The 55847-nt window shown below is 71.9% G+C and carries 53 protein-coding genes and 2 pseudogenes (2 of these 55 cut by a window edge); 24 read left to right on the forward strand and 31 right to left on the reverse strand.

What is annotated here, in order from left to right; translation table 11 throughout:
* The 3 genes in view from ACN28G_RS13870 to ACN28G_RS13880 are tightly spaced (each overlapping or abutting the next) and all read left to right on the forward strand, a layout consistent with a single transcriptional unit that may run on beyond the window.
* On the forward strand, nucleotides 1-570 hold the 3' portion of the coding sequence (locus tag ACN28G_RS13870) for a FecCD family ABC transporter permease (RefSeq protein ID WP_091439756.1). 480 nt of this gene lie to the left of the window's left edge; 570 of the gene's 1050 nt are visible here — the last part of the coding sequence; its start codon lies off the left edge, out of view; it ends in the stop codon at nucleotides 568-570.
* Complete coding sequence (locus ACN28G_RS13875; protein ID WP_421479300.1) at nucleotides 567-1715, forward strand: FecCD family ABC transporter permease; 1149 nt, start codon at nucleotides 567-569, stop codon at nucleotides 1713-1715. Before ACN28G_RS13870 ends, ACN28G_RS13875 begins: the two co-directional genes overlap by 4 nt.
* Complete coding sequence (locus ACN28G_RS13880; protein ID WP_421479301.1) at nucleotides 1712-2545, forward strand: ABC transporter ATP-binding protein; 834 nt, start codon at nucleotides 1712-1714, stop codon at nucleotides 2543-2545. The genes ACN28G_RS13875 and ACN28G_RS13880 overlap by 4 nt, the downstream gene beginning before the upstream one ends.
* A 33-nt stretch (nucleotides 2546-2578) precedes the next feature.
* Here the strand turns inward: ACN28G_RS13880 and ACN28G_RS13885 are convergent, their stop codons facing one another.
* Entirely contained in the window at nucleotides 2579-3532 is a 954-nt protein-coding gene (locus ACN28G_RS13885; protein WP_421479302.1) for a ketopantoate reductase family protein, read from the reverse strand.
* 78 nt (nucleotides 3533-3610) lie between these two features.
* Here ACN28G_RS13885 and ACN28G_RS13890 point away from each other — a divergent pair, with 78 nt between their 5' ends.
* A complete protein-coding gene (locus ACN28G_RS13890; RefSeq protein ID WP_421479303.1) occupies nucleotides 3611-4285 on the forward strand; it encodes a TetR/AcrR family transcriptional regulator in 675 nt (224 codons plus the stop codon).
* Entirely contained in the window at nucleotides 4282-5514 is a 1233-nt protein-coding gene (locus tag ACN28G_RS13895; protein WP_091446637.1) for a DUF2786 domain-containing protein, read from the forward strand. Before ACN28G_RS13890 ends, ACN28G_RS13895 begins: the two co-directional genes overlap by 4 nt.
* Before the next feature lie 26 nt (nucleotides 5515-5540).
* Here the strand turns inward: ACN28G_RS13895 and ACN28G_RS13900 are convergent, their stop codons facing one another.
* Entirely contained in the window at nucleotides 5541-6386 is an 846-nt protein-coding gene (locus ACN28G_RS13900; protein ID WP_421480905.1) for an SAM-dependent methyltransferase, read from the reverse strand.
* A 77-nt stretch (nucleotides 6387-6463) separates the two neighbouring features.
* On the reverse strand, nucleotides 6464-6826 hold the full coding sequence (locus ACN28G_RS13905; RefSeq protein ID WP_421479304.1) for a YunG family protein: 363 nt from the start codon (nucleotides 6824-6826) through the stop codon (nucleotides 6464-6466).
* 289 nt (nucleotides 6827-7115) lie between these two features.
* Between ACN28G_RS13905 and ACN28G_RS13910 the strand changes: the two genes are divergently transcribed.
* Together ACN28G_RS13910 and ACN28G_RS13915 are read left to right on the forward strand one after the other, a co-directional pair.
* Complete coding sequence (locus ACN28G_RS13910) at nucleotides 7116-8348, forward strand: RCC1 domain-containing protein (RefSeq protein ID WP_421479305.1); 1233 nt, start codon at nucleotides 7116-7118, stop codon at nucleotides 8346-8348.
* A gap of 165 nt (nucleotides 8349-8513) precedes the next feature.
* Nucleotides 8514-8777: pseudogene (locus ACN28G_RS13915) on the forward strand (formylglycine-generating enzyme family protein); the annotation flags it as partial.
* Here the strand turns inward: ACN28G_RS13915 and ACN28G_RS13920 are convergent.
* Together ACN28G_RS13920 and ACN28G_RS13925 are read right to left on the reverse strand one after the other, a co-directional pair.
* Nucleotides 8760-9086 (reverse strand): hypothetical protein, encoded by a 327-nt coding sequence (locus tag ACN28G_RS13920; RefSeq protein ID WP_421479306.1) that lies wholly within the window; start codon nucleotides 9084-9086, stop codon nucleotides 8760-8762. The pseudogene ACN28G_RS13915 and the gene ACN28G_RS13920 sit on opposite strands and share 18 nt — an antisense overlap.
* Complete coding sequence (locus ACN28G_RS13925) at nucleotides 9083-11278, reverse strand: EAL domain-containing protein (RefSeq protein ID WP_421479307.1); 2196 nt, start codon at nucleotides 11276-11278, stop codon at nucleotides 9083-9085. The genes ACN28G_RS13920 and ACN28G_RS13925 overlap by 4 nt, the downstream gene beginning before the upstream one ends.
* Before the next feature lie 333 nt (nucleotides 11279-11611).
* Between ACN28G_RS13925 and ACN28G_RS13930 the strand changes: the two genes are divergently transcribed.
* Complete coding sequence (locus tag ACN28G_RS13930; RefSeq protein ID WP_421479308.1) at nucleotides 11612-12265, forward strand: hypothetical protein; 654 nt, start codon at nucleotides 11612-11614, stop codon at nucleotides 12263-12265.
* A 28-nt stretch (nucleotides 12266-12293) separates the two neighbouring features.
* Entirely contained in the window at nucleotides 12294-13553 is a 1260-nt protein-coding gene (locus tag ACN28G_RS13935) for a DUF6357 family protein (RefSeq protein ID WP_421479309.1), read from the forward strand.
* A 63-nt stretch (nucleotides 13554-13616) separates the two neighbouring features.
* On the opposite strand, the gene ACN28G_RS13940 is transcribed toward ACN28G_RS13935, so the two are convergent.
* The 7 genes from ACN28G_RS13940 to ACN28G_RS13970 all read right to left on the reverse strand — a co-directional run bounded on the left by ACN28G_RS13940 (nucleotide 13617) and on the right by ACN28G_RS13970 (nucleotide 20754).
* On the reverse strand, nucleotides 13617-16370 hold the full coding sequence (locus ACN28G_RS13940) for an ATP-binding protein (protein WP_421479310.1): 2754 nt from the start codon (nucleotides 16368-16370) through the stop codon (nucleotides 13617-13619).
* A 223-nt stretch (nucleotides 16371-16593) separates the two neighbouring features.
* Nucleotides 16594-17436, reverse strand: coding sequence for an alpha/beta fold hydrolase (locus ACN28G_RS13945; RefSeq protein WP_421479311.1), 843 nt, complete (start codon nucleotides 17434-17436; stop codon nucleotides 16594-16596).
* 14 nt (nucleotides 17437-17450) lie between these two features.
* Complete coding sequence (locus tag ACN28G_RS13950; protein WP_217628841.1) at nucleotides 17451-17840, reverse strand: nuclear transport factor 2 family protein; 390 nt, start codon at nucleotides 17838-17840, stop codon at nucleotides 17451-17453.
* A 46-nt stretch (nucleotides 17841-17886) separates the two neighbouring features.
* The gene (locus ACN28G_RS13955; protein WP_091439797.1) at nucleotides 17887-18534 is read right to left on the reverse strand and encodes a hydrolase; all 648 of its coding nucleotides are present in this window, start codon (nucleotides 18532-18534) and stop codon (nucleotides 17887-17889) included.
* On the reverse strand, nucleotides 18531-19511 hold the full coding sequence (locus tag ACN28G_RS13960; protein ID WP_421479312.1) for a DUF5996 family protein: 981 nt from the start codon (nucleotides 19509-19511) through the stop codon (nucleotides 18531-18533). Before ACN28G_RS13960 ends, ACN28G_RS13955 begins: the two co-directional genes overlap by 4 nt.
* A gap of 58 nt (nucleotides 19512-19569) precedes the next feature.
* Entirely contained in the window at nucleotides 19570-19971 is a 402-nt protein-coding gene (locus ACN28G_RS13965) for a RidA family protein (RefSeq protein WP_091439805.1), read from the reverse strand.
* A gap of 57 nt (nucleotides 19972-20028) precedes the next feature.
* Nucleotides 20029-20754, reverse strand: a complete 726-nt coding sequence (locus ACN28G_RS13970) for a flavodoxin family protein (protein ID WP_091439811.1) — start codon at nucleotides 20752-20754, stop codon at nucleotides 20029-20031.
* A 201-nt stretch (nucleotides 20755-20955) separates the two neighbouring features.
* Here ACN28G_RS13970 and ACN28G_RS13975 point away from each other — a divergent pair, with 201 nt between their 5' ends.
* Entirely contained in the window at nucleotides 20956-21567 is a 612-nt protein-coding gene (locus ACN28G_RS13975) for a DinB family protein (protein WP_091439815.1), read from the forward strand.
* Here the strand turns inward: ACN28G_RS13975 and ACN28G_RS13980 are convergent.
* Entirely contained in the window at nucleotides 21547-21972 is a 426-nt protein-coding gene (locus tag ACN28G_RS13980; protein ID WP_421479313.1) for a class I SAM-dependent methyltransferase, read from the reverse strand. The genes ACN28G_RS13975 and ACN28G_RS13980 overlap by 21 nt on opposite strands.
* Between ACN28G_RS13980 and ACN28G_RS13985 the strand changes: the two are divergent.
* A pseudogene (locus ACN28G_RS13985) lies at nucleotides 21874-22116 on the forward strand (hypothetical protein); the annotation flags it as partial. The gene ACN28G_RS13980 and the pseudogene ACN28G_RS13985 sit on opposite strands and share 99 nt — an antisense overlap.
* A 52-nt stretch (nucleotides 22117-22168) precedes the next feature.
* Here ACN28G_RS13985 and ACN28G_RS13990 read toward each other — a convergent pair.
* The 10 genes from ACN28G_RS13990 to ACN28G_RS14035 all read right to left on the reverse strand — a co-directional run bounded on the left by ACN28G_RS13990 (nucleotide 22169) and on the right by ACN28G_RS14035 (nucleotide 34594).
* Nucleotides 22169-23599, reverse strand: a complete 1431-nt coding sequence (locus ACN28G_RS13990) for an NAD-dependent succinate-semialdehyde dehydrogenase (RefSeq protein ID WP_421480906.1) — start codon at nucleotides 23597-23599, stop codon at nucleotides 22169-22171.
* Nucleotides 23593-24606 carry a zinc-dependent alcohol dehydrogenase gene (locus ACN28G_RS13995; protein ID WP_091439822.1) on the reverse strand — a complete coding sequence of 338 codons (1014 nt, stop codon included), beginning with the start codon at nucleotides 24604-24606 and terminating at the stop codon, nucleotides 23593-23595. Before ACN28G_RS13995 ends, ACN28G_RS13990 begins: the two co-directional genes overlap by 7 nt.
* Entirely contained in the window at nucleotides 24603-26090 is a 1488-nt protein-coding gene (locus ACN28G_RS14000; protein ID WP_091439824.1) for an aldehyde dehydrogenase family protein, read from the reverse strand. The genes ACN28G_RS13995 and ACN28G_RS14000 overlap by 4 nt, the downstream gene beginning before the upstream one ends.
* A gap of 29 nt (nucleotides 26091-26119) precedes the next feature.
* Nucleotides 26120-26908: an IclR family transcriptional regulator gene (locus ACN28G_RS14005; protein WP_091439828.1), complete on the reverse strand. Its 789-nt coding sequence runs from the start codon at nucleotides 26906-26908 to the stop codon at nucleotides 26120-26122.
* 71 nt (nucleotides 26909-26979) lie between these two features.
* Nucleotides 26980-27723 (reverse strand): maleate cis-trans isomerase family protein, encoded by a 744-nt coding sequence (locus ACN28G_RS14010; protein ID WP_421479314.1) that lies wholly within the window; start codon nucleotides 27721-27723, stop codon nucleotides 26980-26982.
* Entirely contained in the window at nucleotides 27720-29408 is a 1689-nt protein-coding gene (locus ACN28G_RS14015) for an alpha/beta hydrolase (protein ID WP_091439836.1), read from the reverse strand. The genes ACN28G_RS14010 and ACN28G_RS14015 overlap by 4 nt, the downstream gene beginning before the upstream one ends.
* Nucleotides 29405-30886 carry an aldehyde dehydrogenase family protein gene (locus ACN28G_RS14020; protein WP_091439840.1) on the reverse strand — a complete coding sequence of 494 codons (1482 nt, stop codon included), beginning with the start codon at nucleotides 30884-30886 and terminating at the stop codon, nucleotides 29405-29407. The genes ACN28G_RS14015 and ACN28G_RS14020 overlap by 4 nt, the downstream gene beginning before the upstream one ends.
* 35 nt (nucleotides 30887-30921) lie before the next feature.
* A complete protein-coding gene (locus tag ACN28G_RS14025) occupies nucleotides 30922-32433 on the reverse strand; it encodes a sugar ABC transporter ATP-binding protein (protein WP_091439843.1) in 1512 nt (503 codons plus the stop codon).
* Nucleotides 32430-33473 (reverse strand): ABC transporter permease, encoded by a 1044-nt coding sequence (locus ACN28G_RS14030; protein WP_175440577.1) that lies wholly within the window; start codon nucleotides 33471-33473, stop codon nucleotides 32430-32432. The genes ACN28G_RS14025 and ACN28G_RS14030 overlap by 4 nt, the downstream gene beginning before the upstream one ends.
* A 59-nt stretch (nucleotides 33474-33532) precedes the next feature.
* The gene (locus ACN28G_RS14035) at nucleotides 33533-34594 is read right to left on the reverse strand and encodes a sugar ABC transporter substrate-binding protein (protein ID WP_421479315.1); all 1062 of its coding nucleotides are present in this window, start codon (nucleotides 34592-34594) and stop codon (nucleotides 33533-33535) included.
* 356 nt (nucleotides 34595-34950) lie between these two features.
* On the opposite strand from ACN28G_RS14035, the gene ACN28G_RS14040 reads away from it, so the two are divergent.
* Genes ACN28G_RS14040 through leuD form a run of 6 tightly spaced genes read left to right on the forward strand, consistent with a single transcriptional unit; the run spans nucleotide 34951 to nucleotide 40680 of the window.
* Nucleotides 34951-36207, forward strand: a complete 1257-nt coding sequence (locus tag ACN28G_RS14040; protein ID WP_091439852.1) for an FAD-dependent oxidoreductase — start codon at nucleotides 34951-34953, stop codon at nucleotides 36205-36207.
* The gene (locus tag ACN28G_RS14045) at nucleotides 36204-36848 is read left to right on the forward strand and encodes an isochorismatase family protein (RefSeq protein WP_421479316.1); all 645 of its coding nucleotides are present in this window, start codon (nucleotides 36204-36206) and stop codon (nucleotides 36846-36848) included. The genes ACN28G_RS14040 and ACN28G_RS14045 overlap by 4 nt, the downstream gene beginning before the upstream one ends.
* 16 nt (nucleotides 36849-36864) lie before the next feature.
* Complete coding sequence (locus tag ACN28G_RS14050; protein ID WP_091439858.1) at nucleotides 36865-38025, forward strand: zinc-binding dehydrogenase; 1161 nt, start codon at nucleotides 36865-36867, stop codon at nucleotides 38023-38025.
* Nucleotides 38022-38903, forward strand: a complete 882-nt coding sequence (locus ACN28G_RS14055) for an isocitrate lyase/PEP mutase family protein (protein WP_091439861.1) — start codon at nucleotides 38022-38024, stop codon at nucleotides 38901-38903. The genes ACN28G_RS14050 and ACN28G_RS14055 overlap by 4 nt, the downstream gene beginning before the upstream one ends.
* Nucleotides 38904-38908: 5 nt before the next feature.
* Nucleotides 38909-40189: a 3-isopropylmalate dehydratase large subunit gene (locus ACN28G_RS14060; RefSeq protein WP_421480907.1), complete on the forward strand. Its 1281-nt coding sequence runs from the start codon at nucleotides 38909-38911 to the stop codon at nucleotides 40187-40189.
* Nucleotides 40186-40680 (forward strand): 3-isopropylmalate dehydratase small subunit, encoded by a 495-nt coding sequence (gene leuD / locus ACN28G_RS14065; protein ID WP_091439868.1) that lies wholly within the window; start codon nucleotides 40186-40188, stop codon nucleotides 40678-40680. The genes ACN28G_RS14060 and leuD overlap by 4 nt, the downstream gene beginning before the upstream one ends.
* 57 nt (nucleotides 40681-40737) lie before the next feature.
* On the opposite strand, the gene ACN28G_RS14070 is transcribed toward leuD, so the two are convergent.
* Genes ACN28G_RS14070 through ACN28G_RS14085 form a run of 4 tightly spaced genes read right to left on the reverse strand, consistent with a single transcriptional unit; the run spans nucleotide 40738 to nucleotide 44655 of the window.
* Nucleotides 40738-41550, reverse strand: coding sequence for an ABC transporter ATP-binding protein (locus ACN28G_RS14070; RefSeq protein WP_091439873.1), 813 nt, complete (start codon nucleotides 41548-41550; stop codon nucleotides 40738-40740).
* Entirely contained in the window at nucleotides 41547-42581 is a 1035-nt protein-coding gene (locus ACN28G_RS14075) for a FecCD family ABC transporter permease (protein WP_091439877.1), read from the reverse strand. Before ACN28G_RS14075 ends, ACN28G_RS14070 begins: the two co-directional genes overlap by 4 nt.
* Complete coding sequence (locus ACN28G_RS14080; RefSeq protein ID WP_421479317.1) at nucleotides 42578-43618, reverse strand: FecCD family ABC transporter permease; 1041 nt, start codon at nucleotides 43616-43618, stop codon at nucleotides 42578-42580. Before ACN28G_RS14080 ends, ACN28G_RS14075 begins: the two co-directional genes overlap by 4 nt.
* Entirely contained in the window at nucleotides 43618-44655 is a 1038-nt protein-coding gene (locus tag ACN28G_RS14085; RefSeq protein WP_091439882.1) for an iron-siderophore ABC transporter substrate-binding protein, read from the reverse strand. The genes ACN28G_RS14080 and ACN28G_RS14085 overlap by 1 nt, the downstream gene beginning before the upstream one ends.
* Before the next feature lie 100 nt (nucleotides 44656-44755).
* Between ACN28G_RS14085 and ACN28G_RS14090 the strand changes: the two genes are divergently transcribed.
* Together ACN28G_RS14090 and ACN28G_RS14095 are read left to right on the forward strand one after the other, a co-directional pair.
* On the forward strand, nucleotides 44756-46450 hold the full coding sequence (locus ACN28G_RS14090) for an ABC transporter ATP-binding protein (RefSeq protein WP_229688600.1): 1695 nt from the start codon (nucleotides 44756-44758) through the stop codon (nucleotides 46448-46450).
* Nucleotides 46447-48306 (forward strand): ABC transporter ATP-binding protein, encoded by a 1860-nt coding sequence (locus ACN28G_RS14095; protein WP_091439886.1) that lies wholly within the window; start codon nucleotides 46447-46449, stop codon nucleotides 48304-48306. The genes ACN28G_RS14090 and ACN28G_RS14095 overlap by 4 nt, the downstream gene beginning before the upstream one ends.
* On the opposite strand, the gene rpsD is transcribed toward ACN28G_RS14095, so the two are convergent.
* A complete protein-coding gene (rpsD, locus tag ACN28G_RS14100) occupies nucleotides 48294-48902 on the reverse strand; it encodes a 30S ribosomal protein S4 (protein ID WP_091439890.1) in 609 nt (202 codons plus the stop codon). The two genes, ACN28G_RS14095 and rpsD, sit on opposite strands and share 13 nt — an antisense overlap.
* 72 nt (nucleotides 48903-48974) lie before the next feature.
* Between rpsD and ACN28G_RS14105 the strand changes: the two genes are divergently transcribed.
* Nucleotides 48975-49733: a DUF2470 domain-containing protein gene (locus ACN28G_RS14105; RefSeq protein WP_091439893.1), complete on the forward strand. Its 759-nt coding sequence runs from the start codon at nucleotides 48975-48977 to the stop codon at nucleotides 49731-49733.
* A gap of 52 nt (nucleotides 49734-49785) precedes the next feature.
* On the opposite strand, the gene ACN28G_RS14110 is transcribed toward ACN28G_RS14105, so the two are convergent.
* From ACN28G_RS14110 to ACN28G_RS14120, 3 genes are all read right to left on the reverse strand, one after another.
* Nucleotides 49786-50433: a response regulator transcription factor gene (locus ACN28G_RS14110; protein ID WP_091439896.1), complete on the reverse strand. Its 648-nt coding sequence runs from the start codon at nucleotides 50431-50433 to the stop codon at nucleotides 49786-49788.
* Nucleotides 50434-50607: 174 nt separating this feature from the next.
* Nucleotides 50608-51498 (reverse strand): class I SAM-dependent methyltransferase, encoded by an 891-nt coding sequence (locus ACN28G_RS14115; RefSeq protein ID WP_421479318.1) that lies wholly within the window; start codon nucleotides 51496-51498, stop codon nucleotides 50608-50610.
* Between the two features lie 30 nt (nucleotides 51499-51528).
* The gene (locus tag ACN28G_RS14120; protein WP_091446644.1) at nucleotides 51529-51867 is read right to left on the reverse strand and encodes an L-rhamnose mutarotase; all 339 of its coding nucleotides are present in this window, start codon (nucleotides 51865-51867) and stop codon (nucleotides 51529-51531) included.
* A gap of 471 nt (nucleotides 51868-52338) precedes the next feature.
* Here ACN28G_RS14120 and ACN28G_RS14125 point away from each other — a divergent pair, with 471 nt between their 5' ends.
* The 4 genes from ACN28G_RS14125 to ACN28G_RS14140 form a co-directional block, all read left to right on the forward strand.
* Nucleotides 52339-53562 (forward strand): PQQ-dependent sugar dehydrogenase, encoded by a 1224-nt coding sequence (locus ACN28G_RS14125; RefSeq protein WP_421479319.1) that lies wholly within the window; start codon nucleotides 52339-52341, stop codon nucleotides 53560-53562.
* 339 nt (nucleotides 53563-53901) lie between these two features.
* A complete protein-coding gene (locus ACN28G_RS14130; protein WP_421479320.1) occupies nucleotides 53902-55098 on the forward strand; it encodes a pectate lyase in 1197 nt (398 codons plus the stop codon).
* 54 nt (nucleotides 55099-55152) lie between these two features.
* Complete coding sequence (locus ACN28G_RS14135) at nucleotides 55153-55368, forward strand: hypothetical protein (RefSeq protein WP_217628842.1); 216 nt, start codon at nucleotides 55153-55155, stop codon at nucleotides 55366-55368.
* Between the two features lie 2 nt (nucleotides 55369-55370).
* Nucleotides 55371-55847 carry the 5' portion of a (Fe-S)-binding protein gene (locus tag ACN28G_RS14140; RefSeq protein ID WP_421479321.1) on the forward strand. It continues 279 nt past the right edge of the window, so the window shows 477 of its 756 coding nt (coding positions 1-477); the start codon lies at nucleotides 55371-55373; its stop codon lies off the right edge, out of view.

The raw sequence follows: 55847 nt of genomic DNA on the forward strand, positions 1-55847 counted from the left end.
GCACCGACCCGGCTGCTGGTGACCGGGGTGGCCACCGGTGCCGTGCTGGCCGGGCTGACCACCGGGATCACCCTCACCCACCCCGACACCTTCGACCGGATGCGCGGCTGGAACGCCGGCAGCCTGCTGGAACGTGACGCCAGCGTGCTGCTGCCGGTACTGCCGCTGGTCGGTGCCGGGCTGGTCGCGGCGTTGGTCGCGGCGCGCGGCCTGAACGCGCTCGCGCTCGGGCCGGACCTGGCCGCCGCGCAGGGCGTCAGTCTCGGGCGGACCCGGCTGCTCGTGCTGGGCGCGGTGACCCTGCTCGCGGGCGGGGCGAGCGCGGTGGCCGGTCCCATCTCGTTCGTCGGGCTCGTGGTGCCGCACCTGGTGCGCTGGGGGGTCGGCACCGACCAGCGCCGGATCCTGGCCGGATCCCTGCTGGCCGGCGGGACCCTGGTGCTGCTGGCCGACGTCCTCGGCCGGGTCGCCGTCCTGCCGAGCGAGATGCCGGTCGGCATCGTCACCGCCTTCGTGGGTGCACCGGTCCTGATCGCGTTGGCCCGCCGCCGACGGGCGACGGCACTGTGAGCGCCCGGACACCGGCGGACGCCACCCCGGCACCGGCGGACCAGTCGACCGCGAACGCCCCCGCGCCGACGGGCGGGGACGTGGTGGGCCTCGGCCGCCGGTCACCGCGCCGCGCCGGCCGCCGCCGGCTGGTGATCGGCACCGACCGGACGCACGTGGTCGTCGGCGTCCGTGAGGCCGCCGTCTGCGCCACCGCGCTGCTGGCCGTCGCGGCGCTGGCGGTGGTCGGACTCGGGGTGGGTGACTTCCCGCTGCGCGTCGACGAGGTCCTCGGCGTGCTCGGTGGCCGGATCGGTGGGCTGCCCCGCACCGTCGTGTGGGAGTGGCGGCTGCCCCGCATCGCCGCCGCGATCGGCTTCGGCGCGGCGCTCGGCGTCGCCGGTGCGGTCTTCCAGACCATCACCCGCAACCCGTTGGCCAGCCCGGACATCATCGGCCTGGCCAACGGCTCGTTCACCGGCATGCTGGTCGCCCTGCTGCTGCTGGGCGGCGGCTGGCCGTTGCTGATGGCCGGCTCGCTCACCGGTGGCCTGCTCGCCGCCCTGGCGATCTACCTGCTCGCCTACCGGGACGGGCTCTCCGGGTTCCGCTTCATCGTGGTGGGCATCGGGGTCTCCGCCATGCTCGCCGCCACCAACACCTGGCTGCTGCTGCGCGCCGAGTTGGAGACGGCACTCTTCGCCGCCGCCTGGGGCGCCGGCTCCCTCAACACCGCCACCGCCGAGGTGGTCTGGCCCGCCGTCGGGGTCGTCCTAGCGGTGCTGCTGATCACCCCGCTGTGGTCGGCGGCCCTGGCCCAGCTGGAACTCGGTGACGACGTCGCCGCCGCCAGCGGAGTCGCGGTCGAGCGGGACCGGGCGGTCCTGGTGCTCATCGCGGTGATCCTGGTCAGCGCGGTCACCACGGTGGCCGGGCCGATCTCGTTCGTGGCCCTGGCCGCCCCGCAGATCGCCCGCCGGCTGGTCCGGGCACCGGGCCTGCCGCTGGTCGCCACCGCCGTGGTGGGGGCGCTGCTGTTGCTCGGTGCCGACCTGGTCGCCCAGCACGTGATCCCGCTGACCCTGCCGGTGGGGGTCGTGACGGTGACCCTCGGCGGCGGGTACCTGCTCTGGCTGCTCGTCCACGAGGTCAGGAGGACCAGTTGACCACCCGGTTGCGCGCCGAAGGCGTCACCCTGCGCTACGACCAACGGATCGTCAGCGAGGGCCTGTCCGTCGCGGTGCCGGACGGCTCGTTCACCGTGCTGATCGGGCCGAACGCGTGCGGCAAGTCGACGCTGCTGCGGGCCCTGTCCGGGCTGCTGCGCCCCACCGTGGGACGGGTCCTGCTCGACGGGACGGACCTCGTGGCCCTGCCGGCGAGGGAACGCGCCCGGCGGCTCGCCCTGCTCCCACAGACCATGACCGCGCCCGAGGGGATCACCGTCCGGGAGCTGGTCGGCCGGGGTCGCTACGCCCACCAGCGGGTGCTGCGTCGGTTCTCCCGGGCCGACGAGGAGGCCGTCGAGGCGGCCCTGGCCGCGACCGGCACCACCGACCTGGCCGACCGGCGCACCGACGAACTCTCCGGTGGGCAACGGCAGCGGGCCTGGATCGCCATGGTGCTCGCCCAGGAGACCCCCCTCGTCCTGCTCGACGAACCCACCACCTACCTGGACGTGGCACACCAGATCGACGTGCTCAACGTGCTGCACCGGCTGGTCGTCCAGGGCCGCACCGTCGTGGCGGTGCTGCACGACCTCAACCACGCCGCCCGGTACGCCACCCACCTCGTGGCGATGCGCGACGGGCGGATCGTGGCCGAGGGCGATCCCCGCTCGACGGTGGACGCCGGTCTCGTCACCGAGGTCTTCGGGATGCCGAACCAGGTGGTGGCCGACCCGGTCACCGGTGCGCCACTGGTCGTGCCGGCCGACACCCGCCAGCCGGCCGCCGACCGGGCCGGCACCGGCGGCCCGGCGGCGGCCGGTGGGTAGAGGTAGAGCACCGTCGGCGGGCCGGAGCTCACCTCAGCGCGTCGTCTCGCCGACGAAGTAGGGCTCGGCTGCCTCCAGCCGGGGCACCGGTACGCCGAGCCGGCGGGCTTCGGCCAGGGTGTCGCGACAGACCGCGCGCAACTCCTCGGGGTTGGCGTGGGCCCGCAGCACCCGGCGCACTGGCGGGAAACGTCGCATCAGCAGGGCGAGCACCGGGGCCACCAGCCAGTGCGGTGCGGTGAGGGGCAGCAGCTCACCGCGGTGTCGCCGCAGGTCGACGCCGCGGGCCTCGGCCAGCGGTAGCAGTTCGCGGGTGGCCAGGATCGCCTCGCGTACCTCTGCGGTCCTCAGCCCGGACAACGAACTCTGTCTCAGGTTCTGGGTGTGCAGGCCCGCGTTCTGGATGAAGTGGATCGACAGCCAGCCACGGAAGTCGGAGCTCTCCCGGATCCTGAGCCCGGCCGCGCGGAAGACCTGGCGCACCACCCGCTCGCGTTCGGTCGGCGGCCGGTCGAACGTGCCGAAGAAGACCACCGGCAGCAGCGCCGCCCGCAGCACACCGTCGTCGCCGAAGCCGCCGCCGGCGCCGGGAAAGCCCCAGGCCACCTGCGCGGCGGGCAGTTGCTCCGTCGCGGTCGGCGGGTCGACCCACAGGTTGTTGAACACCAGCACCGTCGCCCCGCCCACGCGTGGGCCCAGGAACGCCACCGCCTCCGCGAAGGAGTAGTGCTGCACGCTCACCACGATCAGGTCGAAGTCGTGGTCCGGCTCCAGGGACTCCCGGTAACGCACCGGCCACGCCTCGGTGACGCGCTCACCCCAGGGCCGCCGCCGTGCGTCGAGCAGGTCGAGGTCGATCGTGTCTCCGTACTGCGCCGCCCGCCCCGGCCGGACGTAGAACTCGACGTGGTGCCCGGCCCGCTCCAGGGCCCACCCGTAGACCGCACCGATCACGCCCCGACCGAACATCAGGATCTTCACGCGCACCTCGTATCCTCTAACTGGAGAAAATCTCCGGTTCAGAAAATATGGAGACAGTCTCCACTTGTCAAACCGGGAGGTCACGTGACCGACGCCAAGCCGCTACGCGCCGACGCCCGTCGTAACCGCGACGCGCTGATCGCCAAGGCCCGCGAACTCTTCGCCGGGGGCTGCTTCAACCTGCGCTTCGACGACTTCGCCAAACTGGCCGGAGTCGGCACCGGCACGCTCTACCGCCACTTCCCCACCCGGGAGGCCCTGGCCGAGGCGGTCTACCGCGAAGAACTGGCCGCCCTCTGCGACCGCGCCCGGCACCTGCAGGCCACGCTTCCCGCCGCCGAGGCGCTGGCGGCGTTCCTGCACGGCTTCGTCGATCACCTGCACACCCACGAGGGCCTCGCCCGCACCCTCGCGAGCCTCATGGCCACCCGCCCGGACACCCAGGCCGAGGGCGCCCAGGCCCTGGGCCAGGCCATCGCCGACCTGCTGACCGCCGGAGTCCGGGCCGGAACCATCCGCGACGACGTGGGCGCCGGCACCGTCACGATGGCCCTGCACGGCATCTGCGCGGCCTACGACCAGCCCGCTCACCGCACCGACGCGCGCGGCGTGGTCACCCTCCTGCTCGCCGGCCTCCGCCTCCCGCCGGGCGGCGAGGACCGCCCGGCGGACCCGGCCGGCCGGACCAACAGATCCGACGCCGCCGACCAGGCACCGGCGGCAAGCGCCGGCCGGGACTGCGTAGCCTGGTGCGGGTGACATCGGTACGGGAACGGATCAGGGCGGTGCTCGCCGGGACGGTCGACTACGAAGCGGGGTTGGACGCGCTGACCGTCACGCCGTCGGTCGAGGTCGACCCGGAGCTGGTGGCCGCGAAGGACGAGGCGTGCGCGCGGCTGTGGCGCAGCGGGTGGCAGCCGGCCGAGCTGCACCGGGTGGTCGCCCGGCGGGGCCGGCCGCACCAGGCCGACCTGGTGACCGACGCGGTCGCCGGGTACCTGCGCCAGTTTCCCGGTGCCACGGTCGACCACCGGTGGCGGGCGCAGGCGGACACCCTCGGCGCGCGGGTCTGGTGGACCGGCGACGCGACGTACGTCGACGAACTCGCGGCCCGCTGGCGGCTCGACCGGGTGGTCGTACTCGATCTGATGTTGGGCCTGCTCGCCATCCTGGCCACGCTCCCCCCGATCGAGAAGCTCGTCCCCGCGCCCGGCTCCGCCACCGCGCCGGCTGACGCGTCGGGCACCGTCGGGTCGTCCCGGACCGACCCCCGGCTGCTGGACCGGGTACGCGCCCTGCTGGCCAAGGCGGAGTCCACGACCTTCCCGGCCGAGGCGGAGACCTACACCGCCAAGGCCCAGGAACTGGTCACCCGGCACAGCCTGGACGAGGCGCTGCTGGCCGCGCGCGGCGGTGACCCGGCGACACCGGTGGTGCCGTACGCGCGGCGGATCGGCGTGGACCACCCGCACGAGAAGGCGAAGGCCGCCCTGCTGGACGCCGTCGCCCGGGCCAACCACTGCCACACGGTCTCGTCACCGGAGCTGGCGTTCAGCACCGTCTTCGGCTTCGACACCGACATCGACGCGGTCGACCTGCTCTACACCTCCCTGCTGGTGCAGGCCCACCAGGCGATGGCCCGGGCCGAGCCGCCGGGCGGGAAGGCCGGCCGGAACCGCCTGAAGGCGTTCCGCCAGTCGTTCCTGGTGGCGTTCGCGGCCCGGATCGACGAACGACTGGCCGGCGCGGCACAGCTCGCGTTGGCGCAGGCCACCGGCCGGGGCGCCGGCGACGGGGGAACCGACCCGGCCGACCTGCTGCCGGTGCTCGCCCGCCGGGACGAACAGATCCGCGAGACCATGCGGCGGGTCTTTCCCCACACGGTCCGGGCCCGGGCCAGCCGGGTGGACAGCCACGAGGGCTGGGAGTCCGGCCGGCGGGCCGCCGACCACGCGGCCCTGCCGACCGGCACCGCACCAGGCCGGTAGTCCCGCTGCGGTGCCGGCGGGACCGCTCAGGACTTGCGCGCCACCCCACCGACGATGGTGTGGTAGGTGGCGGTCTGCGGGGAGATCTTCTCACTGTCCGGCCGCCACTCCGCCAACGGGACCAGCCCGGGCGGCAGCAGCTCCAGACCGCCGAAGAAGCCCATGATCTCCTCGCGGGTGCGCCACCGACCGGTGCCGAGGGTCTCGTTGAAGACCTTCTCCACCTCCCGGGCCCGCTGCGAGACCTCCGGTTGGGCGTCGCCCGGATCGTGGAAGTGCGAGATGGCAAGGTAGCTGCCGGCCGGCAGGGCGGCGACGAGCCGCCGGGCGACACCGGCGGGATCGTCGTCGTCGTGCAGGTGGTGCAGGATCGCCAGGAGCAGCAACCCGACCGGCCGGTCGAAGTCGATCAGATTCCGGTCGTGCAGCTGCGCCAGCAGTTCCTCCGGCTGCCGGGCGTCGGCCCCGACCACAGTGGTGGTCCGGGCGTCGGCGAGCAGGGCACGACCGTGCGTCAGCGCCATGGGATCGTTGTCCACGTAGACCACCCGGGCATCGGGGTCGACCTCGTGGGCGATCTCGTGCACGTTGCCCTGGGTGGGCAGACCGGAACCGAGGTCGAGGAACTGGCGGATGCCGGCCTCCGCGGCCAGGTACCGCACCGATCGGCGGAGGAAGGCCCGACAGGCCCGCCCCGCCTCGGGACCGTCCGGCGTGACCCGCAGCGCCATCTGGGCGGCTTGCCGGTCGACCTCGAAGTTGTCCTTGCCGCCCAGATAGTAGTCGTAGACCCGGGCGATGCTGGGTCGGGTGATGTCGACACCCGGGGGCGCCGCCTGCTCACTCGTCAACGTTTCCATCCCTCCGAACATGGCCACGCTGGTCACCGTACTATGTGCACGGTCCGCAGGGGGTGCCGCGTCGCGGGCGGAGGCTGCCTGACCAGACCCTAGGACCGCCGCTGGCCGGCATCGGTCCCGGTGCCCAGTTCGGTGAGCACCCGCTGCCTCAGGAGTTCGTACTGCCGCCGGCAGCGTCGCGGGGCACCCGGTGGCCGGTGTTGCACCCGACCGCCGACGATCACCTCCTCCGGCCGGAACTGCTCGGCGGTGAGGTCCACGTCCCGACCGTCGGGCAGCCGGTTCCAGTAGTGGTAACCGGTCCGGGCGCCCCCGACGAGGACCTCGCCGAGGATCAGGTCCCCGCCGAGCAGATCCTGGACGACGAGCGCGGTGACCCCGCACTGGCCCCGGGCGGGGTTGTCCGGCCGCCAGTTCGCACGTCGTGCGGGTCGCAGGTCTCCACCGTCCAACTGGCCCGCAGAATCGGCGACAGTACTTCCAGGTCGGGCATTCGCGGATCTCCTCGTTCGGCTAAGCCGGGTAGGACGCTTCCCCGAAGGGGTGCGCCCTCGACCGGATCGAGGGTCAAGCTCGCGGGCGTCCGTGCGGCCGGCCCACGAGACCCGAAAATTCCGGAACCACAAAATTCGACAGACGTCGATGTAGAGTCTGGTCGCGACCACGTGACGGGTCGCTGGCGATCCACCGGGGCAGCGCCGCCTCCACTCTGCAGAACCAACGACGTCTGGGGACGAGCACATGAACGAAGATCAGGAGGGTCGGCTGCGGACCCGATGGCGGCGGGCGGCCCGAACCGCCGCCGCGACGGCGGTCTCCCTCGGGGTGGCCATCCTCGCCATCGGCGTCACCGCCGGTGCGGCCGTGGCGGGTGGCAGCCCGGCCGAGCGGAGCACCTCGAACATCTCGCTCGCCGCCGCACCGGTGTCCCGGGTCGCCGCCGGTGACCTGCACACCTGTGTGATCCGCACCGACGGGACGCTCTGGTGCTGGGGCAACAACTTCAACGGTCAGCTCGGCGACGGCACCACCACGAACCGGACCGGCCCCGTCCGGGTCGGCACCGCCACCACCTGGGCGCGCATCGACGCCGGCAAGACCAACACCTGCGCGGTACGTACCGACGGCACGCTGTGGTGCTGGGGTGGCAACAGCAACGGACAGCTCGGCGACGGCACCACCACACCCCGGACCAGCCCGGTGCAGATCGGCACCGCCACCACCTGGGCCAGCGTCAGCACCAGCAGCAACCACACCTGCGCGGTCCGGACCACCGGCACCCTGTGGTGCTGGGGCCTGAACAGTCACACGCAGCTCGGCACCGGCACCACTCCCCTGCTGACAACCACCCCGCTGCAGGTCGGCACGGCGACCACCTGGGCCAGCGTCACGACCGGGTACGCGCACAGCTGCGCCCTGCGCACCGACGGCACCCTGTGGTGCTGGGGCAGCAGCTCCGACGGACAGCTCGGCCTCGGCATCTTCAGCTTCCGGTCGACCCCGACGCAGGTGGGCACCGCGACCACCTGGACCGGCGTGACCGCCGGATACGTACACACCTGCGCGGTCCAGGCCAACGGGACCCTGTGGTGCTGGGGCGAGAACGGGTACGGCCAGGTGGGCGCGGGCAGCGGACCCCAGACCACACCCCTGCAGATCGGCACCGCCACCACCTGGGCACAGGTCGCCACCAGCGTCGACACGTCGTGCGCGACGCGTACCGACGGCAGCCTGTGGTGCTGGGGCAGGAACACCGACGGGCAGGTAGGCGACGGGACCACCACCCACCGGCCGGCACCGACCCGGGTAGGCACCGCCACGGCCTGGACGGGCGGGCTGGCCGTGTCCCACCACGCCTGTGCCACGCGCACCGACGGCAACCTGTGGTGCTGGGGCGACAACTTCCTCGGGCAGCTCGGTGACGGCACCACCACCGCCCGGTCGACCCCGGCGCTGGTGGTCCTGCCGGACTGACCCGCACCGTCGGCCGGGGTCGCCGCCAGCACGGCGACGACCCCGGCCACCGGCGACGGTGCCACCGCATCGGCCGTCATGTTCGCGGCACCTGTCCCACGTTCCCGGCCGACGACGGGGCCTCGGGTAGGGTCGCCTCCCGTGGATGCGGCCCCGGAGAGTCTGATGATCGCTGTCGCAACGGGGCAGGTGACGCTGTCGGACCGCCGGACGCAGCGCCGGTGGTCGGTCGCACTCGAACCGTACGAGATCGGCGCCTACCCGGTAACCCAGGCCCGGTACGCCCTGGTCACCGGCGAACGGCCGAGCACGGTCCACGGTGCGCGGCTGCCGGTGGAGGGCGTGTCGTGGTGGGAGGCGGTCCGGTTCTGCAACGCCCTGTCGCAACGCGAGGGCTGGAAGGTGGTGGGTCTACCGGCGTTCTTCATCGAGCAGTGGTTCGAGTTGTCGAAGCAGGGTCGCTCGGTTGACGTTGGGCGGTAGCTCGATTCGCAGGCTGATGCCTGCTCCCTCGACCGTCAGCACGGCCGGCTTCTGGTGGTTGCGCAGGCGCCAGTTGCGAATGGATGCCACCAATGCCTCTGCCTGTGGCTGCAGCGTGGCGAGGGTGGCGAGGTTCGCCAGCACGGCTACGCCCTGGATGGCCACGGTGACGGCACCGCCGTCGCGGACGCCTTCATAGGGGAGGTCAAGCTCCTCGATCACATCCGGCGGAAGCAGCAGTTTGACGCTTGTCATTGTTCCCCTCTCACGAGCGATGCGATCCGCTCTTGGGCTGATGGCTCCAGTTCACGCAGCGTGGTCGAGGCGACCGATCCGCTGAAGTAGCCCTGCACGTGGTGGATGCCCAACCGGAAGATCTCATGCAGGCTGACTGGTGCGTCATCGTCGAAACCCTCGACGATGACCGTTCGCGGCTGCCCGGTGTGTCCCTGGTCGGTGGCGTAGCGAGCGATGCCTGCGACCAAGGCGAGTTCCTCCAGCGCCATGGGGTGGTGCAGGATCGCCCGGTCGACCTTGATCTGGGTGAGCGGTAGTTCGGCCATCCGTGCCAGCGAGGCGTAGCCGACACCGAAGTCGTCGACCGCGAAGCTGATCCGCAGCTCTCTGGCGAGGGTGGTGAGCCGATTGTGGAAGTAAACCAGGGGTTCCTGTGGCCATCGCTCACCAGGATCCGGGGTGATCGGGTCCTGCTCCGAGATCTCCAGGGTCAGTGTACGCGGATGCAGTCCTGTTTCCGCGAGCGCCTTGTTCACCTGGCCGAGGTAGGCGTCGCTGAGCAGTGAACGGACGGCGACGTTGACCGACAGCGGCTTGGTCCCCTGCCAACCGGAGGTTGCGTCGGCTTCGGCGTAGGAGTGGAGGGCCTTGGCCACCAGGATCGCGTCGCGTTCGACGACGAACCGGTCGCCCCAGTCGTGAGCCATCCGGAGGGCGGACCAGGGAGCACGCAGCTCACTGTCGTTGCGGCGAGCCAGCGCTTCGAAGTTGTGGACGCTGACACCGGCCGGACGCTTGTCCAGCTCGACCACCGGCTGAAACACCATGATCATCGAACCGATCAACTGCTGGTAGAGGCTGAAGGCGTCTTCGTACAGCTTGAGCGGCAGTCGGCCGAACGAGGTGCGCAAGGCCGTCAGGACGGCCATCTCCGACTGTATGGGATCTGCCGCCGGGTCGGACTCCCAGACCGCTCGAAGCATGACGGCCAGGGGCTCCCCCATGTCGAGCTGGGTAAGTGCCGGGTCGACCACCGTGAGAGCGAGGGTGCGGCCGCCTTCGAACGAGACGGGCACGCAGAGCATGCGGCGGTTGATCCCGTGGGACACCACGTATCCCGGGGTCGCCCTCGGATGCTTCGCGGCGTCGACGGCGGCGAGTTCCAGCATGGGCGACAGGGCGTCCTTGTCGAACCGTGCCGTCCAGTTCACCGGACGGAAGCTGCTGCCGGCAAACTCCACGACCGCAGCCGACTCCGCGTCGAGCGCGTGGCGGATGAGTTCGACGCGCCCGTCGTGTTCACCCTGCTGAGGGTGACGGGCCGACCGCGAGTCCGTGCGGAACATGCGGTCCATCAGCTGCCGAATCGAGCTCGTCTGGTCTTCGAGGGGATTGAGGCAGGGTCGGGTGGTACCGGGATTCGCCGGGCTGCTGAGTGCTTGGCGCTCGTGCCGGGACATGGGCCGTTGGGCAAACACAGTGGTGGCCCCGTAGACGTGCGCCGTGTGCACCGGAGGCGGGTCCATACCCTGCTCGGCGACGAACGTCGCCATCTGCGCGAATGACACCCGTCCGGCGTCGTCTCCCGCCCCGCCCCGCAGGGCTCGCAGCACATGGTGCGTCAGCGTCCCGTGTCCATGTTCGGCGCTCTCCCGAGTCACGGATTCACTGGGGCAGGCCAGCAGCGCGTTGTGCCGGGGCCGGTCCACCGTCTCCGCGTACGACTGAAGAACTTTGGTGTTGCGTCGGTCCGCATCGGCGTAGACACCCGCGTGACAGCAGTCGAGCACCAGGAAGGAGGCGCCAGCGAAAGCATCGAAGATGTCCCGTTTGAGGAAAGACATCCGTAGCCCGTTGTCGGGCTCACGGGCGAGCACCTCCGGCTCGAGGTCTGCCGTTACCAGGTAGGCATCGGGCAGGTCACTCCATTGCGGGACCAGCGTGTGGCCGGCGAAGTAGACGAACAAGACATCCGACGGCGCAGCCTGCAAAGCCAGCTCACGGAGGAAGACCTTAATCTGACGCCAGGTGGCGTCGGGACCGACGAACATCGTGACATCGCCATCGTCGAAGGTGCCGATGTCCTGATCCAACAAGACATCCTTGACGGCGAGGGCATCGCTTTCGGCATAGCGGAGCGGAGGCAGTTGAACGTCACGGCCACACTGGTTGACCCCGATCAGGACGGCCCAACGTCTACTCGGCGCCATCAACCCCCCAAGGAGATCCGCTGCGATTACCGAAAGAGTTCAACCCAATGCCGCGAGTGACACTATCAATATCTACTCACCCGCACCTGCCTGAGCAAGCAGTCAGATTTCCGTCACGACACCGTCGCGCGGGACCACCCACGACAACCTCCACCGGCTGACGCCGCCGCACCATGTTGGACACCTGGATCGCGTGGTAGTCGTCGGTGATCCGCCGGACCGGCAGGCTGTCGGGGCGGCGGACGTGCGCGCAGAGCACGCCCCTGGCCAGGGGCGATGGCAGCGTTGATCCACTACACTGGCGGAGCTGTGACCCGCGACCGAAGGACGTACATGGCCCGCCCCTACGATCCCGGACCGAAGCAGTTCGTCTTCGCTGTCGGTGACGGCAACGATAAACACGTCTCGGTGGGCGACCCCCAGGAGGCCTACACGGCGTTCTCGGCGTTCTTCCAGGGTCGGGAGGCTGACACCTACCGCATCGAAGATGAAGCGGCGAGGCAGAGTCTGGTGCTCATGCCCGGTCTGGGGGTGATCTCCCGGATCAGGGAGGCGGATCGACCTCGGTCGGAACACCTCCGGATCGACCGGGTCAACCGTTGCCTTACGGGCGCGATGCTGTTCTTCGAGAACGGGTACGCCGGCCTCGACTACTTCGGCCAGTGGTTCTCCGACCTCGCCGACCTCGACGCGGCACCGGAGGCCCGCGGTGCCGCCCGCGCCGCCACGTTCACGACAGAGGCAGCGGCGATCGTCGAGGTCGCCCGGATCTGGGCGGCTTCGGGCTTCGTCGACCCCAGCGACCGGTACTTCGTCTTCTTCGGCTCGCGCAACGTCGACGAGGACCGAGCCGAACGAGCCGAGCTGCTCCAGTTGATCGAGTTCCTCGGTCTCGAACGGGTCGACGCCCCGGCCGAGGCCGCCGGGGGCGAGGTCTGGGTACGCACCGACCCACGTCTCGACACCGAATTCGCCCGGTGGTCGTGAACAGCCGACGCGGGGGAAGGCCTGAGCGGTGAGAGACATCGTTTTCACGCGGAGCGGCTGGCTGCCGAGCGCGATCCGCGAGGACGGCGAGCTGAAGCTGATGCTCGCCGCCGGGGCCGACGCCAACCACGATCCCCGCACGTTCACGTTCCCGATCTCCGAAGCGCATCTCGCGGTGATCCGGGAGGACCTGGGTCGGCACCTGCTGCTGTGGAGTGCGGTCCTGCCGCTCTGTGACGCCGCCGGCACCCGGGGTCGACTCGACGAGGACGCTGCCGTCGCGCTCCTGGACCCGATTCTGCTCTCCTCGCCCGGGGACGTCGACGCGTTCTTCCGGCGCGTCCGGTGGGACAGGAGCCGGTTGGTCGCCCATGGTGCCGACATCGGTCTGCTTGAGCGCGGTCAGCTCTGCGCGGCGATGCGCGCGGCGACGGAGGGTGCGGACGACAAGCGTGCGCAGCAGTATCACGCGGATCGCCGGCGCGCCGAGCGCGGAGTGGTCCTCGGGCCACTCGACACCGGGATCCTGAGGTACACGGGCCAGTATCTGCACGGCGCGACGATTCCCAGGCGGCTGCCCGATGCCGTCGACCCGGCGCTGCTGCCCCAGGTCATGCAGGTGATCGACACCGCGGAGCGGGCGTGCGTCGGGATGCGGATCGGCCTCGATCCGCGGCGGGGAAACCGGGCCACGGACCGGCACGACTGGGATCGGATGGCGACCACGGTCGACGCGGCCCTGCGCCGGGCGTACCCCGAACTCGTCGAGGACGCGGTGCGGACGGTGAGTTTCCTGATGTGCTCGGAGGCTGCGGACCGCGCCAGGAGCACCCCGGTGGAGGACGACGACGAGGTTGCCGACGGCCACGGCGACCTCGGTGAGGGTGCGAGAAAGACCGTCCTGTCGTTCACCGATGACCAGGGCACCGAGAAGAAGTGGTTCCGGGACGGCCCGCGCACCGCCTCCGCCGAGTTCTGGGAGTTCGTCGCCGAACGCTCCACCGGCGACAACGAGGTGTTCACCATCGAGGACGAGGAGCGGGGCGAGGGGATCCAGCTGCACTTCTACGCGGACTCCGTCGCCCGGATCACGACGGTGCGACCCGGCGATGCCGGGTCGGACCCGCAGTACCGGGTCGAGTACTGCCTGGTCGACGGGCTCGGCGGGTACCGGAAGCTGGTGAGCGCCTTCGTCCGTGGCGGCTGCGCCGCACTCGACCAGTTCGGTCCCTGGATGTCGGAGGTCGCCGAGTTCGAGCGTGCGCGTCGTCGGCGCGTCGTCCGGTAGTCCCCAGCGGGAACCCACCCCCGCGCCGGTGGCGGCAGCGGCTCCGGGTCGGGGCGGGGGTCGTCAGGTCGAGTCGAGTCGCAGGTCCCCGTCGACGTCGATCCTGGCCAGCTCGGCACGGTTGGTGATGCCCAGTTTGAGGTAGACGTTGGTCAGGTGGTGGCCGACCGTGCGGGGGCTGATCAACAGCTGGGCCGCGATCTCCCGGTTGGTCAGCCGGTCCGCGGCCAACCGGGCGACCCGTAGCTCCTGCGCGGTCAGTCCGGCCGCGGTCGACGGACCGGTGTCGTGGGGAGCGGACCGCCGGTCGGTCAGGGCCTGTTCACGCAGGGCCCGCGCCCGCAGTGGCTCGGCGCCCAGCCGGTTGAAGGTATCGGCTGCCGCAGCGAGCTGCGACCGGGCGTCGGCCCGGCGGCGGGCCCGCCGCAGCCACTCCCCGTACAGCAGTCGGGTCCGGGCGTACTCGAACGGATGCGCCCCCGCCCCCGTGACGGCCAGGGCGGCTCGGAACGACTCCTCGGCCGCCGGTCCGCGCTCAACGATGGCCCGGAGACGGTGGCCCGCCGTACGGGCCCAGGTCGCGCCGGTACGTCGTGCCCACTCCTCCACCATGGCGACCTGGGCCTCGACGACGTCGCCGCTGCCGACCTGCGCCGCCGCCTCGACGGTGTCCACGGCGGCGAGCAGCGCGAACGTGCGGTGCGCGGCCTCGTGGCCGGGCTCGGCGAGACACCGCAGATCGCTCAGCGCCTCCTGCGGGCGGCCGTCGAACAACGCCGCCCGCCCGCGCAGCCAGTACGCCGAGGCGGTGAACGCCCGCACCCCACGCGGCACCGAGACCTGAAGTACCCGGCCGGTGTGCTCGTCGACGCCGCGGTACTCGCCGCGGGCGGCAGCCAACATGCCGAGGGCGCTGCGGCTCTGCACGGCGAGGTGTTCCGCCCCGACCTCCTCGGCCAGCCGCAGGCCCTCGGCCGCCCCGAGCGCGGCAGCGTCCCACCTCCCCGCAGCGGTGTCGAGAACGGAGATCTGCGCCAGCACCAGCGCCAGCGCGGTGAGCTCGTGTCGACGCCGCAGCTGCGCCGCCTGCAGGCTCAACACGTCGATCAGTCCACCGTCGACGCCCCAGACCTGAACCAACGGCACGGGCGGGAGCAACTCCCAGGCGGCCGTACCGAGCCGACCGACCGTGTCGCTGGTCAGGTCCGCGCTGGTCGGGGTGACGTCACCGGTTTCGTCGTAGCAGGACCACCAGTTCCGCAGCACGGGCATCAGCCCCGACACGGCGGAGTCATCGTCGGTGTCCACGGCCCGTACCCGCCGCAGTGCCTCCCGCTGGAGGTCGGACCGGCCGGCCGACCACGCGGCGCGGACCGCGACCGTGCCCAACTCCACCGCGCGGCGGGTCCGGGGCACCACAGCCATGTCGCACAGCAGGTAGCGGTGGGCACGCTCGGGCATGCCGTGGGTGAACTCGAGGATCCCGCGCAGCCCGCCGCTCAGCCGAACGACGGGAAGCACCCCGCCCAGCCGCTCCGCGTCCTGGAGCAGCTGCCGCGCCGCCCCGGCGTGGCCGGCGTCCCACGCGGCGCGGGCGGCGGCGGCCAGGCGGCGCGCGGCGTCCGCCGGCTCCGGCGACAGCTCCGCGGCTCGACACAGTGTCCGGGCCGCAATCGGGGCCGCGCTGCGGCGCAGGCACTGCTCGGCGGCGTGCTCCAACAGGGTGGCGACGTGCTCGTCCGGTCCGTCGGCGGCGGCCGCCAGGTGCCAGGCCCGTTCCGTGGTGGCGTCGGGCGGCAGGGCCGCGGCCAGCGCCCGGTGCGCGGCCTGCCGCTCCGGCAGGGGGGCACCGTCGTAGATGGCCGCCGGGACCAGCGGGTGCCGGAAATCCAGGCGGGCTCCCGAGGCGTGCAGCAGACCGGAGCGCAGGGCCTCGTCCCAGCTGGACGTGTCGACGCCCCAGCCGGCACCGGCGCGGTGCACCACGTGCCGGTCGCCCCGGCCCTCGGCGGCGGCCAACAGCAGTAACGCGCGGGTCGACGGTTTCAGACCCTCGGCCCGTACGTAGAACGCCCGTCGCAGCCGTGGCCCGACCGGCGCCGGTGCCCCGGGCGGGGGGTGCGGGGCCTCGCCGCCGGTTTCGCGGTCGAGGGTGGGTAGCTCGTAGAGTGCCAGCGGGTTGCCTCCGGCCGCCCGCACCGTGCGATCGACACGCCCCGGGTCGGCCTCGGGCAGGACGGCGGCCACCAGCCGGCGTGCGTCGTCGTCGGCCAGGCCGCCGACCTCCAGCGCCGGCACACTCTCCCACGGCCCCGAGGCGGGATCCTCATGCCCGGTCAGCAGCACCGCGACCGGCTCCGTCGCCACCCGCCGGGCCACGAACACCAGACACTGTACGGTCGCCTCGTCGATCCACTGGGCGTCGTCCACCACGACGAGCACCGGTCGTTCCCGGGCCAGACCGGAGACCAACGACAGTACGGCCGCGCCGATGAGGAAGCGGTTGGCCGGGTCCCGGCTCATTCCCAACGCGCCTCGTAACGCCGCGGCCTGCGGGGCGGCGAGGGTCTCCAGCCGATCCAACACCGGCCACAGCAGCTCGTGCAGCGCCGCGAACGCGAGCCCCGTCTCCATCCGGGTGCCCCGACACCGCAGCACCGTCGCATCGGACGCCGCCTCGACGGCGTGCTCGAGCAGGGCGGTCTTGCCGATACCCGGCTCACCCCAGAGCATGAGCCCGGCCCCCGCCCCGTCCGCCGCCCGGTTCAGAAGTCGGTCCAGCGCCGCGATCTCGGCGTGCCGCCCGAACAGTTCCATGCCTCATTCCGAAGTGTCGCGTCCGGCCGCGGACGTACGGCCGTCGCCCAGGCTATCCCGCGGTCTGCCGTTCGGCGGATGCCCGATCGACCGGTCGATCCGCTGACGGTGGCGCGGCCCGACGCTCGATGCGGTGAGGGAGAAACCCGTGAGCAGCGACATCACCTCGTCGGCACCGGTCGGCGGGGGCAGCCAGCGCTGGCTGCCCCCGCCGACCGGTGCACTACTTGGACAGGAAACCCTTCAGCGCGGCGTTGACCTCGTCGGCGTGGGTCCACAGCAGGCCGTGGGGCGCGCCGTCGATCTCGACGTAGTCGGCCTCGGGGAACGCCTTGTGGAACCGGCGGCCGGTGGCGTCGATCGGGAGGATGTTGTCCTTCGTGCCGTGCAGGATGAGGGTCGGCTTGCCGGCGGCGCGGACCGCCTCGACGTCACCACGGAAGTCCTCGATCCACGCGGGGACCACCGCGTACGCGGCCACCGGGGCGCTGCCGATCGCGACGTTCCAACTGCCGGTGACCGCCTCCTGGCTGATGCGGGTGCCGAGGTTCTCGTCCAGGTTGTAGAAGTCCTGGTAGAACTGCGTGAACCACGCGTACCTGTCGCCCTTCGCCGCAGCCGCGATCCCGTCGAAGACCTCCTGCGGTACGCCCTCGGGATTGTCGTCGCGCCGTACGAGGAATGGTTCGAGCGACGCGAGGAAAGCGAGCTTCGCGACCCGCTCGTGCCCGTGGCGGGCCACGTAGCGGGCAAGCTCCCCGGTGCCCATGGAGAAGCCCACGAGCACGACATCGCGCAGGTCGAGCGTCTCCAGCACGGCGTTCAGATCCGCGGCGAACGTGTCGTAGTCGTAACCGGCGTGGACCTTCGACGACTGGCCGAAGCCTCGGCGGTCGTACGTGATCACGCGGTAGCCCTGGTCCAGCAGCTCGCGCGTCTGCTTCTCCCAGCTGTGCCCGTCGAGCGGATAACCGTGGATCAGCACGACCGGCTGGCCGGCGCCCTGGTCCTCGTAGTACAGCTCGATCGGGCTGCTGTTCTCGTGTCCGACGGTGAGGTAGCCCATTGTCCTGTTCCCTTTCAGACCATCGGGTTGCCGTCGACGGTCGCCTCGGGTGCGGTGAGGTCCTGGATGACGTCCCAGTGCTCGACGATGCGGTCGTTGTGGAGCCGGAAGATGTCGACGATGACGACCGGGTTCGGCGCCCAGCCGTGCACGATGCTGTGGGTGAATACTAGGTCACCCTGTGCCGCGATCCGCTGCGGCTCCCAGGAGAAGCCCTCCAACCCGGGCACCGCCGCGCGGAGTGTGTCCAGGCCGCTTGCCAACTGCGGACTGTGCTGCACGTAGGGCTCCGCCCAGTACCGGTCGAGCGCGGTGAGGTCCTTCTCGGCGAAGAGCTCCCGCATGGCGGTCAGGACGATGTCGGTGTTGCGTTGCGCCCGGTCCGTCGCCGTACTCTCGGTCATGCTCATGCCTCCTCGATGAAGCCGACAAAGTTGCGCAAAGCGCCGCCTAGACCTGGGCGGTGGCGAGGAGCTGCATCTCCCAGGCGAAGGCCACACCGCTGGCGCCGCCGTGCTGTGCCTGGACCTCGGCGACTCCCGGCACGGTCTGCTCACGGGCCCAGTCGCGCTGCCACTCCCCCAGCACGGCCATCCAGGTGATCGGAACGACGCCCGCCTGCACCAGGCGCCGCACCGCCATGTCGTGGGCCTCCTTGGAGACACCACCCGAGGCATCGGTGACCGCGAAGACCTCGAAGCCCTCACCCGCCGCCTGCAGAGCCGGCATCGCCACACAGATCTCCGTCCAGAGACCAGCGATGATCAGCTTCTTGCGTCCGGTCGCCTTGACGGCAGCCACGACGCGTGCGTCCTGCCACGTGTTGATGAAGGTGCGGTTGATCGGCTTCTGCTCCGGGAACACGTCCCGCACACCCTGCACCAGAAGGCCGCCGCGTTCCTCCAGCACGGTGGTCAGAATGGTCGGGACCTTGAAGACCTTGGCAGCCTTGGCGAGGCCGACGACGTTGTTCAGGACCATCGTCGGCTCGTGGCTGTTCAGGTTGGCGAACTGGAACGGCTGATGGTCGATCAGCACGAGGACACTCTCCTCGGGCGTCAACAGCGCGTCGAGACCGACCTTGCTTCCCGTACTCATGGACGTCCCTTCTGGATCTTGACGTTGGCGGACCTGACTGGCGCCGGGGTTCGGTGCCACCGCAACGGGTCGTCCTCCAGGGCCGGGCGGTCCCAGCCCCCCAGGTCCGCGGCGGCTTCGTAGGTGGTGCGGAGGAACTCGGCGACCGCGCGGTCGGGGTCCGGTGCGGCGCGTACGGCCTCGTAGGGCAGCAGGAACTGCTGGAACTGGGTGCTGAAGTACGCGCCGTCGGGACCGACCTGTTGCTCGGCGAAACCGTCGGGTGCCGGGTAGGCGTAGGAGTAGAAGGCGCCCTCCTCGCCGCCACCGGGCCAGAAGCCGCAGCTGGACAGCTCCCGGGAGTAACCCTCGACCATCACCCAGTCCCCGCAGTTGGGCACTCCGCCGGGGTGCGGCGGGGCCGACCGGCCGGAGAAGCGGGTGCAGGCGAGGTCCATCCCGCCCCAGAAGAAGTGCACCGGGCTGACCTTGCCCACGAAGTGTGACCGGAACTCGCCGATCACCCGGTTCGCCTGCAGCAGCTGTCGCCAGAACAGGGTGGTCGCCGCCGGGTCGTAGGAGGCGTGGTCATGGTCCTCGGCGAACGGGACCGCCGGGTCGACCTCGTTGGGCCGCGGCCGGATCGGTGCCTCGATCCCGAGATCGTCGAGCATGGTCAGGACTCGCGTGTAGAACTCGGCTACCGACATCGGTCGCAGCGGGAGACTCCGCGCGCCGCCGTCGCTGGTGCGGACGTCGAGCCGGTGGCCGAGGAAGTCGAACTCGATCTCGAAGGCCCCCGTGCGGTACGGGATGGTCGACGTCGTCAGTCCGCGCGGACTGACGTACAGGGTCACCTGCCACCAGTGGTTGAGTAGCGGGGCGTGGGCCATGCGGATCTTGCCCACGACCTGGGTCCACATGTGCAGGGTGTCGCGGGTGGGCGTCCAGTCCGAGACCCGCAGGCTCGGCCAGCTCGTCGTTGCCGGGTTGGTCATCGCTGTTCACATCCTTGGCGCTGGCACGAAAGGTGCCGGTCGTCGTGGTCGGGTCCGGCTAGCGCGGCAGGTCGAGCAGCACGACCGCGCCGATCTCGACGACCTGGCCGGGAAGCGCCAGTTCCACGGCACCGAAGGTCGTGCTCGTCGGCCGGTGGTCGCCGAAGTAGGCGCTGTGCGCGGCAGCGGCCGGGCCGAAGTTCTCCCGCAGGTTGGTCAGGATCACGGTGGTCTCGATGATCTGACGGCGAGTCGCGCCGAAGTGCGCCAGCACGCGGTCGAGGTGGGCGAACGTCACCTCGCACTGCCTGTGGATGTCGTTCTCACCCACGATGCCCTGGTCGTCGTGGGAGAGCTGGCCGGAGACGTAGACCGTGTCGCCGACCCGGATCGCCTGGCTGTAGCCGTAGGCGGCCTCCCACCCGACGCCGTGGTTGAAGGTGTCACTGATCCTGGCCATCGTCGTTCCTCCTGCTGGTCGCGGCGTGTGACGCAAGCCGGGTGGCCGGCCGTCGGGTCAGCGGTACTCGGGATTGGCGGCGTCCGGATGAACGCCCGCGTCCCACGCGGTGCGTTGATTGCCGTAGGCCGGGAACCCGCCGGCACGACGGATCATCGACGCGAGGTGGAGCAGGTTGTAGGTCATGAACGCGGTGTTGCGGTTGGTGAAGTCGTTGTCCGGGCCGCCGGAGCCGTCGTCGAGGTAGGAGGGGCCGGGGCCGATCTCACCGAGCCAGCCCGCGTCGGCCTGGGGCGGGACGGTGAAGCCGATGTGCTGCAGGCTGTAGAGGATGCTCATCGCGCAGTGTTTGAGGCCGTCCTCGTTGCCGGTGAGCAGGCAGCCACCGACCTTGCCGTAGTAGGCGTACTGGCCGTGCGCGTTGAGCACACCGGAGTAGCCGTAGAGCCGTTCGATCAGCCGGCGGGTGACCGAACTGTTGTCACCGAGCCAGATCGGTCCGCCGATGACCAGGATGTCGGCCGCCAGCACCCGGGTGAGCAGCGCGGGCCATTCGTCGGTGTCCGCCCCGTACTCGGTCATGTCCGGTCGGACCCCGGTGGCGATGTCGTGGTCGACCGCGCGGATCTGGTCCACGCTGACCCCACTCGCCTCCATGATCGCCACACTGCGATCGATCACGCCCTGGGTGTGACTACGGCCGGGTGAACGGTTCAGGGTGCAGTTGATGTACATCGCGCGCAGCCCGGTGAAGTCGGGCCGGTCGGTCACCGCCGCGGTCATGGGGGTCCTTCCCTGGAAATCGGTCGTGCTGTCGGCCCGCCGGTCGCGTCCGGTGGTCCCACGTGACGAGTGTGGGAGGTCGCGGCCGGCACCGAATCGGTAGGTCAATCGGTCGGTCGGCCGCGGCGGTGCGGGATGCCGCCCCGGTCACTCGGGGGACGACACCCCACGACAACCCCGGGGTACGGAAGACTGGCGGGCATGGGTGACCCGGACGATCTGAAGACGGAACTGCACCAGTCCCTGCGGACGATTCGTGAGAACCTGATCTGGAAGCTCGACGGGGTGAGCGAACGCGCTGCCCGGCTGCCCCGCACCGCCACCGGAAACAACCTGCTGGGAATCGTGAAACACTGCCTGAACGTCGAGGCTTCCTACTTCGGGCCGACCTTCGGACGCGACTTCCCCACCCCTGACGAACTGGTCGCCCTGCAGGCCTTCGACGAGGATCCGCAGGCCGACTGGTACGCCCGCCACGACGAGACCAGGGACGGGCTGATCGACCTGTACCGGCGGGTCGGAGTGTTCGCGGACCAGACGATCGACCAACTGCCCCTGGACGCGCCGGGACGGGTGTCGTGGTGGCCGCCGGGCAGCCAGACCGTGACGCTCCGGAAGATCATCCTGCACGTGACGTGGGACCTCACCCGGCACGCCGGTCACGCCGACATCCTGCGCGAACAACACGACGCGACGATCGGCCTGGGACGGACCGACTCCAACATCCCCGACGACTACGACTGGCAGGCGTACGTCACCAAGCTGACGGCACTGGCCGACCAGGTCGGAGACTCACCGGCCGGCCGTGGGTGAGTCACCTTCCTTTGTGGCGGCAATGGCCGCGTACGCGCGGTCGGGGCGCTCCGGAGACTGCTGCCGGGAGCGCTCACGTTCGGTGAACCCGGCTCTGGTCAGGCGGGCGGAAAATTCGTCCACGGGCCAGCGGTATGCCGTACAGACCTTGTGGTCAAAGGCAGCCACCTCGTCGTCGCTGTCGAAGAAACCGATCACCAGCCTCCCGGATGGCACGAGCAGTCGGCGAAACTCGGCAAGTACCCCGTCCAGCTCCGGTGGCGGTAGGTGGATGGTCGAAAACCACGAGAGGATGCCCGCCACCGAATGGTCGGGCAGGCCCAGGTCGGTCATCGACCCGAGCCGGAACCGCGGGTGCGCCGCTGGGTGGACGCGGGCCGACTGCCTGCCAGCCGGGACGAGCATGGCCACCGGGCGATCGACGGCGTCGAGCTGGCCGGATTCGTCCGCGCGCAGGGGGGCCAACCGGACGGCCGGTCGGAGGAGTCCTCGGCGCGCAACCGGCTGCGAGGGATCGTCACCGCGGTCGCCAAGGACAAGGTGATGGCCCCGCCGGCTTCCAGGCACCCTGACCGGCTGGCCTCGACCGGGCGTGGCACGTTCAGTGGGCGGCCCAGTAGGTCCGGACGTTGACGAACTCGCGCAGGCCGACGGCGGCCAACTCCCGGCCGTACCCGCTGCGTCTGGTGCCACCGAACGGCAGCCGCGGGTCCGAGACCACCATCGCGTTGACGAACGCCGCCCCGGTGGTGACCCGCCGGGCCAGCGCCGCGCCCCGCTTCCGGTCCCCGGTCCAGACGCTGAGCCCCAGACCGTACGGCGAGGCGTTGGCCAGTCGTACCGCGTGCTCCTCGTCGGCGGCGACGGTGAGCGTGGCGACCGGGCCGAAGGTCTCCTCGTCGAACGCGGCCACCCCCGGACCGGCGTCGGCGAGCACGGTGGGCCGGTAGAAGAACCCGGCCCCGGGCAGCGGGCCGCCGCCGGTCAGTACCCGGGCCCCGGCCGCCACCGACTCGGCGACCTGCCGGTCCAGCCCGTCGCGCAGGTCGGCGCGGGCCATCGGGCCGACGTCGGTACGCGAGTCGGTCGGATCACCCACGACCAGCGCACGGACGCCGGCGACGAACGCGGCGGTGAACCGGTCGGCGACCGGCTCCTCGACGACGAAACGCTTCGCGCAGACGCAGCTCTGGCCGGCGTTGAGGAACCGGGCCCGCACGGCGGTGGCCGCGGCGGCCTCCACGTCGGCGTCGGCGAGCACCACGAAGGCGTCGGAGCCGCCCAGTTCCAGTACCGACTTCTTGACCGCCCGCCCGGCGGCGGCGGCCACCGCCGCGCCCGCGCCGGTGCTGCCGGTCAGGGTCACCGCGGCGATCCGGTCGTCGGCGATCAACCGGGCGGTCACCTCGGGCACCCGGGGCTCGGCGAGCAGCACGGTGGTCAGGACACCCTCGGGTAGTCCGGCGGCCCGGAACAGGCGTTCGATCTCCAGCGCGCAGCCGGTCACGTTCGGCGAGTGCTTGAGGAAGACCCCGTTGCCGGCGACGACGGAGGGCACCGCGAACCGCATCACCTGCCAGAACGGGAAGTTCCACGGCATCACCGCGAGCACCAGCCCCATCGGCTCGTACGCCACCCAGGCGTCCGCCTCCGGCACGTCGACCGGTTCGTCGCCGAGCATCCCGGCCGCCCGCTCGGCGTAGAAGTCGCAGGTCGCGGCCGACTTCTCCAGTTCGGCACGGGCCTCGGCGAGGGGTTTGCCCATCTCCTCCGTGATCAGCCGGGCAAGCCGGTCCCGGTCGGCCCGCAGCCGGCCGGCGACCGTGTGCAGCACCGCCACCCGCCTCTCCAACGGGGTCCTCCCCCACGCCCGGGTGGCCACGTGAGCGCGGGCCAGCAGGTGCTCCACCCGGTCGTCGTCGTGGGTGTCGTAGCGGGCCAGGGGTGCCCCGGTGGCCGGGTTGACGGTGGTGATGGGCATGCGGGTCCTCTCGTACCAGTGGGTCTGGTGGCGTCGCCGGCCGGTCAGCAGGTGAGCAGGGCCCGGGTCACGGCGGCGCCCGGGGTGCCGGCCAGCCGCATCGCCTCGTCGACATGTGCCAGGTCGAAACGGTGCGACACCACGGCCGCCGGCCGTACCCGGCCGGTGCGGACCAGTTCGACCGCCTCCGGGTAGGTGCCCACCCCACCCCGGGAGCCGAGCACGGTCAGTTCCCGGCCGAGGATGTCGGCGGTGGCGAAGTCGGCAGGCGCCCGGCCGACCACGACGAGGTACGAGCCGGGGGTGGCCAGCCGGGCGGCCAGCGCGACGCCGCCGCCGCTGGCGGAGGTCTCCACCACCAGCAGCGGACCGTCGTCGGGGTCGGCCGGCGGCACGTCCGCGCTGTCGCGCACGTCGAGGCCGAGTCGCTCGCCGACGCTCCGCCGGTGTGCCTGCGGTTCGTGCACGACGGTGCGCCATCCGTGGGCGATCAGGGTCTGCGCCAGGACGAGGCCCAGCGGTCCGCCGCCGACCACCCGGGCCCGCGCCGGGATCGGGGCGAGACCGCCGACGCGGCGCAGCGCGTGCAGGGCGACCGCGATCGGCTCCAGCACGGTGGCGTCGGTGTCGGAGACCTCGTCGGGCAGCGGCACCAGGTTGCCCGCCGGCAGGCAGAGGTACTCGGCCATGGTGCCGTCGCAGGTCATGCCGAGGTAGCCGCCCCGCCGGCAGAGCTGCGGCCGGTCGTGGCGGCAGTAGACGCAGGATCCGCACCACAGGGTGGGGTCGAGGGTCACCCGGTGTCCCACCGGGGCCGGGCTGTCGGTGTCCGGGCCGACGGCGGCCACCACCCCCACCGCGTCGTGGCCCAACGTCACCGGCAGGGTGTCCGGCCTGCCGTGGTACGCGTGCAGGTCGGTGCCGCACACCCCGCACGCGGTGAGCCGGACCAGTGCCTGCCCCGGCCCCGGCTCGGGTACCGGCAGCTCGACCAGTTCCACCCGGGCGGTGTCGACGAGCCGGACGACCCGGCCGCCGACGGTGGTCGACGGGCTCATCCCCGTGCCGCCGGCACCGGGTACGCGTTGCCCAGCGCCCGGTTGTCGCGGATGGCCGCCGGGTGGTTGATGGAGTGGGTCTGCAGGTACTCGGCGACCCCGGCGACGCCGAACTCGCGTCCGTGGCCGCTGCTGCGGCGGCCGCCGAACGAGGCGCGCAGCGAGGTGCCGGCCCGGTTGTGGCAGTTGATGAAGGTGAATCCGGCGTCCAGCCGGCGGGCGACGGCGACCGCGCGGTCGGTGTCGGCCGACCACACCGAGGAGGCCAGCGCCTGCTCGACGCCGTTGGCGCGGGCCACCGCCTCGTCGACGCTGTCGTAGGTGAGCAGGGGCACCGTCGGGCCGAACTGTTCGTCGACGACGAGCGGGTGGGCGTCGGGCAGGTCGAGCACCAGCGTCGGGCGTACCCAGTAGCCGTCCTCGCTGCTCGGCGCGTACCGGCCGACGTCCAGGACGGTGCCGCCGGCCGCGCGGGCCGAGTCGACCAGGGCCGTCAGCCGGTGCTGGTGCTCGCGGGAGACGACCGGTCCCATCGTCGAGGTGGCATCGAGCGGGTCGCCCACCCGTAGCACCCGTTCGGCCGCCTCCCGGTACGCCTCGACGAACTCGTCGCGGCGGGCGGCGGGCACCAGCAGCCGCTTGATGGCCATGCAGACCTGGCCGCTGGTGAGGAAGGTGCCGAAGACCGCGCGCTGCATGGTGGGCAGGTCGAACGGGGCGTCGGGTAGGAAGATCGCGGCGTCGTTGCCGCCCAGTTCCATCACGGTCGGGCGGACGTGGTGCGCGGCGCTGGCGGCGATGTGCCGGGCGGTGGCCAGCCCGCCGGTGAAGCTGACCTTGGCGACGCGGGGGTCGGCGACCAGGGCCTGCCCGACGTCGGCGCCGCCGTTGACCACGTTGAGCACCCCGTCGGGCAGCCGCCGGGCCACCTCGGTGAGGAAGTCGGTGACCGCCAGCGGGGCCAGCGGTGACGGCTTGACGACCATGGTGTTGCCGGTCATCAGGCCGGGCACCACCTTCAGCGCGGCGAGGATGACCGGCGCGTTCCACGGGGTGATGGCGGCGATCACCCCGTACGGGTCGGTGGTGGTGACCAGGGTGCCCTCGTCGTCGTGCAGGACGGTGTCCGCGCCGAGGCGCTCGGCGACCGGTCCGTCGTAGCGGGCCAGGGCGTGGGCGAAGTCGAGTTCGCCCCGTACGTCGGCGATGACCTTGCCGAGTTCCCGGCTGAGCAGCGGACCCCGGACGTCGTTGGCGGCGGAGGTCTCGACGATGGCCGAGGTGACCCTGGCCACCCGTTCGGCCACCGGGACCGCCGCCCAGGGCGCGAAGGCGGCCGCGGCGGCGGCGACGGCGGTGCCGGTCAGCGCGGGGTCGGCGACGCGCACCGCGCCGACCCGCTCGTCGGGGCGGGCCGGGTTCTCCCGGGCGATCTCACCGACGCCCGGGTGCGGGGCACCGTCGATCCACAGTGCGGTGTTCATGGGTGTGTCTCCGGCTTCTGGTCGGCGGGTCAACGGGCCGACCGGCCCGACAGGTCGTCGTTGATCTCGGTGGCGACGCGGCGGACCGCGCCGATGATGTCCTGCCGCCGGGTGTCGTAGAGCCGGTACAACGGCCCGGCGACGGCGAGTGCGGCGACCACGTCGCCGCCGTCGCGGATCGCCGCCGCGCAGCCCCAGATGCCCTCCTCCACCTGGCCGAAGCTCTCGGTCCAGTCGCCGGCGGCGATGCTGCCCAGCTCGTCCTCGGTGGGCAGGTCGGTCTCCCCGGTGGTCTTCGCGATGGTGCGGTAGTAGGACTGCCGCTGGGCCGGCGGCATCGCCGCCAGCAGCAGTCGGGCCGCCGCGCCCTGGTGCAGCGACATCAGCGCGCCGCGCTCGAAGCGCAGCCGGACCGCCTGCGGGGATTCGCCGATGTCCACGGCGACCACCGAGTTGCCGATCCGCTTGACCACCAGCGCGGTCTCGCCGGTCTCGCGGGCCAGCTGGTCGAGGTAGGGGCGGGCGATGACGGCCAGTCCCCCGGCCGCCGCGCGGGCCGCCCGGGCCAGCCCGGTGACCCGCATGGAAACCTGGTAGCGGCCCCGGTCGGCCTCCTCCAGCAGGCCGTACTCCCGCAGCAGACCGACGTACCGGTAGACGGTGCTGGTCGGGGCGCCGAGGTAGGCGGCGAGGTCGTTCACCGACTGGGTGTGGTTCTCCTCGGTGAACGACAGCAGCAGGGTGAGCATCTTGCGGGAGCTCTCGTTGCCGGAGCCGTTCCGGGTGTCGGCGGGGCGTGGGTCGTCCGTGGTCCGCATCGCGTCATCCTCTCCCCTGTGGGCTGACCGGCGCGCCGCCGGTACGCCCGGCCGGTCGGCCGCCGGGGCGTTCACAGCTGCTCCAGCAGCCGGCCGAAGCCGGTGATCCGGTCGGTGAAGCCGGCCTGGCGCAACGCGTACCAGAAGGTGGCCGCGTTGATCGCCAGCACCGGCTTGCCGAGCCGGGTCTCCAGGTCGGCGGCGACGGCCACGGCGGGCAGGTTCGTGCCCGCCTGCACCAGCGCGTCGACGCGCGGACCGTCCACGGCGAGGAAGGCGCGTTCGACCTCGGCCAGCGGTACCTCGGCAATCGACGTCGCGGTCGGACACTTCAGGCCGAGCACCTGGTCGACCTCGAAGCCGAGGCCCTCGAAGAACTCGCGGACCTGTACGTCGCCGACCGGCTGGTACGGGGTGATCACCCCGATCCGGCGTACCCCGAGGGCGGTCAGCGCGGCGGCGCAGGCGGCCGCGCCGGTGGCCGGGGTGAGGCCGCAGCGCTCCCGAACCCAGGCGGTGAACTTCCCGCTGCCCTCGACGCCGCCCCAGAACGTCTCGGCCGACATCCCCATGATCATTCCGTCGGGTTTCGCCGTCATCACCCGGTCGATCGCCGCGCCGAGTTCGGTGCGCAGCTCCGCCAGGAACTCCTCGAACCGGTCGTCGCCGGCGAGGCTCTCGTTGCGCATGTGGATGCGTCCGGTGTGCACCGAGATGCCGGGCGGACGCATCAGGTTGTACTCGTCCTCCACCACGGTGTTGGTGGAGGGCACGATCACGCCGAAGACGGCGCGTCGGGCCAGGCTGGTGGTCACGGAAGGCTCCCGAGGGTCGGCTCCCCGGCGCCGGGGCCGGGGAGGAGGGTGGCGGGCGGGCGGACCGCCCGCGCGGGGTCGTCGACCCGGTCCAGGAACCGGGTCACCGCGTCGGCGGTGGTCGCGGCGGCGGTGGGGTCGGCGTGGCCGGCGCCGTCGGCGACCGTGGCGTGCGGCAACAGCGCGCGGACCCGGGCCAGGTCGTGGCTGAGCGGGTCACCGGGGGTACGCAGCAGCAGGGTGGGCGTCACCGGGCCGGGAGGTTCGGCTTCCACGGCGTGCCGCAGCACCGCCCGGTACAGGTGCCGGTAGCTGGCCGCGCCGCGCAGCAGGTCGACCGTCCAGGCCCACTGCCGGTGCGGGTCGGCCGGGCGCGGGACGTGGGCCGCGGCGGTGCGCGCGTACCAGGGCGACCACAGGGTACGGTCCTCGGCCATCGCCCAGGCCCGCAGCAGGTGGTGGCCGTCGACGTCCGGTTCCAGGGTCGGCAGGTACCGGTCGAGGTCGAGATGGGCGAAGTCGGCGCCCAGGGGCAGCCCGTCGAGGACCAGACCCCGGACTCGCCGCGGATGCCGGCGTTGCCAGAGCAGGGCCAGCAGCGCACCGGAGTGGCAGCCGAAGACGTCCACCTCGTCGAGGCCTAGCCCGGCCACCAGTGCGTCGAGCCGCGTCAGGTACTCCGGCAGGGTCGGCGCCGCCGCGCGGGCGTCCGGCAGGGTCGGCGATGCCGCCGGCCGGGGGTCGGCGCAGGTCAGCGGCGCGGAGCGGCCGTGTCCCGGGTAGTCCACGCCGAACGCGGGCCGGTGGCGGCCGAACGCCTCGACGAGGTGCGCCACCGAGGTGCTGGAACCGGGGGCCGGGGGCAGCACCACGACCGGCCGACCGGGCCGGTCCCCGCCGGCGGCCCGGATGTGCAGGGGCGCGTCCAGGACGGTGCGGTAGGCCACCGGACCGAGGGTGTCGGCCAGTGCCGTGGCCCCCGCCCGCCGGTGCCGCCCCGGTACCCGGTGGGCGGTCAGGGCGGCCCGGATGGCCTGCGCCGACCAGCTGGGCAGCGGCAGCCCCGCGGCGCGGTCGAGGTCCTCGGCGGCCACCCGGGCCGGTCCGGTCGTCGCCGGCTGGCCGAGCACGTCCACGACGGCCTCGTGCAGGTCGGCGGCGTCGGGTAGGTCGCCGCCGCTGGTCGGCCAGCCGCCGGTGACCGCGGCGCGGCGGATCCGCCACCAGGTGTCGAGCAGGGGTCCGACGCCGTGCGGTGCCGGGTCCGGCAGCCGGGCCGGCCGGCCGGCCGTGGCAGCCAGCAGCACCAACGACGCCGGGCGGCGCAGCCGGGCCGCCACGTGCGCGCCGTAGCCGACCCCGGCCACCGGGGCGGCATCCAGGTCGAGGGCCTGCCGGACGGCGTCCACCGCGTCGGCTGCCTGACCGACCGGGTCGTGGTCGTCGACGGTGCCGGTGCTGCCGCCGTGGCCGGGCAGGTCGATAGTGACCACCCGGTACGCCCCGGCGAGCGCCACGGCCAGTGGGGCGAGCGCCGCGCCGGAGCCGGGTGTGTCGTGCAGCAGCACCAGCGGTGTGGCGTCGACCGGCCCGTAGTCGCGCACGTGCACCGCACCGGTGCCGACCGTCAGGTAGCCGGGCTGGCCGGCGTGGACGGTCGGCACCGGATGCGGTCGGTGGTTCACCCCTGTGCCTCGCGGACCCGGATGCCGGCCTCGAGGCCACCGGTGTCGTCGCCGGCCAGCTGCACCGACTTGATCTCCAGGTACGACTCGAAGCCGTAGATGCCCAGTTCGCGGCCGAACCCGGACTGCTTGTACCCGCCGAAGGGCGAGACCAGGTTGGTCTTGGCGCCGTTGACGTCGATGCGTCCGGTGCGCAGCTGCCGCACGTACGGCATGGCGGCCTGCTCGTCGCCGGCCCAGACCGCGCCGTGCAGGCCGAAGATCGAGTCGTTGGCGATCGCCACGCCCTCCTGCGGGTCGCGGTAGCCGATGATCGACATGACCGGACCGAAGACCTCCTCCTGGGCGATCCGGTCACCGGGGCGTACGTCCGCGAAGACGGTGGGTCGGACGAACCAGCCCCGGTCGATGCCGTCGGGGCGGCCCGGTCCACCGGCGACCAGGGTGGCGTCGGAGGCCATCGCCTCGCCGATGTACTCCTGTACGCGGTCGAAGCAGGCCTTGTTCTGCTGCGGGCCGAGGTCGGTCTCCGACGAGGTGGGGTCGCCGCTGCGGTACAGCGCCGCCTGGCTGGCCGCGATCTCGGCGGCCTCGGCCATCCGCTCCTGCGGCACCAACATCCGGCTCCATGCCAGACACGCCTGGCCGGAGTTGAAGAACGCCTGGTCGATGGTGGTGCGTACGGCCTTGTCGAAGTCGGCGTCGGGCAGGACGAGGCTGGCGCTCTTGCCGCCGAGTTCGAGGTGCATCCGCTTGACCGTGGTGCTGGCGGCGGCGAAGACCTGCCGACCGGCCCGGGTGGAGCCGGTCATCGAGACCATGTTCACCAGCGGGTGGCGGGAGATGGCCTCGCCGACGACGGGGCCGGTGCCGCAGACGATGTTGAACACCCCGTCGGGCAGGCCGGCCTCCTGGAAGATCTCGGCGAGCAGGTACGCGGTCAGCGGGGTGTACTCGCTGGGCTTGAGCACCACCGTGCAGCCGGCCGCCAGGGCCGGTGCGAGCTTGGCCATCACCAGCTGGATCGGGAAGTTCCACGGGCTAATCGCGCCGACCACGCCGACGGGTTCCTTGAGCACCAGCGAGTTGGCGATGGTCTCGCTCCACGCGAAGTCGCGCAGGATGTCCACGTGCGAGCGGAGCACGTTGAGGGGGAAGCCGACCTGGGCGCTGAGCGAGATCTTCGCCGGGGCGCCCACCTCGGCGGTGATCACCTCGGCCAGTTCCTTGCCCTGCCGCTGCATCCCCTCGGCAGCCCGGGCCAGGATCTCGGCGCGCTGCTGCGGGCTGGTCGTGGACCAGTCGGCGAACGCACCGACCGCGACGGCCACCGCTCGGTCGACGTCGGCGGCGGTGCCGGCGGGCACCTGGCCGAGCAGCTGCTCGGTGCTGGGGTTGATCAGGTCGATGGTCTCACCCCCGGACGGGGTGTACGGCTTGCCGTCGATCCAGTGGTAGCGGCGGGAGTGATTGGTCATGGTCGCCCTCCTGGGCATACGGCGGGTTCAGATGGTCAACGGGCGGATACGGGGGTGGAGACCATGGCGGTGAGGACCGCCTGCTCGGTAAGGCCGGCACCGGGCAGGTCGGCCACCAGGGCACCCCGGTCGAGCACGAGCACCCGGTCGCTGAGTTCGACGAGTTCGGGTACGTCGGTGGTGACGACGACGACGCCCAGGCCGGTGGCGGCGAGTTCCCGGACCCGCTGGTGGATCTCGGCGCGGGCCCGCACGTCCACGCCGGCGGTGGGGTCGTGCAGCAGCAACACCGTGCAGTCGCGGGCCATCCAGCGGGCGAAGACCGCCTTCTGCTGGTTGCCGCCGGACAGCGAGGAGATCGTCTGCCCCGGTGCCGCGGTCAGCCGCACCGCGTCCATCAGTCGACGCACGACGGTGGTCTCCCGTCCACCGGTGGGGACCCCCCACCTGCTGAACGACCGCAGGTTGCTGATGCTGACGTTGGTACGGATGTCGTGGTTCGGCAGCACCGCCAGGGTGCGGTTGCCCGGCACGTACGCGACGCCGGCCCGCACCGCCCGGACCCGGTCGCCGGAGGGCAGCGCGCCGCCGGCGACCCGTACCGTGCCGCCGGCGCGGACGGTGATGCCGGCGACCATGCTCATCAGCTCGTCGGCGCCGGAGCCGGAGAGACCGGCGACGCCGACGATCTCCCCCGGCCCGACGGCGAGGCTGACGCCCTGCAACGGCCCGCCCCGCAAGTCGTCGACGCGCAGGACGGGTTCCGCGGTGGCGGCCGCGCGGGCGGCCCGGGCGGTGGGTGGCACCGGGTGGGACAGTTCGTCGACCGGGCTGACCAGGGCGACCAGGGCCGCCCGGCGGATCTGGTCGCGGGGCAGGTCGGCCACCACCCGGGCGTCGCGCACACCGGTGACCGTGTCGGCGATCTGTTCGATGTCGTCGAAGCGGTGCGAGACGTAGAGGAACGACACCCCGGTGGCGGCGATGGACCGTACCGCGGTCAGGATCGCACCCGCCTCGTGTGGTGCCAGTGCGGCGGTCGGCTCGTCGAGGATGACCAGCCGGGCGTCGCGGGCCAGCGCCCGGGCGACCATGACCAGCCGGCGGTCGACCGGGCTGAGGCTGGTCACCGCGGCGTCGGGGTCGAGGTGCGCGCCGAGCCGCCGCAGCGCGGTCTCGGCCAGTTGCCGGGACCGCCGGGCGCTGACGAAGCCCAGGCGGCGAGGTTCGTTGCCGAGCACGACGTTGTCCGCGACGCTGAGGTTGGGCCCCAGCCGCATCTCCTGCGGCACCAGGGAGATACCGGCGGCGATGGCGTCGCCGGGACGGCGGAAGGTCACCGGCGTCCCGTCGATCCGGATCTCGCCGTGTTCGGGGGTGAGGTTGCCGGCGAGGATCTGCATCAGGGTGGACTTGCCCGCGCCGTTGGGGCCCACCACGCCCCGGATCTCGCCGGGGCGCAGGGTCAGGTCGGCGCCGCTGATGGCGACGGTGGGGCCGAACTGCTTGTGCAGACCGACCGCCGAAAGCCACGGCTGGCCGGTCATCGGGCGACCTGCCGGCGGGTCAGCAGGAACACGGCGGTGAGCAGGACGAGGCCCTGCAGCAGCTGGCTGAGCCAGCTCGGGTAGTTCAGCATGGTCACCCCGGTGGTGACGCAGGCCAGGAAGATCGCGCCGAGCAGTGCCCCGCCGACGTTGAACCGCCAGCCGCGGCCGAGGGAGAGGCTGAGGAACGCGGCCGCGTAAGCCGACAGCAGCAGGGCCGCGCCGGGGTCGGGGTAGTACTGCCCGGCCTGGGAGGTGAGCAGCACCCCGGCGATGCCGGCGCAGGTCCCGCTGAGGGCGAACCCGATCAGCCGGGCCCGACGGACGTCGACCCCGGCGATCCGGGCGGCGTCGGGGTTGTCGCCGATCGCGGTGGCCTGCCGGCCGAAGACCGAGTGCCGCAGCACCGTCCCGAGCACCAGCAGGACCAGGCCGATCGCGATGAGGTTGACCGGCACCCCGAGGAAACGCAGCAGGGTGAGTTCGAGGTAGCTGTCGGGGATGCCCTCGAAGACCGTCTGGTAGGCGATGGCCTGCATGACGCCCTGGATGATCGATCCGGTGGCCAGGGTGCCGATGAACGAGGGCACCCGCAGGTAGCCGACGAGGAAGCCGTTGGCCGCGCCGAGCACGAGACCCAGCAGGATCGCCTGCAGCACCGCCCACCAGACGGTGGCCTGCCAGAGCACCATGGACTGGACCGCGAGCGCCCCGCTGGCCCCGGCGATGGAGGCGAACGACAGGTCGAACTCCCGCATCGCCAGGACCACGCAGAGTCCACCGAGGACGATCAGCAGTGGAGCGCTCTGTTGCACAAGTGACCTGGCGTTGGTGACGGTGAGGAAGGCGTCCGGTCGGGCGATCGAGAAGAACCCGACGGTCAGGACGAACACACCCGGCAGGATCCACCGTTCCAGGGACTGCCCCGACCATCGTGACGCACCCGGCGCGGCGGCACCGCGCGGCGGGGCGGCGTCGGCGGGCCCGGTTGCCGTACTGGCCCCGCCCTTCCCGTCACGCGTCTCGCTGTCCACTGCCATCGCTGTCTCTCCTCGTACCCGGTGGGTCGTCGATTGGTCCGTGCCGTGGGTCATGACGGTCAGTCGGCGGTGCCGTACTCGCTGGCCCACCGGTCGGTGAACTCCTTGGTCACGTCGGCCAGCGGGTAGACCGCCGAACCTTTGGCCGGCGCGTTGTCAGCGTCGACGATCTTGTATTCCAGGGCGTCCTCGGCCGGGATGTCGGTCGGGATCGGGGTGTCGTTGGTCCAGAGGGCCAGCAGGGCGTCGATGGCGAGGAAGCCCGCCTTGATCGTGCCGTCGCTGGTGGCCACGATCGCCTGGCCGGAGCGGACCGCCTCCAGGGCGGAGCTGATCGCGCCGAAGCTGTAGACGGGCACCTTGCGGTCGGTCTGCTTGAGGGCGGGCACGATGGCCTGCGGGCCGATGTCCAGCGCGGCGTAGAAGGCGCCGAGGTCCGGGTTGGCGTTGAGGAAGCTCAGCGCCGCCTTGGTCTGACCGTTGAAGACGTCGGCGACCGGGGCGTTCGCCGTCTGCAGGACGTTGAAGCCGTGCTGTGACTTCTGCTGGTCCAGGGTGGCCAGGACCTGGTCGATGCCGTAGTAGCCCTGGACGGCGATCGGGGCGATCTTGGCTCCCTGGTCGAGGTCCTGGCCCATCCGCTCGATCAGGAGCTTGGCCTCCTCGGCCTGGTCCGGGGCGTACTCGGCGGTGATGTTGGGGTTGGGGGTGCCCTGGTAGCCGACGCTGATCACCGGGATGCCGGCGGCCTTGGCCTGGGCGAGCTGGCCGGAGATCAGGCCGCTGGCGACGAAGACGGTCAGGATGGCGTCGACCTTCTGCGAGATCAGCGACTGCATGGTGCTCTGCATCGCCTGCTGGTCGCCGTTGGAGTCGGTGACGATCACCTTCCAGCCGAGGGCCTCCGCACCGGCCTTGATGCCGGAGAGCGTCTCCACCTGGCCCTCGCCGTCACCCTGTGACTGCCAGACGCCGAGGGTCTTCTCCGGTGCCTTGATCTTGGTGGTCACCAGCGGTTCTTCCGCGCTGGCGGTGGAGGTGTCCTCCGCGGTGCAGGCGGCCAGTCCGAGGGACATGACCAGCGCTGCGGCGACGACGCGCAGTGTTCGCGTGCGGCTCATGGTGTCTCCGAGAGTGAGGCGGGATCCAGCGGTGGGGGGACCGGCGGGAGCCGGGAGTCAGAAGCTGGGCGGAGCCTGTGGAGGACCGCCCCGAAGGGCTGCTCTCAATATGCGAGGACTTGGTTTCGCTATACGAGAAGTAGACGTGGCAGGACCATACGTCTGGCCCGTGAGCAGGGTCAAGAGCCTGGGGTTTCTCGTTCATCGCCAGCGAGTAACAACTGTGTATCGCCATGATCGAGTAAGTTCTCCCAGCTCAAGCCGCATCTCGTCCCGTTGACTACTGGGAGGACACCGCCTTATCCTTTCTCGCATATTCGTACTCAATTTCTCATCTCACGAGAATTTGGTGAGGCATGACCTCCGCAACCGATCACCCCTCCGTTCTCCAGCGCCCGCTCTCCCCCGACACCGTGGTGGTGCTCGGGTTGGGGCCCGTCGGGTCGGTCGCCGCGCTGGCGCTCGCCCAACGCGGCATCCCGGTCCTCGCCCTGGAGGCCGCGCACGAGCAGTACGCCGACCCGCTGGAGTCGCGCGCCTCGACGTTCCACCCACCGACCCTGGAGATGCTCGACGAGCTGGGGGTCACCGAGGAACTCCTCGACACCGGCCTGCGGGCCCCGCGCTACCAGTACCGTGACCGGCGGGCCGGCGTGGTCGCCGACTTCGACCTCGCGGTGCTGGCCGAGGAGACCCGCTACCCGTTCCGGCTGCAGAGCGAGCAGAGCAACCTGGTCCGGATCATCCGCGAGCGGTTGCTCCAGATCCCGCACGTGCAGGTGGTGGTGGGCGCCGACGTCGTCGGGGTACGACCACTGCCCGACGGGATCGGACTGAGTGTGCGCACCGGCGAGGACGTCCACCTCGTCGACGCCCCCTGGGTGCTGGCCGCCGACGGGGCCAACAGCGTCGCCCGCCGTGACCTGGACATCGGCTTCGACGGCACCACCTACGAGGAGCGCTTCCTGGTCGCCTCGACCACCACCGAACTGGCCGACCTGCTGCCGGACCTGGCCTACGTCAACTACGTCTCCGATCCGCAGGAGTGGCTGGTCCTGCTGCGCACCCCCCGGCACTGGCGGGTGCTCTTCCCCATCCCCGACGGCACCGACCTGGACCAGGCCCGCGACCCCGCCGACGTGGCCCGCCGGCTCCAGGACGTCGCCGCCCACCCACCCGGCTATGACGTCACCCACACCACGCTCTACAACGTGCACCAGCGGGTCGCCGCGACCTTCCGGGCCGGGCACCTGCTGCTGGCCGGCGACGCCGCGCACATCAACAACCCGCTCGGCGGCATGGGCATGAACAGCGGCATCCACGACGCGATCGCCGCGGTCCGGGCCCTGCACGACACCATCGGCGGTGCCGCCGACAGCCTCGACGAGTACGCCACCACCCGCCGGCACGTGGCGATGACGTACATCCAGCAGGCCACCCACCGCAACTGGCAGCTCATGCAGGAACGCGACCCGGCGGTCCGGCAACAGCACCACGACAAGCTGCGGCGCACCGCCGCCGACCCGGTCGCCGCCCGCGAGTACCTGCGCGACGCCGCCATGCTCACCTCGTTCCGGGCCACCCTGCCGACCGGCTCCCCGGGACCCCGATGAGCACCCCGCAGACCGCCGAGGAGGCGTACCGGCGCGGCGCGTTCGGCGGCGCACAGCGCACCGGCCGCCGGCCGTGCCTGGTCGTCGTCGACCTCAACCTGGGCTTCACCGACCCCGCCTCGCCGCTGTCCTGCGCCACCGACCCGGCGGTCGAGGCGGTCCGCGACCTGCTGACCGCCGCCCGCTCCGCCGGCAACCCGGTGGTCTACACCAGCATCGAGTACGACGACGCGGCGGAACGCACCGCCCACGCCTTCGTCGCCAAGTCACCGAACCTGCTGCTGCTGCGCCCCGGCTCCCGGTGGACCCGGATCGACCCCCGGATCGCGCCGCGGCCCGGTGAACCCGTGCTGACCAAGCTGTTCGCCTCGGCGTTCTTCGGCACCCACCTGAACGCGCTGCTCACCGCCGAGCGCTGCGACAGCGTGGTCGTCGTCGGCGCGTCCACCTCCGGCTGCGTCCGGGCCACCGCCGTGGACGCCCTCCAACACGGCTACAGCGTCGTGGTTCCCCGCGACGGTGTCGCCGACCGGGCCACCGACGCCCACCAGGGGTCCCTGCGGGACCTGCAGGCCAAGTACGCCGACGTGGTGGACCTGCCGACCGCCCTGGCCCTGCTCGGCCGACCCCCCACCACCTGAGGCAGAGGAGACCCGGATGGTGCACGCCGCCGTACTGCACGACAGCGGGCGTACCCCGCCGTACGCCACCAGTCGACCGCTGGTGCTGGAGGACCTGACGCTGGCCCCACCCGGGCGGGGTGAGGTGCTGCTCGACCTCGCCTACGCCGGGCTCTGCCACTCCGACCTGTCCGTGGTCGACGGGGCCCGTCCCCGCCCGGTACCGATGGTGCTGGGCCACGAGGCCTCCGGTGTGGTCGCCGAGGTCGGGCCGGGCGTCACCGACCTCGCCTGCGGCGACCACGTGGTCTGCACGTTCGTACCCGCCTGCGGGGCCTGCCCGCCCTGCGTCGACGGCCGCCCCGCGCTGTGCCGGCCCGGCGCGGCGGCCAACACCGCCGGCACCCTGCTGCGCGGCGGCCGGCCGTTCCGCCGCGCCGACGGTCAGCCGCTGCACCAGCACCTGGGGATCTCCGGCTTCGCCCGGCAGACCGTGGTCTCCCGCGAGTCCCTGGTCCGCGTCGACGCCGACCTGCCGCTGGACGTCGCGGTGCTGTTCGGCTGCGGCGTGCTCACCGGCGCGGGCGCGGTGCAGAACGCCGCCCGGGTCCGCGCGGGCACCTCGGTGGCCGTCTTCGGACTGGGCGGGGTGGGCCTGAGCGCGTTACTCGCCGCCCTCGCCGCCGGCGCCTACCCGGTGATCGCGGTGGACGTGCTGCCGGAGAAGCTGGCCCTGGCCGCCGCGCTCGGCGCGCACCACACCGTGCGGGCCGGCACGGACGACACCCGGGCCCAGATCCGCGAGTTGACCGGCGGTGGCGCCGAGACGGTGGTGGAGAGCGTCGGCAACGAGCGGGTCCTCGCCGAGGCGTACGCGGTGACCGCCCGGGGCGGCACCACCGTCACCGTCGGGCTGCCCCATCCGCAGCGGGACCTGAGCATCCCCGCGGTCTCGCTGGTCGCCGAGGAACGCACGCTGCGCGGCTCCTACCTCGGCTCGGCGGTCCCCGCCCGCGACATCCCCCGGCTGATCCGGATGTACCGGGCCGGGCTGCTGCCGGTGGACCGGCTCGTCTCCCGCCACTACCCGCTCGACGAGGTAAACGAGGCGCTCGACGCGCTGCGCGCGGGTGAGGTCGCCCGTGCCCTGCTGGACCTGCGTACCACACCGCACACACCCGACCCGGAGGACCGATGAGCACCGCCCCGACCGCCCGTGACCTGCTGAGCCGCCCCCGCATCGACGTCGTCGCCGGGGCCGGCAGCCCACTGGAGGCACGGCTGGTCGAGGCCGCCGGCTTCGAGGCCGTCTACGTCAGCGGGTACGCCATGGCCGCCGCCATGCACGGCCGTCCCGACATCGGCATCCTGGACGCCGCCGAGAACGTGGCCGGAGTCCTCGCCATCCGCGCGGTCACCGACCTGCCGCTGCTTGTCGACGCCGACACCGGCTACGGCGACGTGGTCAACGTCCGGGACACCGTGCGCCGGCTGGAGCAGGCCGGCGCGAACGCCATCCAGTTGGAGGACCAGGTCTGGCCCAAGCGCTGCGGACACATGGCCGGCAAGCGGGTGGTCGACGTCGAGGAGATGCTGCGCAAGATCGACGCGGCGGTCAACGGTCGCCGCGACCCGGCCACCGCCATCGTCGCCCGCACCGACTCCCGCGCCCCGCTCGGTCTGGCCGAGGCACTGCGCCGGGTGGAACGCTTCCGCGCGGCCGGCGCCGACGCCGTCTTCGTCGACGCGCCCCAGAGCGCCGACGAGCTGCGTGCGGTCGGCGCGCTGGCCGGGGGCGGGCCCCTGGTGGTGAACATGTCCGAGACGGGACTGACTCCGATGCTGCCGGCCGCCGAGCTGGAGGCGATGGGGTTCAGCGTCGCCATCTACCCCACCGCCGCGCTGCGGGTCGGCGCGTACGCCACCCTGGAGCTGCTGCGTGGGCTGCGCCGCACCGGCGACACCCGGTCCGGCGCACCGGCGATGATGTCGCTGGACCAGCTCAACGAGCTGGTCGGGCTCGGCGAGCTGACCGCCTTCGAGGACACCGTCGCGGCCCGGACGGCCACCCGGTGAGCGGGATGACCCTCACCGCCAAGGTGCTGCGCGCCCACGGCGTCACCGACACGGTGCCCGGCGGCTACGGGCTGCTCGACGTCGACCTGCTGATGCTCAACGACGTCTCCGGTGCGGTGGCGCTGCGGGAGTTCGCCCGGATGGGCGCCGCCCGGGTGTTCGACCCGACCCGGGTGGCCTGCGTCGCCGACCACTTCTGGCCGGCCAAGGACATCCGCAGCGCCCACCAGGTACGACTGCTGCGGGAGTTTGCCGACGCGCAGGGCATCACCGACTACTGGGAGACCGGCGCCACCGCCGAGGCCGGCATCGAGCACGCGCTCCTGGCCGAACAGGGCCGGATCCGCCCCGGCCAGGTGGTGGTGGGCGGCGACTCGCACACCTGCACCGCCGGGGCACTCGGCGCGTTCGGCACCGGGGTCGGCTCGACCGACGTGGCCGCGGTGCTCGCCCTGGGCCAACTCTGGATCCGGGTGCCCGAGGTGCACCGGGTCACCTTCACCGGCCGACCCGCCCCCCACGTCACCGGCAAGGACCTGGCGCTGGCGTTGCTGCGCCAGGCCGGGGTCAGCGGCGCCACCTACGCCGCCGTCGAGTACGCCGGGCAGGCGCTGGCGCGGACCACCGTCGACGACCGGATGGCACTGTGCAACATGGCGGTCGAGGCCGGTGCGAAGACCGGCATCGTCCCGCCCGACGAGGTCACCCTGGACTGGCTGGAACCCCGGCTCGGGTACCGCCCCGAGGCGTTGACCCCCGACCCGGACGCACGCTACGACCGGGAGGTCACCATCGACGTGTCCGGCATGCCGCCGCTGGTCGCCGCACCGTGGAGCCCCGGCAACGTACGCCCGGTCGACGAGTTCGGCACCGGCATCCGGGTGCACCAGGTGTACGTCGGCAACTGCGCCAACGGCACCATCAGTGACCTGCGGGCGGTGGCCGAGATGATGCGCGGCCGGAAGGTCGCCAGGGGCACCCGTCTGGTGGTGGTGCCGGCCACCCAGCGCACCTACCGGCAGGCGCTCGCCGAGGGGCTGGTGGCGTCCCTCGTCGAGGCCGGCGCGATGATCTCCCCGCCGACCTGCGGGGCATGCTTCGGCGGCCACACCGGCATCCTCGACGACGGGGAGGTCGCGGTGGCCACCACCAACCGCAACTTCGTCGGCCGGATGGGCCACCCCGGTTCCCGGGTGTACCTGGCCAACGCCTGGGTGGCCGGGGCGAGCGCGGTCACCGGCGAGCTGACCGACCCGGCCGTGCTGCTGGCGGAGCGGGCCCGATGAGCACGCTACGCGGGCCGGTGGTCCGCATCGGCGACGACATCGACACCGACATGATGGTGCCCGGGGCGTACCTCAACGTCACCGACCCGGTCGAGCTGGCACCACACCTGCTCGAAGCGTACGACCCGGCGGTCACCGCCCGGATCGTGCCGGGCTGTGTGCTGGTCGCGGGCCGCAACCTCGGGATGGGTTCGTCGCGCGAGCACGCGCAGCTCGCCCTGCGCGGACGGGGGGTGCAGGCGGTGGTGGCGGAGAGCTTCGCCCGGATCTTCTTCCGCAACTGCGTCAACCTCGGCCTGCCGGTGGTGGAGCACCGGGAGGCCGCCCGGGCGCTGCGCGACGGTGGCGAGGTCACGGTGGATCTGGCCGCCGGGCTGATCAGCGCGGACGGGCAGCGGTGGCAGATCCCGCCCACCCCGCCGTTCGTGGCCGATCTGGTGGCGGCCGGTGGCCTGGTGCCCTGGGTACGCAGGCGGCTCGGCGCGAGCTGAACCCGCAGGTGCCCGGCCGTGGTCAGGCCGCGCAGGGGCAGCTCCCACCTGGTGGGGCTATACCCGGGCGGCCGAGACGTGGTGTCGGCCGATCGGCAACATCAGCGGCCGACCGGAGACCGGATCGGCGATGACCCGGCTGTCCAGGCCGAAGACGGCCCGTACACAGTCCTCGGTCAGCACCTCGGTCGGCGGCCCGGCGGCGTGCAGTCCACCGTCGGCCAGCGCGATGAGGTGGCCCGCGTAGCGGGCCGCCAGGTTCAGGTCGTGCAGCACCATCACGATCGTGGTGCCGCGGGTGGCGTTCAGGTCGGTGAGCAGGTCCAGCACCTCGACCTGGTGGCTGACGTCGAGGAAGGTGGTCGGCTCGTCGAGCAGCAGCAGCTCGGTCTGCTGGGCCAGCGCCATCGCGATCCACACCCGTTGACGCTGCCCACCGGAGAGTTCGTCGACCGACCGGTCGGCCAGGTCGGCGGTCTGGGTGGCGTCGAGGGCGGCGGCCACCGCACGGTCGTCGTCCCTGCTCCATCGCGACAGCAGGCGCTGGTGCGGGTGGCGACCCCGGCCGACCAGGTCGGCCACGGTGATGCCCTCCGGCGCGATCGGCGACTGGGGCAGCAGGCCGAGGGTGCGGGCCAGTTCCTTGGCCGGCATCCGGTGCACCTGCCGGCCGTCCAGCATGACGTGACCGGTTCGCGGGGCGAGCAGCCGCGACATCGACCGCAGCAACGTCGACTTCCCGCAGGCGTTGGCGCCGACGATCGCGGTGATCCGGCCGGGCGGGACGAGCAGGTCGAGCGATTCGATGACGACGCGGTCGCCGTAGCCGACGGTCAGTTTCTCGGTCGTCAGTGCGTGGTCGGTGGTCACAACGAGCCTCCGGCGCGGTTCGAGCGGACGAGCAGGTAGATGAGGTACGGGGCACCGAGGACCCCGGTGATCACACCCACTGGGAAGCGGATGTCGAAGGCGAACTGGCCGAGGAAGTCGGCGACCAGCACCAGCAGTGCGCCGACCAGGGCGGACGGCACCAGCGGTGAGCCGCCGGCCCCCACCAGCCGGGCGGCGATCGGTCCGGACAGGAAGGCCACGAACGCGATCGGCCCGGTGGCCGAGGTGGCGAACGCGATGAGGCCGACGGCCGCGACGATCGAGATCAGCCGGGTACGCTCCAGCCGGGTGCCGAGCGCCGCGGCGGTGTCGTCGCCGAGCTGCAGCATGGTCAGGCTGCGGGCCTGGGTCAGCAGCAGCGGGCCGAACACGGCCAGGGCGGCCAGCACCGGAACGGCCTCGTCCCAGGTGGAGCCGTTGAGGCTGCCGTTGAGCCAGCGGGTCGCCGCCTGCAGGTCCCACTGGCCGGCCTGGTTGAGGACGTACGAGGTGGCGCTGTTGAGCATGGCGGCGATGCCGATGCCGATCAGCACGAGCCGGGTGCCGGCCACCCCGTCCTTGAACGACAGCAGGTAGATGAGGACGGCGACGCCGAGCGCGGCGACGATGGCGAAGACCGAGACGCCCGTCTCGCCGAGGCCGAGCACGATGATGCCGAAGGCCGCGGCGGCGCTGGCCGCCGAGCTGATGCCGATGATGTCGGGGCTGGCGAGCGGGTTGCGCAGCATGGTCTGGAAGGTGACACCGCCCATGCCGAAGCAGAGCCCGGCCGCCAGGGCCAGGACGGTCCGGGGAAGCCGGAGTTCACCCACCGTGAACGAGGCGCCGGGGACGGTGTCGCCGAGGACGACCCGCAGCACGTCGCCGGGTGGGTAGACGGTCTGCCCGACCATCAGCGAGACGACGACCATGGCGGCCACCGCCGCCCCGAGGGCGGTCAGCACGGCGCGTCGTCGTCGGCTGCGCCGCACCCGGCCGCGGGTGACGGCGTGGAGGGTCGGGGTGCTCACAGTTCGCGTACCTTCTGCCGGCGGACGACGTAGATGAAGAAGGGTGCGCCGATCAGGGCGGTGATGATGCCGGCCTCGATCTCGTCGGGGCGGTTCACCACCCGACCGGCGACGTCCGCGGCGGTCAGCAGCACCGCGCCGGCCAGGGTCGCGAACGGCAGCAGCCAACGGTGGTCGAGTCCGACGAGCAGCCGGCACAGGTGCGGGACGATCAGGCCGACGAAGGCGATCGGGCCGGCGACCGCGGTGGCCGCGCCGCAGAGCACCACCGCGCCGGCGGCGGCGATCCCGCGTACCAGGGCGACGCGTTCGCCGAGGCCGGCGGCGAGTTCGTCGCCGAGCGCGAGGGAGTTCAGGGCCCGGGCGCACAGCAGGCAGACGGCCAGGCCGGCGAGCAGGAACGGCAGGACCTGGCCGATGCTGTCCCAGGTGGCTCCGCCGACGCCGCCGATCTGCCAGGACTGGAAGTTCTCCGCGATGTCGCCGCGGGGCAGCACGACCGCGACCACCAGCGACGCGAGGGCGGCGGAGGTGGCCGCCCCGGCCAGGGCGATCTTGAGCGGGGTGGCACCGCCGCGACCGAGCGAGCCGACCGCGTAGACGAACAGTGCGGACACCGCCGCTCCGGCGATGGCGACCCAGATGTACATGGTGGCGGTGTGCATCCCGACGGTGGCCATGGCGACGGCGACCGCCAGCATCGCGCCCATGTTCACGCCGAGGATGCCCGGGTCGGCGAGCGGGTTACGGGTGACGCCCTGCATCACGGCCCCGGACAGGGCCAGCGCCGCGCCGACCAGGGCCGCGAGCACCGTACGGGGCAGGCGTTTGACCACGGCCGCCTGGTCGAGCGTGTCGTGGATGCCGCCGAGAGCGGCGGTGATGTCGGCCCAGCCGACGATCCGGGAGCCGAAGGCGACCGACGCGGTCATAGCCAGCAGCAGCGCGGTGAGGACGACCAGGAGCCAGGTCAGGCGGGTCCGGGCCGGGCGTCGCCGCAGGGCGACGTCCGGCCCGGATGTCGTGTCGCAGGTCATCAGAGCTGGTCGGCGGCTTTGCCGAGCAGGTCGACGTAGTCCTTGAGCACGAACGAGACGCCCAGCGGCGTCGGGTTGGCGGCGGTGGCCACCGGGGTGCTGCCGGGCAGTGAGACGAAGGAGCCCCGCTTGATCGCCGGGATCTTGGAGAGCAGCGGGTCCTTCTGCAGGGTGGCCAGGGTGGCACCGTCGGCGTCACCGTAGGTCACGATGATGTCCACGTCGCTGAGGTTCTGCACCTGCTCGGCGCTCTGGGTGAGGCTGAACTCCTTGGTCGCCGCGGAGGCTTTCGCGATGCTCTCCGGGTGGGTCATACCGAGGTCGGTGAAGAACTGGGCCCGGGTGTCGTGCGTGGTGTAGAAGCTGATCTTGCTGAGGTCCGTCGGGTCGAGGTGGGTAAGGAACATCGCCGACCTGCCCGCCAGCTTCGGGTAGCGCGCGGCCTCGTCCTTCATCTGCTTCTCGATCTTGGTGATCAGCGCGTCGCCCTCGGCGGCCAGGCCCAGGGCCCGGCTCTCCAGCTTGATGCTGTCGCGCCACGACGTGGCCCAGGGCGCCTGCGGGTACGCGACGACCGGCGCGATCTTCGTCAGGGTGTCGTAGTCCTGCTTCGTCAGGCCGGAGTAGGCGGCGAGGATGATGTCCGGTCTGGTGTTCGCCACCGCCTCGAAGTCGATGCCGTCGGTCTCGTCGAACAGCACCGGTGTCGAAGCGCCGAGTTCCTTGAGCCGGGCGGCGTCCCAGGGCAGCAGTCCGTCACCGTCCTCGTCGCCGAAGTTGGCCTTGGCGTAGCCGACCGGCACGACCCCCAGGGCGAGGGGGACCTCGTGGTTGGCCCAGTTGACGGTGGCGACCCGCTCGGGTTTCTTCTCGATCGTGATGGTGCCCAGGGCGTGGGTGACGGTCAGCGGGAACGTCGCCGTGTCGGATCCGGACGCGGCGGGCGTGTCGTCGGTGCCGGCGGAACCGCCGCAGGCAGCGAGGACGAGCGTGGTGGTGACCGCGACGATTCCGGCGAGCAACCGGGAGGGGCGCATAAGGAGTACTCCAACTCACATAGTAAGGGAAGGCTTACCTAAGACGTGATCGGTAAAGTACTCCACGTTCCCGATGCCGTCTACCAGGGGGTACAAGGCAGTGAGCAAGGCCAGTGCCGGCACCGCCATCCTGCGTAGGGCGGTCACCCGCAACGGGCGACGCCTCTGGACCGGAACGGCCCTGGCCGGCGTCTACCAGCTCTGCGCGGCCCTGGTGCCGATCCTCGTCGGCGTCATCGTCGACCGGGGCGTGGCCACCGGAGACCTCTCCGCACTGCTCAGCTGGATCACGGTCCTGGCGTCGGTCTACCTCGTCCTGGTGGTGACGTACCGCTTCGGCGCGCGACACCTGCAACGGGCCATCGCCGAGGAGGGCCACCAGCTACGGGTCGAGCTGGCGGCGAGGATCCTGGACCCGCGCGTGCTACGGACCGAGCGGCACACCGGCGACCTGCTCGCGGTCACCACCACCGATGCCGAGTACACCTCCTACCTGCTCGACCACATTCCGCGGATCACCAGCGCGCTGGTGGCGGTCGCGGTCAGCGCCGTCGCGCTGCTGCTGATCTCGACGCCGCTCGGGCTGACCGTGCTGATCGCCATCCCGCTCGTGCTGGCGGTCCTCAACCGCACCGCACCGCTGATCGCCCGACGCGTCAGGGAACAGCAGGACCAGGCAGGTAGGGCCAGCGCGCTCGCCACGGACCTGGTGACCGGGCTGCGTCCGTTGCGCGGCATCGGCGCCCAGGACGCCGGCGTCGAGCGGTACCGCCGGGTGAACCGCCACGCCCTGGCGGCCACGTTGCGCGCCTCCCGGACCCAGAACACCTACCTGGGCGCGTCCACGATGCTGAGCACCCTGCTGGCCGGGGGCATCGCGCTCATGGCGGGCTGGTTCGCGCTCACCGGCCGCATCACGGTCGGCCAGTTCATCACGGTGATCGGTTCGGCGCAGTTTCTCATCGAACCGTTCGGCGTGCTCGCGGTCGTACCCAGTTGGACCGCCGCCGCCCGCGCGGCCGCCGACCGGGTCGCCTCCGTCGTCCGGGCCGGGGTGGTCCTGCCCGAAGGTGCCGCCGCACCCGGCGGCAGCGAGTGCGAGCTGCGCCTGGCCGACGTGACGTACGGTCCTCTGGCCGGTCTGCACCTGGACGTCCACAGCGGAGAGTTCGTCGGTGTGGTGGCTCGCCGGCCGGCGGACGCCGAGGCGCTGGCGCGGCTGCTGGCGGTACCCGACGCCTACACCGGTGACATCCTGCTCGGCGGCGAACGGCTGGAGGCCGTGGACCGCGGCCGGGCGCGTCGCGTGCTGCACAGCGAACCGCACCGCTGCGACCTGTTCACCGGCACCCTCGCCTCGAACATCGCCCTCCACGAAGACGACGGTGAACGACTCACCGAGGCCCTGCGCGCCGCGGCCGCCGACGAGGTGGCACACCAGCATCCGGAGGGCCTGCGCATGCCGGTCACCGAGCGCGGCGCGAACCTCTCCGGCGGCCAACGCCAACGCGTCGCGCTCGCCCGCGCGCTGCTCGCCAGGCCGCCGCTGCTGGTCCTGCACGAACCGACCACCGCCGTCGACGCGGTCACCGAACGGGCCATCGCCGACGGCATCCGCGCGCTGCGGCACGGGCCGGGTGCCGGCTACGGCACCCTCGTCATCACCAGCAGCCCGACACTGCTGGCCGCCACCGACCGGGTCGTGTTCATCGGGGACGGCACCGTCGCCGCCGAGGGCGCCCACGCCGAACTCGTCACGCACCACGACAGCTACCGCCGGGCGGTGCTGCGATGACCCACCCGGTCCTGCCCGTGGCCAGCCCGCGCGAGAGCAGAGCGTGGCTCGGCGCACAACTGCGGGCCCGCCCGGGCGCCACCGGCCTCACCCTGGTCGTCGGGCTGCTCGCCGCGGCCACCGCGATCGTTCCCGCCTACGCCCTCGGCCTGCTTGTCGACCGGGTCCGGGCCGGTGGCGGCACCGACGCACTCGTGCCGGTCGCCGTGGTCATCGTGGCCGCCGCGGTCGTGGGCGGCCTGGCCACCGGCCTCAGCGCCCAACTGATCCGCCGGTTGGGCGCGCGGATTCTCGCCGACCTGCGCGAACGTGTCCTGGACACCGCGCTGCGCCTGCCCGTGGCCGTGCTCGACCGGGCGGGCCGGGGCGACCTGGTCTCGCGGGTCGGCGCGGACGTCAGCGCCATCGACAGGGCCGTCTCCGAGGTCCTACCCACCATGATCTCGGCAGTGCTGCTGGCGGCGATCAGCCTCGGCACGATCATCGGCATCGACTGGCGGCTCGGGCTGGCCGGCGCGGTCGCCGTCCCGCTCTACCTGCTCGGGTTACGGTGGTACCTCCCCCAGGCCGCACCGGCATACGCGGCCGAGCGGGTCGCCATCGCGCAGCGGTCGCAGCAGTTCGTCGAGAGCACGCAGGGCATCCGCACGGTGCACGCCTACCGGTTGGAGGATCGGCACCTCGCCGGCATCACCGCTGCCTCCGCACGCGCCCGGGACATCTCGACGAGCGTGTTCGCCCTCTACACCCGGTTCGTGGGACGCATCAACGGGGCGGATCTGACCGGGCTCGGCGCGGTGCTGGTGGTGGGGTTCCTGCTCGTCCGCCAGGGCACCGTCACCCTCGGCGAGGTCTCGGCGGCCGCGCTGCTGCTGCACCGCCTGTTCGGCCCGATCCTCATGCTGATGGTCACCTTCGACAAGGCCCAGGACGCGGGAGCGAGCCTGGCCCGCCTCGTCGGTGTGCTCCGCACGGATCCCGAACGCCGTACGGGCGGCACCGCGACGTCAGCGCACGACCTCGTCCTGGCCGGTGTCAGCTTCAGCTACGACGGGGCCACGCCGGTGCTGCGCGACGTCTCCCTGCGGGTCGGGCCGGGCCAGGTGGTCGCGTTGGTCGGCTCCACCGGCGCCGGGAAGACCACCGTCGCGTCGATCGCCGCCGGGGTCCTGCGCCCCGGGCACGGCGAGGCCACCCTGGGCGGCGTCCCCGTCACCGAGCTGCCCGCCCGCACGATCGCCCTGGTCAGTCAGGAGACCCACGTGTTCGCCGGCCCGCTCGGCGAGGACCTGCGGCTGGCCCGCCCGCACGCCACGCCGGAGGAACTCACCGCGGCCCTGGCCCGCGTCGGCGCCCTGGCCTGGGCGCTCAACCTCCCCGACGGCCTGGACACCGTGGTCGGCGACGGCGGCCACCGGCTGACCGCGGCGCAGGCCCAGCAGCTGGCGCTCGCCCGGGTGGTGCTGCTGGACCCGGCGGTCGTGGTGCTCGACGAGGCGACCGCCGAAGCCGGCAGCGCGGGTGCGCGCGACCTCGAACAGGCGGCCGCCTCGGCGCTGGAGGGGCGCACCGCCCTGGTCGTCGCCCACCGCCTCACCCAGGCCGTGGCCGCGGACCACATCATCGTCATGGACCATGGTGAGATAGTCGAGAGTGGCCCGCACGCCGATCTGGTCGGCGCGGACGGAAGCTACGCCCGCCTGTGGGCGGCGTGGACCGCCCGGGCCACCACCGGCACGCAGCCGATCCGCACCGACGCCACCGCGGGGCCCGCGGTGGGCAGCGGCGACCCGCCGGTGCCGCACCGGCGGCACGTACGGTGGACCGGGTCGCCGCTGACCGCTCAGCGGGAGTAGAACTCCACCACGAGCTGCTCGTCACAGATCACCGGCACCTCGTGCCGGGCGGGCTCGCGCAGCAGCGTGGCGCGCAGCCCGGTCAGCTCCACCGACAGGTACGGCCGGGGCCGGTCGTCGGCGTGCGCGCCGGTGGCGGCGAGCTGGAACGGTGGCAGGGCGCGGCTGCGTTCGCGTACCGCGACCACCTGTCCGGGCCGCAGCCGGTACGAGGGCCGGTCGACCTTGCGCCCGTCGACGGTGAAGTGGCCGTGCCCGACGAGCTGGCGCGCCTGGTAGATGCTGCGGGCCAGCCCGGCCCGGAGCACCACCGCGTCGAGTCGCCGTTCCAGGAGCGCGACCAGCGACTCGCCGGTCTTCCCGGCGCCCCGGACGGCCTCGTCGAACGTGCGGCGCAGCTGGGCCTCGCTGACGTTGTACTGGTGGCGCAGCCGCTGCTTCTCCAGCAGTCGCACCTGGTAGTCGGAGGTCTTGCGCCGGTTGCGGCCGTGCACGCCCGGCGGGTAGGGACGTCGCTCGAAGTACCGCACGCACTTGCGGGTCAGTGGGATGCCAAGGGCTCGGGAGAGCCGGACCTTGGGGCGGGGGTGGTTCACGTCGACGTCTCCGATCGAATGGTCTAGCCTGCAACTTAGGTAAGGCTAACCTACGTTGAGGAGTTCGGGATCATGCGACCCAGCCCGGCGGAAATCGTGCGTACGCTCGTCACGGGCCGACTGCCCGCCCTCGCCCACCTGGCCCGCAGCGCCGGCCCGCACCAGGTCCGGCACGCCACCGACCCCGACGGCCGGGTGCTGCTGCTGGTGCCGACCCCCGGTGACCTGGCCACGGCGCTCACGCCGCCCCCCGGGGACACCGACGTCGCCACCGTCCTCGACGTGCGCGACCTACCGCCCACCACCAGCGCTCCCGCACTCGGCCGGGCCTGGCTCTCCGGCTGGGCCGAACGCCTCGACGGCGACGAGGCACGTCAGGCCGCAATGGACTTCGCCGCCACCCAACCGGCCGGCGACCTGCTCGACGTCGGTAACCGGTTCCAGCTACACCGCTTCGAGGTGGCCGAGGCCCGCTGGGAGCACGCCGGCGCAACCCGCCGGATCGACCCGCAGGCGTACGCGCGGGCCGAGCCCGACCCGCTGCACGCCGTCGAGGCGGAGTTGCTGGCCGACCTCACCGACCACCACGCCGAGCAGGTGGCGGGCTACCTGCGCCGGCGGCTGAAGCTCTCCGGCACCGAGTCGCCGCAGGTGCTCCGGATCGACCGGTACGGCCTACTCGTCGCGTACGGTCGACCCGGGGCGACCCGACAGACCCGGGTGCGCTTCGCGCGACCCGCCGCCGACGTCGCCGACCTGTCCCGGTTGCTGCACCCGATGCTCTGCTCCCAGCAGCCGGCGGCTCCGACGGTGTCGACGACGATCCCGTGATCCAGCGGCACTCGCTCCTCGGTACGGATCGGGCGATGCCGGACCAGGCGGATCAGCCGCGCAGGTAGGCGAGGACGGCGAGCACGCGGCGGTGCCCATCGGTGACGACCGGTAGGTCAAGTTTGTTGAAGATGCCGCCGACGTGCTTGTTGACCGCGGCATCGCTGATGTGGAGCGCCGCTCCGATGTGGGCGTTCGATCGTCCCTGCGCCATGAGGGCCAGGACTTCCTGCTCGCGCGGGCTGAGCCGGGTGAGCGGACTCTGCCGGCGGCGGATGAGCTGGCGGACCACGTCCGGGTCGACGACCGTCTCGCCGGCCGCCACCTGGTCGACGGCGGTCATGAAGTCGGCGACCGCGCCGATCCGGTCCTTGAGCAGGTATCCCACGCCGGCGCCGTCGTCGGAGTCGAGGAGTTTGACGGCGTAGGACTGTTCCACGTACTGGCTGAGCACGAGCACCGACAGACCGGGGAGCGCCTCGCGCAGCGCCACCGCGGCGCGCAGTCCGTCGTCGGCATGCTTGGGCGGCATCCGGACGTCGGTGATCAACAGGTCCGGCGGGTCCTCGTGCACCACTTCCACGACGGCGTCGGCGTCGGCGACCGCGGCGATGGTCTCGTGGCCGAATCGGCTCAGGATGCCGACGAGGCACTCCCGGAGCAGCGGCGAGTCCTCGGCGACGACTACACGAAGGGGCACGGGATCTCCACGCGCGGTGGCGCGAGCTGAGAGCACACAAACGCGCCATCCGCGCCCTGGCCGATCGGATCGACCAGGAGATGCCGGGGCTACGTAAGGCGCTGTTCTACTCCATCGCGGTGCGTCGCGGCGGATGACCCGACGGACAACGGCTCGGCGTCGAGATCTTCGACATCACCGCCGACGCGGCCCCCGTCCCCGGGGCCCGGATGGCGGGTCACCTGAGGATGGCAGGGGCTTCCGCCCGTACCGGATCTCGGTGTCCGGCAGTTGCTCGGCGAAGACGCCGTCGGGAGAGACCTCCCGCAGCAGCTCGCGCAGGTCCCGCTCGAAGTCCTCCCGCCGCTCGCCGAACAGGTGCGGTGCCATGTCCGACCGTGAGAACACCCAGGCGACGACATCGTCCGCGCTGCGTTCGACCACCGCACCGGACGCGACGACGAGACGACTCAGATCCGCGAAGCCGGCCCGAGCCAGGATCGCCCGCTCGCCGCCGGGCGTCCCGTTCACCAGGACGCCCTGCCCGGCACGACGCACCTCACCCAGGTACGCCCTGGTCAGCGCGACGATCCGGCCGTACGGCGGGGCCGGACGCGGCAGCGGAGCCGGATCGGCGCGAGGCGTCTTCAGGTCACTGAGGTGCACGACCCAACCGCCCGGCTGCAGCATCTCCAGGACGGTCGCCGCGACGCGGTCCCGGTCGGTCCAGTGGAACGACTGCGCGAAGACCACCACCTGAAAGGCTCCCAGCCCGCAGGGAAGATCCTCCGCACGGGCCTGCACCCAGGTCACGTTCCGCACCCCGAGGGAATCGGCCCGCCGCCCCGCCTCGACAAGCATCCCCGGATCCGGATCCACGCCCACCGCCTCGCCGAAGTACCGCGCGAACGGCAGGATCACCGTGCCCGGACCACAGCCCACATCCAGCAGCCGACCGCGACCGTCCAGCCCGAACGTCTCAGCGAGCCGGTCGGTGTAGCCCGGCGCGTACGGCAGCCGCCCCTGGTCGTAGTAGGCGGCGCTACCCCGGAACAGACTCTCATCCCACCGCCAACCGTCCGGCATGCTCGGCTCCCGAGACCAATCAACTCTGCGTCATGCCGTCCCGCCTTCGCTGAGATGCCAGACCTCCTGCATCGGCGCCCACCAGTGCCCGGAGTCCGGTTCGGCCAGGGACTGCTGGCACGGATCGGTGAGCTGCCACCACTGGCGCGTCTGCGGGTCGGCCGCGATCCGGGCCTGGTCGGCGGCGTGGTCGGTGCCGACGTACTCGTAGTAACCGAAGAGCAGGTCGTCGTGCAGGAAGATCGTGTAGTTGCGGATGTTGGCCGCCCGGAGCGTCTGCTCCACACTCGGCCAGACCTCGGCGTGCAGCCGCAGGTATTCCGCACGCCGTTCCGGGCGTAGCCGGATCACCGCGCCGTAGCGTTGCATCTTGCTCACTCCGTCCTGTCACACCGCGAGCCGCGGCACGGCGTCGGATCCGTCGCGGTGCCGCGGGGTCGGGAATCGCACGTCGAAGATCACTACCGAAGAGATCAGCGCAGTCGCCGTCTGCACCCGGAGGTTCGATCGGTGCCGACCGGCGGCCCGTTGAGGCGTGGTCTGATGTGCGGCCGGAGCAACGACACCCAGGGCGAACATCAGATGTATTTCTACCCGCACAGCTACGGATAGTCCATAGCTCGTCAAGCAGGACCGCCCGGGGACCTCCGGCACCGCGCGTCCCAGCACGTACGTCACATGTATGCGCCCCTGCCGGTCGCCCACCCCACCCCGGACGACGTCGGCGCCCCACCGACCTTGGCATGCTTCTCCTTCACTTTGGCATTGATAGTTGTAGATGTATGGTGGAGCCGTTTCCGCATCCCGTTTCCACCGCATCCGCTTCGAGGAGCTGAGAACATGTCGCGCTGGCGTCGTCATCCAGCCCCCGCACTGGCAGGACTGCTCGTCCTGGTCCTGTCCGCGCTCCTGTTGCCACCGACTTCGGCGGCCGGCACCTCCCCCACCAGGGCAGCGGTGCCCCTCACCGAGCTGACCGTGGTGTCCGAACAGGTGGCTACCGGTCTCCGGCGTCCCATCGCGCTCACCGGACTGCCGGACGGCCGGATGCTGATCGCGGAGAAGAACGGCACCGTCCGCGCCTACCATCCCGACACCGGCCTGGCGACCCAGCCGGTGCTCGACCTGACCGCCCGGATCGACACGTCGGGCAACGAACGTGGCCTCCTCGGCATCACGCCCGCGCCGAACTTCGCGCGGACCGGGATGCTCTACGTCGCCTACACGAGCCTGCCGGCCGGCGCGCTGACCCTGGCGCGACTGCCGATCGGCGCTCCCGAGCGGCTCCAGGTGCTGCTCACTCAGGAGCACGCCGAGTACAACAACCACAACGGCGGACAGGTGGCGTTCGGCCGCGACGGCTACCTCTACTGGTCCCTCGGCGACGGCGGCCACACGAACGACCCGTACAAGGCCGGTCAGGACCTCGGCACCCTGCTCGGCAAGATCGTGCGGATCGACGTCAACCGCAACTGCGGGGCGAAGCCCTACTGCGTACCCGCCAGCAACCCGTTCGTGCAGAAGCGCGGCGCGCGGCCGGAGATCTGGCTCTACGGGCTGCGCAATCCGTGGCGGTTCTCCGTCGACCCGGTCGACGGCTCACTGTGGATCGGTGACGTCGGCCAGGGCCTGGTCGAGGAGATCAACCACATCCGCCCGTCGCAGGGTGGGGCGAACCTCGGCTGGTCCTGCCGGGAGGGCACGCCGGTGTTCGACCCGGCGCAGTGCCGCCCGGGCGTGGTGTACACCGACCCGGTCTTCGAGTACGAACACTTCATGACCGAGAGCTGCTCGGTGACCGGCGGCGTGGTGTACCGCGGGTCCGCCACCCCGGAGGCGCGGGGGACCTACATCGCGAGCGACTACTGCTCGACCCTCGCGTTCGCCGTACGCCCCAAACCCACGGGCGGCTACGAGACCGCCACGATCGGCCGCTTCCCCACCCAACCGACCGCGATCGACGCCGACGCGCGCGGCGAACTGTACGTGCTCAGCGACCTGCCGGGATGGCTGAGCCGGGTACGGTTCGAGCGCGTCGCTGGCGACGGGGCCGCGAACCGCTGAACGGGCCCATCAGCAGTACCCGTCGGGGGACGGCCACGTCCGAGTGGCCGCCCCCAGCCCAGGTGCCCTCCGTCGGGGTACCGGTTGGGCAGCGACGCCCCGGCCCGCCCAGGAGGCCGGACTCCCGACCGCGAGGCGGCCGGCGGCTGTGCTGTGGTCGGCGCCGGCCAGAGTGGCGTGCCCACCGATCCGGCAACGCCGCAGCACCCGCGCGTTATCGGGTCTTACCGAACAAACCAGGCTAATAAGGTGTGATGCTTGCCTCACCATCGATCGACCTCTATCGTTTATGGAAAGCGCTTTCCCGTACACGGTACTCATGCTCGAAAGGTGAATCGGATGAGACGCAAAGTCGTCACACGGTGGTTGGCCGGCGGTGCCACTGTGGTCGCAGGTGCCGTCGTCGCGCTGGCGTTGCACGTTCCCAGCGCCTCGGCCGCCACGAACCTGAGCCTCGGCGCCGGCGCCGACGGCTCCAGCAAGGCCAGTGGCACCAGCTACGGCAACGTCACGGACGGCAACGCCGGCACCTACTGGTCGCCGAGCGGCTCGACCGGCACGATCTCGGTCAAGTGGGGCAGCGCCACCACGGTGTCCTCGGCCGTCATCGTGCAGTCCTCGGGCGGCGGCTCGATCAGCGGCTGGCAGCTCAAGAACCACGACACGGGCTCCGTCCTGGCCAGCGGCAGCAGCGCCCCGAGCACCATCAACTTCTCCTCGACGTCGCTGAAGAAGGTCTCCTTCGTCATCACCAGCGCGTCCGGCACGCCGCGGATCGCCGAGTTCGAGACGTACTCCAGCGGCGGGTCGAACCCGACCACTCCCCCGACCAGTGGGCCGACGAACCCACCCACCAACCCGGGCACGCCGACCGGCGCGTGGCCGTCGTCGGCCGGCTCGGTGAGCATCTCGGGCACGGTCAACGTCTCCGGCACCTTCGACGGCGGGATGAAGACCTACTGCTGCATCGGTGACGGTGGGCAGGGCGAGTCGCAGGACCCGATGTTCAAGATCGCCAACGGCGGTACGCTGCAGAACGTCATCCTCGGCTCGCCCGCCGGTGACGGCGTGCACTGCGAGGGCACCTGCACGATCCGCAACGTGTGGTGGAACGACATCGGTGAGGACGCCGCCACCTTCAAGCAGACCAACGGCGGCACCTCGTACGTCATCGGTGGCGGCGCGCGTAGCGGCAGCGACAAGACCTTCCAGCACAACGGCAACGGCACGGTCAACATCTCCGGCTTCTACCTCAGGGGATCCGGCAAGCTGTACCGCGGCTGCGGCAACTGCTCCACCTCACACACCCGCCACGTGCGTATCGACAACGTCCTCGTCGACGACATCGACATGCTCGCCGGCATCAACAGCAACTGGAACGACACCGCGACGATCACCCGCGTGGTCGTCATCGGCTCGGCCACCATCTGCGGCAAGTACAAGGGCGTGGCCAAGGGCAGCGAACCCAGCTACCTCGGTGAGGGCTGGAACGACGCCAACTGCAAGGTCAACAGAAGTGACGTCACCTTCCGGTAGTCACTGGACGCTCTGCTCGCGAAGGGGCACCCGCCTGGCGGCGGGTGCCCTCTCGTGCCGGTCGACGCCTGCGGACTGCCGATGATCGCCGGGCCGGTCGAGGCCACCGCGTTGGGTAACATCCTGGTGCAGGCCCGTGCCGCCGGCGCCATCGGTGGCGGCCTGCCGGCGCTGCGGGCCCTGTTGCGCCAGACCCACCGTTTCGTCCACTACGGACCGGGTGGTGACCAGGCGGCCTGGGCCGCCGCCGAGGAACGGATGGTCGGTTGACGATGCGCGTCGCACTGTTCGTGACCTGTCTGGCCGACACCCTGTTCCCCCAGGCGGCGGTGGCGACCGTCCGGCTGCTCGAACGCCTGGGGCACGAGGTCGTCTTTCCCGAGGGGCAGACCTGCTGCGGTCAGATGCACGTCAACACCGGTTACCCGGACGACGCGCTGCGGCTGGTCCGCCGGCACGTACGCACCTTCGCCCCGTACGACACGGTGGTGGCGCCCTCCGGCTCGTGCGTCGGCTCCGTCCGCCACCAGCACACCGTGGTGGCCCGGCGCGCCGGTGACGGGCGGTTGGCCAGCCGGGCCGAGGAGGTCGCCGGCCGCACGTACGAGTTGTCGGAGTTCCTCGTCGACGTGCTCGGGGTGACCGACGTGGGCGCCTACTACCCGCACCGGGTGACGTACCACCCGACCTGCCACTCGCTGCGGATGTTGCGGGTCGGCGACAAGCCGCTCCGCCTGCTGCGCGCGGTA

Source organism: Micromonospora sp. WMMA1923, assembly GCF_049179195.1.
GTDB lineage: Bacteria > Actinomycetota > Actinomycetes > Mycobacteriales > Micromonosporaceae > Micromonospora > Micromonospora yangpuensis.

Excerpts from the sequence above, each read along its gene's own strand:
- ACN28G_RS14030 (WP_175440577.1), bottom strand. The coding sequence starts at position 33,473 with ATGGCAGTGGACAGCGAGACGCGTGACGGGAAGGGCGGGGCCAGTACG.
- ACN28G_RS14005 (WP_091439828.1), bottom strand. The coding sequence starts at position 26,908 with ATGCGGACCACGGACGACCCACGCCCCGCCGACACCCGGAACGGCTCC.
- ACN28G_RS14085 (WP_091439882.1), bottom strand. The coding sequence starts at position 44,655 with ATGCGCCCCTCCCGGTTGCTCGCCGGAATCGTCGCGGTCACCACCACG.
- ACN28G_RS14105 (WP_091439893.1), top strand. The coding sequence starts at position 48,975 with ATGCGACCCAGCCCGGCGGAAATCGTGCGTACGCTCGTCACGGGCCGA.
- ACN28G_RS14050 (WP_091439858.1), top strand. The coding sequence starts at position 36,865 with ATGGTGCACGCCGCCGTACTGCACGACAGCGGGCGTACCCCGCCGTAC.
- ACN28G_RS13910 (WP_421479305.1), top strand. The coding sequence starts at position 7,116 with ATGAACGAAGATCAGGAGGGTCGGCTGCGGACCCGATGGCGGCGGGCG.
- ACN28G_RS13995 (WP_091439822.1), bottom strand. The coding sequence starts at position 24,606 with ATGAGCCCGTCGACCACCGTCGGCGGCCGGGTCGTCCGGCTCGTCGAC.
- ACN28G_RS13955 (WP_091439797.1), bottom strand. The coding sequence starts at position 18,534 with ATGAGTACGGGAAGCAAGGTCGGTCTCGACGCGCTGTTGACGCCCGAG.
- ACN28G_RS13965 (WP_091439805.1), bottom strand. The coding sequence starts at position 19,971 with ATGGCCAGGATCAGTGACACCTTCAACCACGGCGTCGGGTGGGAGGCC.
- ACN28G_RS14125 (WP_421479319.1), top strand. The coding sequence starts at position 52,339 with ATGTCGCGCTGGCGTCGTCATCCAGCCCCCGCACTGGCAGGACTGCTC.
- ACN28G_RS13940 (WP_421479310.1), bottom strand. The coding sequence starts at position 16,370 with ATGGAACTGTTCGGGCGGCACGCCGAGATCGCGGCGCTGGACCGACTT.
- ACN28G_RS13945 (WP_421479311.1), bottom strand. The coding sequence starts at position 17,436 with ATGGGCTACCTCACCGTCGGACACGAGAACAGCAGCCCGATCGAGCTG.
- ACN28G_RS14115 (WP_421479318.1), bottom strand. The coding sequence starts at position 51,498 with ATGCCGGACGGTTGGCGGTGGGATGAGAGTCTGTTCCGGGGTAGCGCC.
- ACN28G_RS14040 (WP_091439852.1), top strand. The coding sequence starts at position 34,951 with ATGACCTCCGCAACCGATCACCCCTCCGTTCTCCAGCGCCCGCTCTCC.
- ACN28G_RS14120 (WP_091446644.1), bottom strand. The coding sequence starts at position 51,867 with ATGCAACGCTACGGCGCGGTGATCCGGCTACGCCCGGAACGGCGTGCG.
- ACN28G_RS13930 (WP_421479308.1), top strand. The coding sequence starts at position 11,612 with ATGGCCCGCCCCTACGATCCCGGACCGAAGCAGTTCGTCTTCGCTGTC.
- ACN28G_RS14055 (WP_091439861.1), top strand. The coding sequence starts at position 38,022 with ATGAGCACCGCCCCGACCGCCCGTGACCTGCTGAGCCGCCCCCGCATC.
- ACN28G_RS13920 (WP_421479306.1), bottom strand. The coding sequence starts at position 9,086 with ATGACAAGCGTCAAACTGCTGCTTCCGCCGGATGTGATCGAGGAGCTT.
- ACN28G_RS13925 (WP_421479307.1), bottom strand. The coding sequence starts at position 11,278 with ATGGCGCCGAGTAGACGTTGGGCCGTCCTGATCGGGGTCAACCAGTGT.
- ACN28G_RS14000 (WP_091439824.1), bottom strand. The coding sequence starts at position 26,090 with ATGAACACCGCACTGTGGATCGACGGTGCCCCGCACCCGGGCGTCGGT.
- ACN28G_RS13980 (WP_421479313.1), bottom strand. The coding sequence starts at position 21,972 with ATGCTCGTCCCGGCTGGCAGGCAGTCGGCCCGCGTCCACCCAGCGGCG.
- ACN28G_RS14035 (WP_421479315.1), bottom strand. The coding sequence starts at position 34,594 with ATGAGCCGCACGCGAACACTGCGCGTCGTCGCCGCAGCGCTGGTCATG.
- ACN28G_RS13950 (WP_217628841.1), bottom strand. The coding sequence starts at position 17,840 with ATGACCGAGAGTACGGCGACGGACCGGGCGCAACGCAACACCGACATC.
- leuD (WP_091439868.1), top strand. The coding sequence starts at position 40,186 with ATGAGCACGCTACGCGGGCCGGTGGTCCGCATCGGCGACGACATCGAC.
- ACN28G_RS14080 (WP_421479317.1), bottom strand. The coding sequence starts at position 43,618 with ATGACCTGCGACACGACATCCGGGCCGGACGTCGCCCTGCGGCGACGC.
- ACN28G_RS13975 (WP_091439815.1), top strand. The coding sequence starts at position 20,956 with ATGGGTGACCCGGACGATCTGAAGACGGAACTGCACCAGTCCCTGCGG.
- ACN28G_RS14020 (WP_091439840.1), bottom strand. The coding sequence starts at position 30,886 with ATGACCAATCACTCCCGCCGCTACCACTGGATCGACGGCAAGCCGTAC.
- ACN28G_RS13960 (WP_421479312.1), bottom strand. The coding sequence starts at position 19,511 with ATGACCAACCCGGCAACGACGAGCTGGCCGAGCCTGCGGGTCTCGGAC.
- ACN28G_RS14130 (WP_421479320.1), top strand. The coding sequence starts at position 53,902 with ATGAGACGCAAAGTCGTCACACGGTGGTTGGCCGGCGGTGCCACTGTG.
- ACN28G_RS14060 (WP_421480907.1), top strand. The coding sequence starts at position 38,909 with ATGACCCTCACCGCCAAGGTGCTGCGCGCCCACGGCGTCACCGACACG.
- ACN28G_RS14045 (WP_421479316.1), top strand. The coding sequence starts at position 36,204 with ATGAGCACCCCGCAGACCGCCGAGGAGGCGTACCGGCGCGGCGCGTTC.
- ACN28G_RS14095 (WP_091439886.1), top strand. The coding sequence starts at position 46,447 with ATGACCCACCCGGTCCTGCCCGTGGCCAGCCCGCGCGAGAGCAGAGCG.
- ACN28G_RS14025 (WP_091439843.1), bottom strand. The coding sequence starts at position 32,433 with ATGACCGGCCAGCCGTGGCTTTCGGCGGTCGGTCTGCACAAGCAGTTC.
- ACN28G_RS13900 (WP_421480905.1), bottom strand. The coding sequence starts at position 6,386 with ATGTTCGGAGGGATGGAAACGTTGACGAGTGAGCAGGCGGCGCCCCCG.
- ACN28G_RS13970 (WP_091439811.1), bottom strand. The coding sequence starts at position 20,754 with ATGACCGCGGCGGTGACCGACCGGCCCGACTTCACCGGGCTGCGCGCG.